The organism is Dyella amyloliquefaciens, assembly GCF_004296575.1.
GTDB lineage: Bacteria > Pseudomonadota > Gammaproteobacteria > Xanthomonadales > Rhodanobacteraceae > Dyella > Dyella amyloliquefaciens.
Map to the genome: position 1 here is coordinate 1 of NZ_SAYT01000005.1, position 57671 is coordinate 57671.

The window sequence follows — 57671 nt, forward strand, 5'->3', positions numbered from 1 at the left end:
CGCGCGACTAGCCCATCATGGCCCAGCACCGCTATGCGGTGTGGTTGTCAGAGGCCGGATATACGTGTGCAGTCGACACGGACGCCAGAGCACGGGAGGCTTGCAATGGGGAGGAGTCCATATACGGACATGACGGTCGACTATGAATAAGGTATGGACGCGACCGTCACGGTTACACCCCACCGGTCCTGACTCTCAACAGGAATGTCATGCTGTGCGATTGCACGGTTTAGGGCGGTAATCAATTGCCCAGGCATCTCCACCCGCGTATCCAACAGCAGCCGTCGTCTGCTCCAGAGAGGAAAGCGGGATCTGACTTTGCCTATGACCTGAATCGCCTTGAATGTCTCGGGTACACCACGACCCTTTGAAACTTCTCGGACAGCAACAAGCCTAACGTCGGACCATCTGGCGGCAGCCCAAGTGCTGCCGTAAGAACGCCTACAAACCTGGCTCGTATCCACACTAGTGTCGGAGAAGGCAACCAGGCTAAGGCACCAGATATAGGTCCACACCAGGAACATCCCTGCGACAAGCAGGAATTCTTGGTTGAAGACGTCAGCGCCGTAATAGAACTGGCTGACAATGATGCAAAGAAAGAAAGCGCTCGGCGCAAGACCGATCAGGCATGAAAGAAGAGTCAACCGGCGACCACCTGAGTGCTCGAAAGTCTGGCTTTCCGTTGTCGCGTCCATGGTCCCCACCATTGATGACCCCTTCCCTTAATGTCCGCCATGGGTCGAAAGCGGACCTTGCACCGCATGCTCCGGTCCCAGAATTCGATGGCGTTCCGCCAAAGACTCATCAAGTTCGCCACGGAACCTCTAAAACGTATTCCCATAATATGACCCGCAGGTGTACGCCGTGCAGCGGGGTGCATGGTTGAAGTCGATCATTTCGAGATTAGTTTGAGCTCGTAGCACGAAGGCGTGACGCCAGAATCAGGCTCGACAGAACGATGAGCGGCCCTCTGGATGCAGTCAAGCTCGCTGATTAGGAGTTGCGAACGTTTGAATCGTTTGTCGATAACCAACTTCACTTTATTCCAGCGCTGCTCGGCGACCGGGTATAGCGCTTGTAACCCGTTGCAGACTGGCGATGCGTCCTGACGTAGACGGTGATCGGACTCACCATTCATGCATGGGGATCCATTAAACAAGCCTTCCAGCGAAAACCAGGTGTCGCGCTGATCGTCGCCTTGTCTATCCTGTATCTGCTCGACGAATTGTGCTTGCGAATAGTAGGCGTCGATCTGAAACGCAAGGATCGCCGCATCGGCTTTCTCCGAAGCGTCACCGGAAATAGCTTTCTTTTGTCGGGCGTACAACGCGCGCACTTTGCTCACAATGAGCTCCAGGTCATTCCCTTGGGATGCACTCAACCAGCGATCCGTGCTCTGTACGTAGTTATCCACTCCATGTCTCAGCAAATCCGCTGAGGATGTCTGATAGGACGTCACCTCAGTCCGCCATGTTTTCTTGTACAACGATGTCTCCGCATATCTCGCCATGATCTGCTGATATGCATCTTCCGTCGTCAAGAAAAAGGTGCCGTGAGTTCTTCCCGCCACGTTGCGAGGCAACTTCCAAAAAAGTCTGAAGCCGATGGGGTCCATGTTGCCCTCAAGCTCCCGCATTCTGCTTTGCAGCGGTCCGTTCTGGACTTTCACGGTGAAGGGAGCTCTACCAGTGCTCTCGATGCTGAAGAGAGTCTCGGTCACGCGTTGCTTGCCAAGGACGCCCGTCATTTCGGAGGTTTCCCGAATGATGTCGCCAGAGGTATTCAGCCGCACAAGCTCGATCGTCCCTTTGAACCTGTCTCCGCGCACCTCGCTAACGCGGAAAGCAAAAGCTTCGGGCTCTGAGCCGCGATCACTGGTCACATAGATCCCCGGAGTCATGGTCATCACGGGTTCGGAGATTTGTTTGTTGGTGGTGGGAGGACCAGGTGCTTCCTCGGCGGCAACGTAAGCCCCCAAAAGAAACAGGGCTGCGGCAATGGTCCAGCGCACTGGCAGATTCATGGCAATCCTTGCGCTCAATTCCGGCGGTATCGAGATGGTGATATGAAGAAGACTCTGGAAGTGCCGTTACTCGGGCACGGTTCGGAAACCTTGGAGCCTGGAGAGGACCGCGGAACGCCCCCCATGATGGCACCTTGGCATTTGATGAAAGTGGCGAAGCAGGGACATCTTCAGGTCCGCTTAGGGTCGAAAGCGGACCTAATCAATCTCTTTAAGCAAATTCCAGATACCCACCAGCAGCAGCGCTACTGCGCCGGACAGCATTGTCATGAATGTCCCGAATGATGATGAGCAGCCAAGTGATTTGCCCAGGCCACCACCCCCCGTGCGACAGCTAATACCGCTATCCGCGAGCATAGGAAGCCCATACAAATAGAACACGAGCCCACCGGCGCCTAGCACTACCAAAGCCAAAATTCCAAAAACTATGGGGTGCCTCATTCAGCGCGATCCTCATCACTCACGGAGTTCTTTCTCTCTGATGTCCGCTCCGGTTCGAAAGCGGGCCTTCCTAACGCGCCAAATGGACGATCCACTGGAGCCAATACCCGCAGTAAAACAGCAGCGCGAAGCCGAGAAGCCAGAGCAGACCCCACACTTTACGGGTCCGCAGCAAGTAATACGGGAGGTATGGCAACCAGAACAAGAACAATAGAAACCCGAACTCATAGGGCCGGTATATGTTCTTTCGCTCGCGGCAATCCAGATCCAACCAAAGTACGAGAAGCACCAGAAAAACTAGTGACCACGTCGCCTGAAATGGCAATCCCGCGAAGCGCCCAACGCTAAACAGCGCAGCTTCGTAGGCTCCGACCGCGAGAGAAAGTAGCGCCAGGATCAGAAGCAACACTTTGCTATTGAGTGCCACAGCGCCCCCTTGCGCTGGTGGATTTTGGCGATGCAACCAGGTCCGAACGGAGTCAGTTGCGCCAAGCAATATGAACGGCAATGGCCCGATTGGCAATGTCGCTTCGGGTCGAGAACTGACACTCGGCAACCGAGGCCTTTCCAGAGATTCTTCGTGCGAGGGTCAACAAGCTTGCTCGGTCAGTACATCGAAACGTGTTTATCGATGCTGAAACCACAAGACTTGCAGGGCGGCGTGCGATCCGGGTGCTTCAGGAGGCTCGCCACGGTGTGATAGCGGCCATTGCACTGAGGACATGGCGAACGCAGGAAAGGTAACGCCAAGGGCAAAAAGATCGCCGGGGCCGCTATTCGCATGGTCCAACGTACGACCTCCGGAAACTCTGTGTAGTAGCGGGCCGACCACAGGAGGCCAATCGCTGCGACGAATCCACCAACTGCCAGATTTCTTTTACGCCTCATGCTCTCCAATGCGGCGCGCATACGGCGACGTTCGCGCTGCGGGTCGCTATTCCCCGTTTCCATTTCCACTCCCCTTATGGAGCCTCCCCCGAGGCCATGCTGATTATGTGCGCTTTGGGTCGAAAGCGGACCGTGCTGCAATATAGCCGGCAGTGCTCGCCAGTAGCGGGCTACTCGCAAGGTCCCAAGCGCCGTGACCTTCACGACTCGGGCGCCCCAGCCCACGTTACGAGGGATTGCTCGCTGTGGCGGCGAATACGGCTTGAGGCCTGGCTTAGCCCTGCGCCCCCTTGTCTTCAGACGGTGGTTGGAGGGGCGACAGCGCCTGGCGATCGGCGGAGGCCCGTTGAGCTTCGCGGGCCAGGTCGTAGCGGGCCTGCAGCACCAGCCAATAGAGCGGAGACGTGTCCAGCACGAGGGCTAGCCGTATGGCATGCCGGGGAGTCACGGGGCGGGCGTCGGTGAGGAACTCCCTGAGATGGGGTGCCCGGATACCTGTACGGCGGGCGAGCTGTTGGTGATTCAGCGTTGCCGGAAGCATGTAGTCGAGCAGCAGCACTTCGCCGGGGGAGCGCAGATGCTGTGATGGATCCACGTCCAGGTGCGGAGAGAGTCGGATCAGTTCCATGGGGTTCCCTTCCTTGTCAGGCACGACTGCAGAACAGGCGGGCGCTTGCAGCCCTCCGTGTCGGTGCATGCCTGGTGGCTACGTCAGTGATCGCCAGAGAGCGGCGCATCGCCGTGTCGGCCGATGCGCCGCGCGGGCGATCATCGAACTCGTGGCGTGTTCACTCGTGAGTCGTGACCGAGCCGGCTGGCGTATTGCTGGAGGCAGCGGATGGCGGTGCCAAGGCTCGCCGTGACGGCCGTGGGAAGCGGCCATTCCAGCGGCCTGCCGGGGAATCCGCGTGCCTGCGCGTCGCGACAGTGCTCGCTGTCATGACGCAATCGCGTGAGCGCGAGTACCGCCAGGGCGATGTCACTGCGCGTGCTGGAGCGGAGAGTTTCCGGCCACGTCACACGTGTGCGTGACGCTTCGCCAGAGGATGGAGTGAGGGTGCCGCCAGGGGGAACGAACGGGCGAATGCGTCCCGTATGATCGTGGGTAGCCATGATCAACTCCGAGTCAGTTGGTGATGGTTAGCGGGCCGTGGGTGTTCGCTGCACTCACGGCTCGCGCCTCATGACTTCGTCGTCATGGTCATTCGCGAGGCCCGGCTAAAAGACAGCGCGAATGACGGCCTGACCCTAACAAGCAGGCTGCACACCGTCTGTCAGGGTTGGGTGAGATGGGTGTCGGGCTGGCTGAGGGCGAGCGTGACGGCGCCGGGCGAACCGGATGTCGGCGCGCCTCTCAGGGGAGACCGAGAGATCAACTTGCCCTGTCAGGAAAAGCGCACCGCAATCCGTGTTTGGTTCCGACTTGAATCGGAAGCCGACACGGCAATGAGACGGTTCGCTGTGCTGCGAATTTCGATCTGGAAACAACCGTCATTGCGTGAGTAGTCAACTACTCACCGGCCAAGAACGTCATTGCGCCTATTTCTGAGGACTAAGAGCCAAGATTGCGCAAGGCGGAATGCTGGATACGCGCAAGGAAGGCGGGAGAACACCGCCTCTTCCCTGTCCCTGATGCGCAGGTGCCGTGAGGACGTGATGGCCATGCATGACATCGACGTCACGCACCGATGCTCATCGACATCATCGATCCATGATGTTCGAGCATCACCCAAGCGTGACCGTGAGAGATGCTGGATTCGTCATGGGTCGGAAGCACACTCGTCGCGGCCGAACCCGACCTCATCGCCGGGCCACGCTTTCAATAGATCCCCGGGATAAGGCGCTTGGTGCGTGACGCGTATTGCGAAAACGCCTCGCCGAATGCGGCTTCGAGCGCTGCGTCTTCTTCCTTGATCCGGTAGAGATACAGGCAAGTCATCAGGCTCGTCATCACCAGCACGCTCAGCCAGTTTCCCAGTGCCAGCGCGAAGCCAAGGAAGGCCATCATGGCGCCCAGATAACTGGGATGGCGCACGTGGGCGTATAGCCCTTCTTCCCTGAGTTGATGGTCGCTACGGATCGCCACGTTCGGCGTGTGGAAACGGCCCAGCTGGGCGATGGCAAGCGACCTCACGCTGATGCCCATCCCCAGGACGACCAGGCCCACCGCCTGCAGCGCCACTGAGTGCAAAGCGCCCATGGCTCCATAGGACAGCGCGATGCTGAGCGCGTAGACCACCGGCCCTCCGAACATCAGCGCCTTCAGTGAAGACTGGTCCCGGTTTTCCGCAGCGCCCGTCTTGAGGCGAAAGACCACGATTGCGTCGATCGTCAGCCACACGAAGAAGACGACGAGAGCGATGTTGCGCACTGTGTTCATGTCGTTTCAGCCTCCCGCGGTTCGGCAAGCGCCATGCCACCAACGCATCCACAGACGTCACGGCCCGGTCGTTCGGTGCAACACGCTGCCGGGTCATCCAGCCCCCGGACATCGGTGCTGCCGACCCATCTGGCCACGGCATGCGCAGCACTATACGTCGAACGTACCCACGATGATGCTGGATGCCTTGACGATGGCCACGACGGTCGTGCCTTCGCTCAACGCCAGGGCGTCCAGGCTCCCGTTGGTGATGACGGAAACGATGACGTTGCCGCCCTCCAGTTCCACGCCGATTTCGGCGTTCACGGCGCCACGCTTGATGTAGGAGACCCGCCCCTTCAACTGGTTGCGGGCGGAGAGGCGCATGGAGTCGTCGGGCAGGCCGATGATCACGGAGGACGCCTTGATCAGGGCAAAGGCGCTCTTGCCGGGTACCAGCCCCAGGTTGTGGGTGCTTTCGTGGGTCACGGTGGCGATCAACTGCTGCCCGCCCTGGATATCCAGCTGGATGACATCGTTGACGGCGCCGCTGTTGATGGCAGCCACGGTGCCGGCCAATTGGTTGCGCGCACTCGTCTTCATCATGAAACGCCTCACCAGTTCGATGTCGGAGAGCGGGTTGTCGGCAATGCTGCTGAGTTGTTTCAGGAACTGCTGGTGGACGGCTTCCATGTGCTGGAAGACCTCGATCAACTGACGGGCACGTGGCGTCAGTACCGCGCCACCGCCGCTGCGTCCGCCGACGGCCCGTAGCACGAGCGGCTCGCCGGCAAGGTTGTTCATGGCGTCAACCGCCTCCCAGGCGCCCTTGTAGCTCATGCCTACTTCGCGGGCGGCCGCCGCGATGGAGCCGGACTCGCCGATCTTCATCAGCAACTGGATACGGTCGTGGCCGCCAAAATTGCGGCCATTGGCCTCGAGGCCGAGGGTACCCTTGATGGAAAGCATCGAACTGGGCTCCTTGTGCACGGTAACCAGCGCAGTTGGACGCCAGTACCCGAGGCCGGTGAATCGTCACGACTTCACCGCACCGCCACCGTCCCTTGCCGAGCGCCATGCTTCAGCGACTCGGCAGCAACTGCGGCGGTCGTCTCGGGTTGATCGATGAATGGCCCATGGCCATCCGGATCGGACCAACGCCCCACGGAAGCCATCAGGCCGGCACCTGCCAGGGCACGGTCAAACGGACAGAGTCATCATGACGTTGAAAACTTATACGAGCCTTAGAGCCTCATGCGCAAGGTGGCGTAGTAGTTGCGCCCCTCCTCGGGGAACCCGTCGACCAGCTGGTAGTTGTCGTCGAACAGGTTGCGCACGCCCAGGAACAGGTCCAGCCGTGGCGTGAAACTCAACGTGGCATTGATGTTGGCCAGGGTGTAGGAGCCGGTCTGGTAGTAGCGCGTGCCCGCCGTGTTGACGGTCCAGCGGTTGCTGGCCGACTCGATGCTCGGTGTTAGCGCAAACAACCGGCTGATCTGCCAGTCCACATAGGCGAACAGCTTGGAGTTCGGCACGCCGGTGGGCCGGAAGATGGGCAGCTCCGGCGCTTTCAGGTTGCGGTGGATGTAGGTGTAGTTGCCGCCGAAGCTCAGCTTGTCGGACCAGTGCTGGGTGATGGACACTTCGCCGCCGTAGTAGTCGCCGCTGCCCGCGTTGCGGGTCTGGTTGGTGCTGCCATAAGGCGGCGGCAGCACCACCGGCACCTGAATGAGCGCGTCGGTGAGGTCGCTGTAGAACAGCGCGCCCTTCAGCTCCAGCCCCTGCCGAGGCTGCCACAGCGTGCCCACCTCGTAGTTGGTGGCGCGCTCGGGCTTGATGCCGGGGTTGGGCACCGCCGTGCCGAAGCGCGAGCTGAAGCGTTCGAACAGTGTGGGAAACCGGGTGCGCGAGGAGACGTTGGCGTAGATGTTGGACTGCTCGTCCAGTCGCCAGGTGGCCGCCATCTGCCAGTTGAAGGCCTGGTTGTCCTTCAGCGGGTAATGCACCAGCACGTTGCTGTTGTAGTCCTCGGCCTGTTTGAGGTCGAGCCAGTCGTAGGAGATGCCGCCGACGATGTCTAGGCGTTCGGCGGCCTGCCAGGTGTCCTCGAGCGCCAGCGACCAGGTGTCCTGGATGGAGGTCTGGTGCGGCTCGGTGAATTCGCGTGGCGCGTAGCTGGTCTGCCATTCCACATGCTTGTCGCGGCGATAGAACAACGCGGCCTTCAAGGTGTTGTCGGGAATGATCTTGGTGCCGGCCTCGACGCTGCCGCCGCTGGCCGTGTCGTCGTAGTAGCTGCGGAACGACTTGCCCAGCGTCTGTCGCGTCATCGCCGGGTTGTCGTACGAGAACAGGCCGTTCTTGAAGGTGTTGTAGTAGAGCTTGCCGTTGACGTAGAAGTCGTCGCCGAACTGCGTGTGCGACAGGAACGAAACGCTGTCGATGTCCCAGTAAGGCCAGTCCCAGTAGCGTTGCGTGGCGACGGGATCGGTGACGTGCAGCGGCGCCTCCTTCGAACCCTTCTGGCGGATGGCATTGATGGAGTATTCGTCGGTGGCGTTGGGCGTCCAGCCGGCCTTGAGGTTGAGGCGCCAGTCGTCGCTGGCTGAATTGATGCGCTTGCCGTCCGGCTGGTTGGCGGTGGCATGGAAGTTGTCGGAAAGGCTGAAGCTGTCCTGCTTGTTGCTCGCCCCGGAAATCTGCAGGTAGTAGTGCTCCTGCCGTGTACCGAGGATCGCGGAGACCTGGTTGCCGTTGTAGTGGCCATGGCCATCGAAGTCGGCACCGACCTGCACTTCACCCTCGAACGGCGCGGCCGGCTTGCGCGTGACCAGGTTGATCGAACCGCCCAGCGCGCCGGGACCATCGAGCACGGACACATAGCCCTTGGCGATCTGGATCTGCGACAGGTCGGCGGTGAGGAAGCGGTTGAAATCGAGCCGGTTGTCCGCCGGCAGGAACACACGCACGCCATCGATCGACAAGGTGGTCTGGAAGCGATCGAAACCGCGGATGTAGATCAGACGCTCGTTGCGCGAACCGCCGCTGTTCGACTCCGACGTACCGGGCACGAGGTTGAGCGCATCCGCGACGGTCTCGGTATGGAAGGTCTGCATCTCCTTGGCAGTGAGCACGCTGCCGCCGAGCTGTTCGCCATCGCGGTTGTACGCGGTGACATGTACCTGGCCCAGCTCGTAGACCTGGGTTGATGCATTGCTGCTGGTGTCCTGCTGCGCGAAGACAGCAGCGGGAGCGGCCAGGCCAGCGAGGGCGAGTGCAACGTGACGGCACAGGCGGGACTGCTTCGACATGGGGCGCTCCTTCCTAGAGTGATGAGAGAAAAGCGAGTACGGCGCGCCGCTGGGATGCATCCAGCTCGCGATAGCGACGTACGGCGTTGGACGCTTCGCCGCCGTGCCAGAGAATTGCTTCGGTTACGCTGCGCGCCCGGCCGTCATGCAGATAAAGGGCGCCGGGCCGGATCAGCGGCGCGAGGCCGAGACCCCAGAGCGGCGCTGTGCGCCATTGCCGGCCGGAGGCGAGGCCATCGGGTCGGCCGTCCGCCAGTCCGTCGCCCATGTCGTGCAGCAGCAGATCGGTATAGGGATGAATCTCCGACGCACCCAGCTTGCTGGCCACAGGTGCGTCGACCGGCAGGTTCGGACGATGGCAGCTCGCGCATCCGATGCGTTCGAACAGCGCGCTGCCCTCACTCGTTTCCCTGGTCGGTGCCTGCTGCGATGGCGGCACCAGCGACTGTTGGTACGCGACCAGCGCGTCGAGCAGATCGTCGGTGATTTCCGGATGGCCGCCGTCCGGTGCATCCAGGCAGGCTCGCTGCTCCGGCATGCAATTGGGTGAGGCGAGCAGCGAGGAGGTGATGCCCATGTCCTCGTGCAGCGCCACCTGCGTCTGTTGCCGAACGCTGGGCTGGTTGGCCTTCCAGCCGAAGCGTCCGAGGGCAACGCTGCGTGTCGCGATATCCCACACACGATTGGCTTGCCCGTGCACGCCCTGCCCTTGTGCGAGCTGTTCCTGTGCGATAGCCAACAGGGCCGACTCCGGCACCGCTTCGAGCAGCCCTGCTGCGGTGATCGATGGCGCCATGCGCAGCGACAGCATCGTGCCCTCTGCCAAGGGGCCATATCCCAGCGCGCGAACCTGCAGCTTCGGCGCGCGCAGGCGGATCGTCTGGCCGTCCAACCAGGCCGACGACTGCTCGACCCAGCGCACCGAAAGCTGTGCTTCGGCAGGTACGCCCGGTATGCCCTCGGTCTGCAGCTGCACGCCGTAATGGGGTTCGTCGACCACGGCGCCCTGCTTGTCCCTGGTCGACAGCCGCACGATCGCCGAGCGCAGCGGCGGACCACTGTCCGGCATGTCGCCGCGACCGTTGAGCAGATGGCAGGCGCCGCACGACAAGGCGTTGTAGAGCGGCCCCAGTCCGTCGAATTCCGGTTGTGCGAGGGACGGCGCGATCAGCCAGGGCTGGTTGAATACCGAAGCACCTTGCGTCCGTTGCGCGGCCTGCGCTGGGGATTCCGCCGGCAGGGTCTGCGTGAGGGCGAGGCGCGAGCGCTCGTTAGCCCACCCAGCAGTTGCCACCGTGGCGAGGCAGCTCGCTATCCATGCAAGCCTGCGGAGGTTCACGGCGCGGGGATGCCGTCGAGCAGCCGCTGCGCCTCCTGGGCGTTGGCGTCCAATTGCGTTCGCCACTGCGCTTCGGTCGAGGCCTGCTGCGGGTTCGGTGCGGCGTCCTTCATGCGATCGTCGGCGCGGCGAAACAGCGCCTGCAACGACGAATCATCCGCCTGTTTCGCGGTGACCGGCGGCGTGCCCAGCAATTGCCTGACCTTGGCGAGACTGGCCTTGAGCGTCGGGTCGGGCTGCGCGGATGCCTTCGCCTCCAACTGGTGCAGCCGCTCCCACAACGTGGCCAGCTGGTCGCGTCGCTGCGTCAGCATGGTGTCGAACAGCGCGACCACCAGCCCGCTGCGCGCCTGCGTCAGCGCGGGGTCATAGGGAAAGCCCTGGTCGGGCGAACGCTTGAACGGATCGAAGGTGTCGGCCGGCGCCTTCGCATAGACCGACGGGCGCACCGGATAGCGCGCGATGTCCGGCTGAAACAGCATCTGCTGCCCCTGTGCGGACAGCACGAAAGCCGCGAAGGCCTGTGCTGCCTTGGGATGTGGCGCCTGCTTGAGCACGGCCACCTGCGCGGGCAGGAAAGCGGTGCGATCCGGATAAACCATCTGCACGGGCTTGCCGTTGGCCGATGCGCTGCGCACCAGGAAATCCACGCTGAGGCCTATCGGGGTGATTCCGTCGGCCACCTGGTCGAGTCCTTGCGATGGCTTGCCGCTGAGCTTTCCCTGCGTCACACCCTCGCTCAGCAGGGCCCAACCGTCTGCCCAGCCCTCGGCCTGCAGCACGATGTCGTACAGCGCCGGTGCAAAGCCGACCTTGGCCGGGTCGGGCCACGCCACCTTGCCTGCATAGGTGGCGTCGGCGAGTGCCTGCCAGGTCTTTGGCGTTGTGATCGAATGGCGTTGCAGCTCGCCGGTGTTGACGGCCAGGCCGTAGCCCGCCACCTCGAAGGCTTCGAAACGGTGCTGCGGATCGGAGATCCACTGGTGCCCGATGCGGCCCGGCAGTGGCTGGCGATCCACCGTCAGCGAAGCCAGCCTTCCCTGCTCCGCCAGCTGGGCGAAGCTCGCCGGCGACGGTGTCCAGTAGACATCGATGCCGCCACCGTCGGGCTGGTGCAGGCGGTTCAGCGCGTCCTGCGAATGCGCCCAGACGATGCTGACCGAGGTGCCCGGATGCGCTGCCTCGAAGGCCTGCTGGTAGGCCGTGGTCAAGGCGTCCGGATAGCTGGTCAGGACAACCACCGTGTCGGCAGTCGGCGCGGTCTGGCCCAGCGCCGGCTGCGGCATCGCGCAGCACATTCCCCACATCGCCGCCAAGGCGGCCAGGACAGGACGAACCATGGGAACCCCTCGCTATATAGGCATCTACACAACGGTAGGCCAAAGGTGATCCAATCCGCTCTCGTCCGCAAGATGTTGCCGGGGCGATCGTGAGAATCCGAGGCGTGTCAAAACCTCGCACGGGGCCGATCTGCCACCGATGACGAGAGCGGAGCCACCGGCGGCGTGACCCGGGGCCATGCTCTTGCCCTCACGCAGCCGCATGCCCTGGCCAGGCACCTGCTGAAGGCCGGAGCAACATGGCTCGCATCACCGCTCCGCCGCGGCCTGCTCCCGGGAGGCCGACGGCCTCGTTGCCATCCACCACGCCGGCCACCGTCGAGCGCAACGCTCCCGTGACGGCGCAGGAAACTGCCGTTTTGATGACCCCTCACGGTCAAAACCGCGTCAGGTTCGCTATGCTGCGAGCACCGCATCGAGGCCGCCTCCGGGGCCCGAAGCATGAAAAGGCCCGGTCTCCAAGCCGGTCCCTGTCTGGAAGTGCAAGCGTGGGAGCTTCGTGATCCAAGTGAACTGCAACATGAGCGAAGGGCTTGGTTCGCACCATGGATGAGCGCAAGTCGGCCACCGGCCTTGCCGCCGCTCTTCCCATCGCTTTGATCACCCTGCTCACCCTCGCGGCCATCTACGCGCCGCGCTTCGAGCTTCCCAAGGTGGTGACCAAGGTGATCCCTGCGGTCCGGCCGGTGGTGCCGGGCGTCGATCTGTGGCTGAGCACGGAGGATCGCCGGTTGCAGCTGGCGCGTCAGCCCGAAGTCGAGATGCACGCACGCGGCACGGAACCCGCCGATATCGTCATCGACATCAGCAAGACCTTCCAGACCATGACCGGGTTCGGCGCGGCGATGACCGACTCGTCGGCGTGGCTGCTGCAGAACAAGCTCAACGCGTTCCAGCGCAACGCGCTGTTGCACGAACTCTACGGCCCACCGCCCAATCTCAACCTCAACATGATGCGCCTGACCATCGGCGCCTCGGATTTCTCGTTGAAGCTGTACACCCTGGATGATGTTCCGCCCGGCGAGGACGATCCTCAGCTCAAGCATTTCAATGTCACGTCCAATCTGCGCGACGTGATACCGACGGTGCGCGAGGTGCTCTCGATCAATCCCGCGCTGCTCATCATCGCATCGTCGTGGAGTGCCCCGGCATGGATGAAGACGAGCCAGAACCTGATTGGCGGCGAGCTGCTCGAGCAGTACGAAAGCACCTACGCGGACTACCTCGTCAAGTATCTCGACACGTATCGCGGCTACGGCATCCCCATCTTCGCCCTGACGCTGCAGAACGAACCCAGCTACTCACCGATCACCTACCCGGGCATGGAAATGTCCGCCACCACGCGGGCGCGCGTCATCGGGCAATACCTCGGTCCCAAGCTGGAAATGCGCAAGGAAAAGACGCGCATTCTGGAATGGGATCACAACTGGAACCAGCCCGAACAACCATTGACCGTGCTGGCCGATCCCGACGCCGCGCGCTATATCGATGGCGTGGCGTGGCATTGCTATGAAGGCAGCCAGTATGCGCAGGGCCGCGTGCATCGCGCGTATCCCAAGAAGGACACCTACATCACCGAATGCTCCGGCGGTGACTGGGCATCCAGCGTCAACGGCGAGCTGATCTGGTTCTCGCGGAACCTGCTGGTCACCGGCATCCGGCAGTGGGCGCGCGGCGTCCTGTACTGGAACCTGGTGCTGGATGAAAACCACGGCCCGCACTTCGGCGGATGCGCCGCCTGCAAGGGCGTGATCACGATCGATTCGCGTACGGGTGCGGTGAGCCGCAACGACGAGTACTACGCGTTCGCGCACTTCAGCCAGTTTCTGTTTCCTGGCGCCACCCGCGTGGAATCCACCGCCACCGACAAGGAACACGTCGACAACGTGGCCTTCCAGAATGCCTCCGACGGCTCGATCGTCCTGGTGGTCGTCAACAGCAACAAGGAAGCACGCCCCGTCTCGGTGGCACAGGACCAGACCCGCTTCGACTACACCATGCCGCCGCGCAGCGTGGCGACGTTCGTGTGGTACCCGGGCCAGTCGGGCGTGTTCATGCAACACGACGGCGGATGGTTGAATTCCGCGCCATAGCGGCGTTCGGCTGCCAGCGCGGCACCCTGGTGCTGCTTCCTGCCAGGGGCCATCGTGAATCGGACGTCCTTATGCAGCGGACTGGTCGATAACCACCTGGTTGCGGCCATTGATCTTGGCCTGGCGCATCGCCTTGTCGGCGCGCGACATCAGGCTCTCGATGCCTTCACCCGCGCGATTGCACTGGGCGATGCCGATGCTGATGGTGAGGACACGGTCCGGGCGCTGCACCGCGCGCATGGTTTCGCGCAACTGCTCGGCCCGTGCATGCGCATGCCGCAGATCGACGCCGGGCAGCAGCACGACGAATTCCTCGCCACCGACCCTGCCGATGAGGTCCGAATCCCGCATCTGCGATCGCAGGCCGTCGGCCAGCTGGATCAGTACTTCATCGCCTGCCGCATGACCGAACGTATCGTTGAGTTGCTTGAAGTGGTCGGCATCCAGATAGAGCACGGCGGCGGGAATGCGCCGGAGGTAGATGTCCTCCAGCTCGTAGCGCGCCAGCTCGAGGAAGCGGTTGCGCTGCAGCAGTCCGGTCAGTCCGTCGGTATGGGCCTGCTCGCGCAGTTGCTTTTCCAGCCGGAATTGTTCGAACAGCGTGCGCGTCATGAAGGCGCGCAACACGGTCGCCACGGAAATGGCGATCGTCATGTACACGGCGTACTGGAAGATCGGCAATCCATTGGTGAAGCCGATGAACAACATCGGCAACGGGCCAAGCGCGCACAGCACCATCGCGGCGATGAAGTCCCAGCGTCCCATCCAGATGACCGACGAGGCCACCGGCAGCAGCAGTCCAGGCAGCACCAGCCGCTGCCCTGACGCCTGCCCGATGCCATTCAGATTGACACCCACCTCCAGCAGCAGCACGCAGGTCAGGGCAATCAGGCTGAGCGGCATCGGCCGCGATTCGCGACGCGTGACGACGGCCAACAACGCCAGCGGCACGGCGGGAGCGAGCCGCAGCAGCAGGGGAACGGGTGACGAGCTGACCAGGGCCCGCCCCCCGGCCGCCAGCAGATAGGCGACCACGGCGAGCAAGGTCAGCGCATGGATCGCGGGCGCCATGCGCCGCGCAAGGTAGTGCGTGTACTCATTCCGGTAGCCCGGATCGTCGGTTCGCTGCTGCTTGGTGGATGGGTTATGCATGCAGGCCCCGGGGCGCGGAGATCGCGCTGACATCAAAAAGCAGCAAGATGGATGCCATTCGCTCGAAAGTAAGGCCCGCCGCTGATTTCCACAGGAAGTTTCCAACTCCCGGCGCCTGGTACGGCTTACGCTGAAGGGCAAGCAGCGACGTCATACGGCAGTGCCTTCGGGTCGACGGTTGGGGGCAGCGCTTGTCGGTACCAGGCCATATACACGCGGCAACGCCCGATCTGCCCGTCTGCGGGACATGGCTCGGACAGCCACGCCCATGAACCCACGGGCCTGACCCACCTTGGGGGCCGGGTAGATTTACCTAAGCAATTCCCCAGGTTCTTCGGATGCGGGAAGATGGGCCGCCGACTCATTCTCTGACGCAAAGAGTCGGCTTATGGTGACAACGATAGGGGCGTGGCATGCAATTCCTGATCGACCATCCGATAACGGTTTTTGTCATCACCCTCGCCGCGATGTGGCTGGCCGGCCGCCTCGGCGTGTTCCTCGCGCGATGGCATCGGCCAGATCAACCAGAGGTCCGCGAGGCGTTCTCCATCGTCCAGGGGGCCTCGCTGACCTTGCTGGGACTGATCATCGGCTTCACGTTCTCGATGGCGATCAGTCGCTACGACCAGCGCAAGAACTACGAGGAAGCCGAGGCCAATGCCATCGGCACCGAGTACGTGCGCCTCGACCTTCTCCCACCGGCGGATGCGGCGAAACTGCGCCCCATGCTCGTCGGCTATCTGCAGCAGCGCATCCGTTTCTACGCTGCGACCGACGCACCCCAGCTTCGGTCGGTCAACATGCGCATCGCCGAACTGCAAGCAGACCTGTGGAGTGCAGTGGCGGCTCCCGCCAACACTCGCAGCGACCCGGTCATGGCCCTTGTCCTGTCAGGCATGAACGATGTGCTCAATTCACAGGGATACACCCAGGCTGCGTGGTGGAATCGCATACCCGTATCTGCCTGGATGCTGCTGGCCGCCATCGCGCTGGGCTGCAACATGCTGGTCAGCATCGGCGGGAGCAAGATGATCCAGGAGCCGGCCCTGATGTTCGTGCTTCCATTGATCATTGCCATCGCATTCGGCCTGATCGCGGACATCGACAGCCCGCGTGGCGGCCTCATCCACGTCGTACCGCAGAACCTTCAGGCCGTCCTGGATTCGCTGCCAAAGACCTGACCTGGACTCGACATCGTCGAGCCACGATGCTTCCCGTACCGGCTATCGCTGCGTTGCAGGAATCATCCCTATCGTTTCCATCCATGCCTCGGCCAGGGCCGGCCAGCGTGTGATCGGATCCGCCGTCGGCCTGAGGCCGAACGCATGGCCGCCATGCGCATACAGATGCATCTCGACCGGGACGTCGGCGTTCTTCAACGCTTCGTAATAGACCTGCGCCTGGTTCACGCCATCCACGTGGTCGTCTTCGGCCTGCAGCAGGAAGGTGGGCGGCGTATCGCGCGAGACCGGCACATTGGGATTCAACGTATTGCGATCCGTCGCGAGGTGCCCCGGATAGATCGCCAGGGCGAAATCCGGACGACTGCTTTCCTTGTCGACCGCATCGATGGGCGCATACACGCGGCGCTTGAAGTTCGTACTCACCTCCGCCACCAGATAGCCACCCGCCGAGAAGCCGAGCACACCCACCTTGTGCGGATCGATATGCCATTCAGCGGCACGCGAGCGCACCAGCCTCAGCGCCCTCTGCGCGTCCTGCAATGCCGGCACCGACAACTCCAGGTTGTGCGGGCGGCAGTCGCATTGCCATCGATAGGGAATGCTCGGCACACGGTACTTCAGCAGCACGCAGGTCACGCCCTTGTGCGTGAGCCAGTCGCACACATCGGTGCCTTCGAGGTCGATGGCCAATATCTCGAACCCACCACCGGGAAACACGACCACGGCCGCGCCGGTGTTTTTTCCCTGCGGGGCGTAAACCGTCATGGTGGGCAGCGATACGTTCTTCACGCCCGTGACGGGCTTGCCACCGATCGGCTTGTCCGATGTCCAGGTCTCTTCCGGTCCCGGCATGGGCCTGGCATCGGGCGGCGTGCCGGGCCACAGCGGTATTTGCGTGTATCCGGCGGCGGGCTGCCACACCTTCGACTCGGCATGCAGGCTCCCGCATGCGACCAGCAGGCACAGGACAACGGCTGACAGCTTCATGGCGCTCCTCCCTTTTGGCGCCTGATCGAGGCTATGCGATCAAGGCAAGAAGCCGGATGCATCCCGGTCTGCCTGATCGTGCCTATCGCATCGGGCCTGTCGCTGCCACGTCCATGGCGTTCTTCTGGCAGGTCCGCAGAGTTTCCGATGAGCGGGGCCCGCATGATGCGGTGCCTGATGCCGGCGGTATCGCCACGGACACCGATCGATTTCACGCCCGTCTCGCGCGGCAAGCCGGACGCGGGCGGGCAACGCCCCGTCCGGCTTGTCGCCGGTTGAGCAACCGATCAGTTCGAATCGGCGCTGATGCGGGTGGCCGAAACGACACCCACTACGGGCGTGCCTGCCGGACTGCCCGATGGCGGGTACGGCGTGATCGAGAAGCTGCCGCTGTAGCTGTTGCCAGCGGCATCCAGCTTGACGCTCTCCTGGATGTTCGTCGGGCCCAGGAACACCGTGCCCGTGTTGTCCCAACCCAACGCCCAGTGATTGAGCTTGTACGTACGCACGCCGGTCTGCGCCCACGCGCCCATGCAGAAGCTCTGGGTGATGGGTGGCTTGCCCGAATTCATGATCTCGGTGCCGTCCGCATGCCAGGTGGCGAAGCCCTGGTCGAGCACGGTGCCATCGGGAATGCCCTTGTTGCCCTTTGCCGTGAACGTGAACTGGTACAAGCCCGTGATGGGCTCGAGGAGCTGCAGCGGATTGATGCTGTTGGCCGCCGCCTGCGGCGCAGCGGCAGCGGCAGCAGCCGCGCTTGCGATGGCCGACTGGGCCCCCGCGGGGAGCGTCCAGTGCGTGCTGTTCCAGGAACGAACGTCACCGTAGCCGCATGCTTCGGCATTGCGGGTAACTCCGGCGGTGGTCAGGCCAATCACGACCAGCGCGATGGCTGTTTGCAGGCGAGTGCTCATGGGAAGTCTCCTCCGTTTGTCTAGGCAGCGTGGGCTGCCCGCCGGGGTATAAGCTGTGCCTTCAGGAGCGCGGAGTCTTGATGGATCGGTGAGGGATTATCGAGATTCGGCTCGGCAAGGAGTGCCATGACCAGGTCCGGAAAGGGCGTACTGGGGCATGGGGAGCTCGAAACACCCGACAAACCAGGGGAAATCGCCTGCGTACGCCTTTGCGGACGTGGTGGTGGAGGCGTGCGCGCATCGGCTCACCCGCGGCGGACGTGAAATTGCGGTGGAACCGAAAGCTTTTTCGGTGCTGCTCGAACTGCTGGCCCACCCCGGCGAACTGCTCAGCCGGGACGATCTGCTGGATGCCGTGTGGGGTCACAACTATGTCACGCCTTCCACGCTCAGCCGCGTCATTGCACAACTCCGGCGCGCCATGGCGGACGACAGCGAGCAGCCGCGCTATATCCAGACCGTGCACGGGTTGGGCTATCGCTTCATTGCCCCGATCGAGGGCCAGGCGCCGCAGCCCGCGCCAGCGCTGAGTTTCGCCCCGCCGGTACGTGCCCGCCTGCCGGAGCGCACCGGGTCGTTGATCGGACGCGCCGGGGACCTGCAGCAACTGGGGCAACTGCTACGCGACACCCGGCTGGTGACGATTGCCGGCGCGGGGGGCATCGGCAAGACCCAGGCCGCGTTGGAGCTGGCGCGAACCCACGCCGAGGATTTTCCCGACGGTGTATGGCTGCTCGATTGCACCTCCCAGACGGATGGCGAAGGCTTGGCGCGCTGGCTCGCCGGCCTGTTCGACATACGCGTGACGACGAGCGTCGATGAGCTTCTTGGTCGCGTGGGTGAACTGCTGCGCACCCGGCGCGTCCTGCTCGTGTTCGACAACTGCGAGCGCATTGCGGGAGCGGTCGGCATCGCCGTCGAAGCCCTGCTGGCCGCGAGCGTGGATCCCCGCGTGCTGGTGACCAGCCAGCATCGGCTCAACTGCGTGGGAGAGACGCTCTACTGGCTGCCACCATTGGCGGTACCCCCGCCAGGCGAATGGGCCACCAGCGAGGATGCCGAACGCTTGTCCCACGTACCCGCGGTGCAACTGCTGCTGGCCCGCTCGCGCGCTTTTGCTTCCAGGTTCGCGCTGACGCCCGCCAATGCGCCCGCCGTTGCCGACATATGCCGTCGACTCGACGGGCTGCCCCTGGCACTGGAGATTGCGGCGGCACGTTTGCGCCTGCTCAGCCCCGAACAGCTGCTTGAGCGAATGGACGTCCATCTGCTGAACCTCGCCGAGGCCAGCCCCAGCCGCCCTGCCCGCCACCAGACCCTGCATGCGCTGATTGAATGGAGCTTCGCACTGCTGTCGGAACACGAGCGATCCCTGCTTACGGGCCTGGCGGTGTTCGTTGGAACCTGCACGCTGGGTGGCGCCAATGCAGTCGGCGAGGTGTTCGGCCTCGATGACGAGCAGGTGATGGATGCGCTCGGTGGGCTGGTCGACAAATCACTACTGGTCGTGGACCCGGCCACCCGGCCACCCAGCTATCACCTGTTGGATAGCGTGAGGTTGTTCGCGCTGGAAAAGCTCAGGGAGGGCAGCCATGAGGCAGACGTGCGTGGTGCGCATCTGGCCCATTTCGTGCGGCTCTGCCGACGCGTCGATGCGGGAATTCGGGGAGAACACGAACAGCTTTTGACTGAGCGAGTCAGGCGCGACTGGGCCAATCTTCACCTGGCATCCGACTACGCGTTGTCGCTGCCGGATCACGCCGAACAGGCGCTGGCCTTGAGCGGCAACCTTTGTTGGTACTTCAGGATAAGCACCAACTACGGTGAGTCTGCGAACTGGCTCGATCAGGCGCTGCGCGCAGGCGGGACACCCACGCGGGAACGGGCGCAGGCCTTGATCGCCTGCGGCACCATGCAACACCAGTCCCAGCAGCACGATCGCGCGCAGACCCTGCTTCGCGAGGGCATCGCGCTGGCCCGACAGCTGAACGACCCGCGCCTGGCGGCCGCGGGCCAGGCCGTCATGGCGTTCGAGTACGCGACATTCGGGGATATCTCTGGCGCGATGGCCAGCGCGGACGATGCCTTGGCGATTGCAAATGAACAGGACGATGCGTGGTTGCGCTCGATGGCGCTGCTGGGGCGCGGCGTTGCACTGGCGCTGGATGAGCAACACCGCGAAGCCGAGGGCTGTCTTAGCGATGCTTTCGACGCGGTATCCACGCCGGTTCACGGCAAGTATCAGCTGGTTTATGTGCTGATCAACCGCGCCTTGCAGCGCTATTACCTGAGTCGCTTTTCCGGCGCGGCGCACGATTGGCTGGCTTGCATCGACGGGTTCAGTGCGCTTGAACACTGGCGCGGAGTAGCAGGCTGCGTTGAAGGTGCGGCCTACCTGCTGAGCGAACGCGAGGACGCACCACAGGCGGCACGCTTCCTGGGTGCTGCGGCGCGCGTGCGCGTGTTGACTGCGGCGCCACTCATGCCGCAATGGCGCAAGGCACAGTCGGAGACCGAACGGTGGGTGCGCGACACGCTCGGGGCATCCTTCGAACCGGCGCAACGCGAGGGAGCCGCCACGCGATTCGAGCGGATCGTGGTCGAGGCCCGAAGGGTGCTGGAAGCCGTGGCCTCCGATCAGCTGCTACGTACCGGCGTCAGCAGTCCATCCGGATCGTAGCGTTTTCGCACTTCCGCCAGTCGCGATCGCGTGACCGGGTCGTGGGTGCCAGCGTCCAGGTCGGTGGCTTCGGTCGTGAAGTTCGGCTGCATGCCAGCGCGGGCATACGGCGCGAGCGTCGTGCGCAAGGCGCGCACCCAATCGCGAACCGCTGCAAGGCGCCCGGCTTCGCCAGTGCGACCGATCACGTTGATGAAGAACGCCGCCTCGCGTTGTGAGAAGGCAGTAGCCGCATGGGGGACGGCAGCAACCGCGCCCCCAAGATGATGGATATGCACCTCGCTGAATGGATCGGCCGGCTTCTCCGCGAGAGGAAGCAAGGCCTGGATCAAGTCGTCGTCCAGCGCATCGAACTGCGAGGTGGTCCAGTAGTAGTGGTCGCCCACCGGAGCGGTCGGATCAAAGGCCTGCTGCCACGCGGCATAAGGCAGCACGCCCTCATGACGCCCCCATGGCTGCCCCCAGTCCACCAGCGAAGCGCACGCCTGCCTTCCCTGCGCCGGCTCGCCGCTCCAGCAATACGCAAGCGCCACCACGCGTTGCCCATGCGCTTCGGGTGGAAGAAACGGCAGCGGCGGCGCAGTAGTAAAAACCAGCATCGCGGTCAGCGCGTCTGGAGCATGGCGTGTCGCCTCGCGAAAAACACGCAGCAGATCGACCGCGGCATCCACCGGATGAAAGACCACGCCCGCCAGCACCTCGCCCACGGCGTGCAGGCGATACGTGAAGTGCGTGACGACCCCAAGCGCGCCGGCCCCGCCGCGCAGGGCCCAGAACAGATCGGCGTGTTTCTGCTCGCTGGCCGCGACGTCACGGCCGTCAGTCAGTACCACGTTCGCCTCGATCAGGTTGTCGATGGCCAGGCCGCAGCGGCGCATGAGCCACCCTACGCCGCCGCCCAGCGTGTAGCCGCCGATGCCGGTGGTCGACACAAAACCGCCGGTCGTTGCCAGACCATGCGGTTGGGTCGCCGCATCCACGTCACGCCACAGGGCACCGCCCTCGACGCGCACGGTGCGCGAGGCGGGATCCACCTCGACCCGGTTCATGGCGCCCACGTCCAGCATCAGTGCGTCGTCACGTACGGCCAGTCCGGCCACGTTGTGTCCACCGCCACGCACGGTGACGGGTAGATGTTCCCGGGTGGCGAACTGCAACGTGGCGCGGACATCCTCGGCATCGAGGCAGCGGGCGATCGCCAGTGGATGTCGATCGATTGCACCGTTCCAGACATGTCGGTACTTGTCGTAGTCGGCGTCACTCTTCTGCAGCAACGGGCCACGCAACGTCTGGGCCAATGCCTGCCACGGGAAGGCATGCGTGCGATCGGGTCCGGTGGACATGATCATCCTCCCTTGTCGGTGGGGCGGCACCGTGCCTGCGGAGCATAGTCCCGGCAGGGAAAGCCCGCTCAGCTCTGCCGCCAGTGCAGGGTAAGTCTTCTCACCAGGGTGGTCATGAGGGGCCCATGGGGCTTTTGTGATGGGCGCCTGGCCATGGGACGACGCGCAGGAAGGCAGCCACGCATGCAGTCCCGGCTGCGCTAATGACGCCAGACGATCCGCCCATCCCGGCCCAGCATCACGTACTCGGTCGCCTGCCCGGCACGATGGACACCCTGCCCGTCCCGGTAGCGCACCTGGTAATTCACGCGAACCACCCGCCACTCGCATCCGAGGAGGTAGTCGAGCGGAGACGGGCCGGTTCCCTCCGTGTCACCCCTGACGAAGATGCAACATGCCGGGTTGATGTGATGGAAGTGTTCAACGCTGCGATACGGCAGGACATCCTCGGCCGGAACACGAACCCCGTCGTTGCCCGGAGCCGGCGGCTCGCTGTGAATTACCCGATCGATGGCCGCATCGATGAAATCCTGGTCACTCAGGAAGGTCCGCTTGCTCGTGGAGAAACCAGCGAGCGAAAGCGCGCCCCAGGCCAGCAGGGCAAGACAGAGAACATAGGGATTGAGCTGCCTTCTCAGCTCATACGACGCGGCAGGCCACTCGCATAACCGCCTCATGAGGAAGGTTCCCTGCTTCGCCTGTCAGACAGCGGAGTCTGTACCCAGCGGGTGCGCTCCCCATGACGGAATGATGTCCGCCTCGGGGAGTATCGGAGGAAGGCCTGGGGTCACCGCCCGATGGCGTGACCTCACCGTGGCCGCGTCTCGGCATCGCCGATACGAATCGGTAGTTTTACCTAACTTTGCCTAGGTGACTTTGCGCTTGCCGCGCCGTCGACCGAGGCGATGATGATCAGTGCCAAAAGCGGCCCTATGACGGGTGCTTGAAAGCGACGCACGCGGCCCCGTTGGTCGTCACATTCACTTGCCCGGAGCGGACCATGAGCGAACTGACGGCCAAAATCAAACACGAGTTTCTGGAGATGCTGCCGCCGACGATCTTCTTCTTCGTCCTGCTGCACGTCATCGCACTCGTTCGCGCGCTGATGATCAAGGGCTCAGGCATATCACTGCCCACTACCGCATCGGTGGCCCTCGCCGCGCTGATCCTCGGCAAGGCGGTGTTGCTGGCCAACATGCTGCCCTTCATCAACCGGTTCCCCGAAAGGCCCCTGATCTGGAATGCCGCGTGGAAGACCGTGATCTACACCATCATCGCCACCTTCATTCACTACCTGGAGCGTCTCTACGACTATTGGAAGGACGCGCCGAACATTGCCGCGGCCAATCACCAGTTGCTCACGGAGATGAACTGGCCCCGCTTCTGGGCGATTCAGATCCTGCTGTTCGTGTTGATCCTCAATTACTGCATCTTCGCCGAACTGGGGCGCATCATCGGGCGCCAGCGACTCAAGGCGATCTTCCTCGGCCCGATCCCGCCGGACATACTCGCGCGTCTCTCGAAATAGCGCTCCGCATCACGCGGCTGCGGCAGCTTCCGGAATCCGGCTGATGGTGTGCAGGGCCGCGCTTTCGAAGGAATGGAGCACTTCGTCGACGCTCGCCTCCGCTGTCACGATGCCGTCGCCCTGCGTCAATGGCTCAGGCAAGGCCAGGGCGGCGAAGTGGACGCCTGGCATCCGCTCGCGCAACCGCGCGGCCAGCGCTGCCATGTCCTGCTGTTCGTCGGACGGCTGGGCGCTGACGATGTAAAGCATCGCCACCGCGTCCGGCGTCGCCTCGGGGTGGGGCTCGGCGTCGAACGCCGCCAAGTCCTCGACCGCCAGGTGACGTGCATCGACATGCAGGTCGCGCAGGATGCGTGTCAACAGTTCGGTAGCCAGATCATCGACGACGGAACCCATGCCGATGCACAGCACGATCGAGCCGGGCGCCACGGCGAGCGGGCCTTGCCAGCGGCCACTGACATCTTCGCGCTGCTGCCGCAGGCGACGACCGATGCTCATCTCGTCGAGCACCGATGTGCGGCGGCGCCAGCGAGGATGCCGCCGCCGCTCGCTCCCCAACGCGCCAATGACCGCCACGATGGTTTCGCGCACCGTGGCCTGCTGTTCGGTACCGATGGTTCCGCGTCGCAGGTCGATGCCCGCCAGCTGCAGCGCGGGCAACAGCACGTTGTCGCAATAGGCGGCGAACGGGCGCCGCTTCAGGAACGTGCGCGCCTCCGAGACGATCTCGCTGGCATCGCCCGACAACGCGCGCTGGTACAGGCGCTGCGGCATGGTCAGCGCAGGCGCATCGCCCAGCAGCACGTTGAGCAGGCCCAACGCCTGCACGTGCCGGCCGGCGACCACCAGGCACAGCGTCAGCGGCGTGGACATCACCAGCCCCACCGGTCCCCACAGCCAGCTCCAGAAAATCGCGGCCACCACCACAGCCAGCGGGGAGAGGCCCGTGGAGTGTCCGTACAGGAACGGCTCCACCAGTTGCGACACGATCACTTCCACCACGATGTACAGCGCCAGCGTCATCACCAGCACCGACCAGCCGGGCACCACCGCCGCGGCGAACAGTGCCGCCAGACCCGCCACCAGCCAGACGCCCACATAGGGCACGAAGCGCAGCACCGCCGTCAGCGCTCCCCATAGCGGCGCATTGGGCACGCCCAGCAGCCACAGGCCCGCCCCAATAGCGATGCCCACGCCGAAATTCACCGAAAAGGTCGACAGGAAGAAACGCGACAGCCGCTCGCCCGCGTCATTGATCGCCGCCGTGGTGGCGCGCAGGTCGGTGCCGCCCGCCAGGCGGATGAAACGGTCGCGCAGCGACTCGTGCTCCAGCAGCACGAACACCAGCACCACCAGCACGATGCCGGCGGTTTCCACTGGAACCCAGGCCGTGGAGAGCACGCGCGTCAGCACCGCCATGGGTGCCGAGGTACCGCGCGTCGAAGCATGCGTCGCGACCTCTTCGGACGAGCGCTCGCTTTCGCGTCCCGCAGCCGAAGCACCCGGTTCCGTCGTGCCCCCGGACGAAGCGATGACCTTGCCGAACTCGCCCTGCATCGCTTCCAGCTGGCCCAGCGTGAAGGTACGCAGCGTCTGCACTTTCGCGTGGATGGTCGCCTCGTACTGCGGCAGGCTGCGCGCCACGGACACCATCTGCGAACCGATCACGGTGGCGAGACCGCCGCCGAGCACGACCAGCACAAGCACCGCGACGAACACCGACGAACCGTGTCCCATGCCCAGGCGGCGATACAGGCGCACCCATGGCGCCAAGAGCAGGCTGAGGAACAGGGCCAGCACGATCGGCACCAGCACTTCCCTGCCGAAATACAGCAGTGCCAGCACACAGGCCGCAGCGATGATGACCAACGCTCGCTGGCCGGGAGAAGCAGCGGGTGCGGCGCTGGCATCGGTCGACATGGGCACTCTCCTCACCGTTCCATGCTGCAGGTGGATCGGAGCGACCAGGCCGCTTCCGGATACCTAGAGCATAGCCCGCCAGTCTGTCTTGCGACCGCCTAAGCCGCCTCGCTTTCGAGCGGCAGGCGGCAGAGTCGGCGTACGTCGAGCAAGGCCACGAATCCACCCTGCCACGGCAGCACGCCGTGCACCGGATCGTCCTGTCGCACGGTACCGCCGGGCGGCGGCGGCGTCATGTCCGCGCCCTGGGTGTGCACGAGGTCGCCGATGGCATCCACGCGCAGTCCCACCAGATGCGGGCCATGCGAAAGCATCACGAGGCGAACCTCGCCTTCGTCGCCATCATGAACTTCGGGCAGGCCGAGGCGGCGGCGTCCGTCCAGTACCGGCACGATGCGTCCGCGCAGATGACGAATACCCAGCAGATCCCGAGCCGCACCAGGCACGGGCGTGAGTTCGCCATCGCGAATCACTTCGCTGACTTCCTGCAGCGGCGCGGCATACAGCTGCCCGCCCAGCCGGAACGACAGCCAGCGATCATGGGTGTGGTTGGGAATGTCGCTCAAGACATTGACTCCGTGGCATGAGTGACGAAGGCATGGATCACGGCCCGTGCTCCGGTGTGACGAGACGCGGTGCGGTGATCGTGATGGCGCCAGCAGCCACCGGCGACACGATCGACTCGCGATCGGACTCCGACTGCTGCTGCGCCATCGGCGCCGGCCCCACCAGTTTCACCCTGTTCACCGGCACCACCGCATCGACAGGCTCCGCCGACGGTACCGGCGACAGCGTTGCAATGGCAGGCAGGCCGGCGGACGACGTGGCCGGTGCAGGCGCACTGGCATCACCGGCACCGGCGAACTGGTTCTTGGTGTCCGCGTCGTTGAACAGGCGCTTCGGCGCACCGTCGTTGCTGAGGATGACGATCAGCACGCGGCGATTGTGGTTGCGTCCGTCCACGGTGGTGTTGTCGGCGGCAGGGCGATACTCGCTCCAGCCCACGATGCCCAGTCGTGCCGGATCAACGCCCTGCTCGGAAAACAGTCGCGCCACGGTGGCGGCGCGGGCGGCCGAAAGCTCCCAGTTGGAGGGATACAACGTGCTGTTGATCGGCCGGTCGTCGGTGTAGCCCTCGATGCGCACCGGATTGGAGAACGGCTTGAGGATGTCCGCCATCTGGTCGAGCACGCCATTGGCCTGGTCGGACAGCTTCGCCGCGCCGCTGGCAAACAGGATGTCGGTACGCAGCTCGATCTCCAGCCAGTTGGTGGTCTTGCGCACGATCACCATCTGCTTGTCGATCAGCGGCTGCATCGCGCGCTGGATCTGGTCGCGGATCAGCTCGAGGTTCTTCTGCTCGGTGCGATCCTGCAGCGTCTGCCGCACGTCCATCACGCGCACGTTCTGCGGCTTCGCAGGAATGGGCACGTTCACCGGCGTAGTTGCCGCACCGGGCTGGCCGGGTGGTGCAGCCATCGCGGGGTCCACGTTCTGCGGCGAGGTGCGCGTCTGCGGCATCGGTGCGATCACGTGGCTGGAACCGTTGAACGCCTCGATGATGGAGTTGGACATCACGCGGTACTTGCCTTCGTTCACCACGGATACCGCATACATCACCACGAAGAAGGCGAGCAGCAGCGTCATCAGGTCGGCATAGGGGATGGCCCATGCCTCGTGATTGACGTGATCCTCGTGTTTTTTCTTCTTCCTGGCCACGGCAGCATCCGGTTAAGGCGTATAGCCCTGCAGCTTCGCTTCGATCTGCCGCGGGTTCGCACCCTCGGCAATCGCCACCAGACCCTCGATCAGGATCTCGCGCATCTGCGTCTGCTTGTGAATCAGGCTCTTCAGGCGCGCCGACATCGGCAGCATCAGCAGGTTGGCAAGCGCCACGCCGTAGATGGTGGCGACGAACGCCGCTGCGATGCCGTGACCGAGCTTGCTGGGGTCGGCGAGGTTCTGCATCACTGCCATCAGGCCCATCACGGCGCCGATGATGCCCATGGTGGGCGAGAAGATGCCGGCGTTCTCGAACACCTTGGCGCCGGCGAGATCATGGTGCTCGCGCGCATCCACTTCCACTTCGAGCACGCCGCGGATGGCCTCCGGCTCGCTGCCATCCACCAGCAGCTGCAGGCCCTTGCGCACGAAGGTGTCGCTTTCCGAATCGATCTGCGGCTCCAGGCCCAGCAGGCCCTGCCGACGCGAGATCTCGCTCCAGCCGACGATGCGACTGATCAGGTCGCTGGGCTGGTGCTGCGGTGGCTTGTACACCAGCGGGAACAGCGTCATCGCATGCTTGAGCACCTTGCCGGAGTTCTGCACCAGCAGCGCGGCGATGGTGCCGAGGAACACGATCACGAAGGCAGCCGGGTTCCACAGCGCTTCCACGCTGGAGCCCTTGAGGACGGTGCCGACGATGATGACGATGAACGCCAGGATCGTGCCGATGAGACTTACCAGGTCCATGTCAGGCGCTCATTCGCAGTGTAGGGAGAAGTTGGCCGTCGGCGTCCGCCAGGCCGGCAAGATCCATCACCAGCGCCAGACGGCCGTCGCCGGTGACGGTCGCGCCTGCCACGGCAGGCACGCCTTCGAACAGGGGACCAAGCGGCTTCACCATCACGTCTTCGCGACCCAGCACCTCGTGCACGAGGCAACCCAGGCGCAGATGGCCGATGTGCAGCACCACCACGTGACCGCCGGGCAGATCGTTCACGCCCACCCAACCGGCGAGATCAGCCAGCGCCAAGGCACGTCCACGATGCGAAGCGACCACGCGGCCGTCCAATTGCTGTTGCTGGCCCGGCGCCATTTCGAACACTTCCTCGACGTTGCTGAGCGGCAGCGCGAGCAGGCGCGCGCCCACGCGCACCATCAGCACGCGCTGGATGGCCAGCGTCAGCGGCACGGCGAGTTCCAGCGTACTGCCGCGACCGAGCTTCGAGCGCACCTGCAAGATGCCGCCGAGCTCGGCCACGCGCGTCTTCACCACGTCCATGCCCACGCCGCGACCGGAGATGTCGGAGACGGTGGCGGCCGTGCTGAAGCCGGGTCGGAAGATCAGTTCATAGCATTCGTTTTCGGTGAGGCGCGCGGCTTGCGCCTCATCGATGACGCCCTTCTCCACCGCTTTGCGGCGCAGGACGTCGGGATTCATGCCTCGTCCGTCATCGGACACGGAGATGACGATGCGCTCGCCACGCTGGCTCGCCGACAACGTGACCTTGCCCTTGCGCGGCTTGCCGGCGCGCTCGCGATCGGCCGGCATTTCCAGGCCGTGGTCGAGCGCGTTGCGGATCAGGTGCACCATCGGATCGGCCAGCGATTCGACCAGGCTGCGATCGAGATCGGTGCCCTCTCCTTCCTGCACCAGCTCCACTTCCTTGCCGAGCTGGCGCGAAAGGTCGCGCACGATGCGCGGGAAGCGCTGGAACAGACGGCCGACCGGCTGCATGCGCATGCCTAGCACGGCGTTCTGCAGCGCATCGGCCACGCGATCGAGTTCGCTCGCGGCGAGCGCGAGGGTTTCATCGCCCTGCTTCGCCGCAAGGCTCAGCAGGCGATTGCGCACCAGCACCAGTTCACCGGCGCGATGCACGAGGGAATCGAGGCGCGCGGTATCCACGCGCACGGTGTTTTCCGGCGGCGGCGCGGCATGCCGCGCGGCGGACGACTGCGTCGGAGGCGATGCGGGTGCGGGAGCCGGCGCGGAAGCCATGCCGCTGGGCGCCGAACCTTTGCCATGCAGGTTGTCCAGCAGGGCTTCGAATTCGTCGTCGCTGATGGTGTCCGACGCGGACGATGCCTGCGGCGCGTCGTGCGCACCCGGCGAGCCACCCTTGCCATGCAGGTTGTCCAGCAGCGCTTCGAACTCGTCGTCGGAAATCGCGCCTGCATCGGCCGGGGCCGCAGCAGGTGCACCCGGCGCGCCGCCGGTGCCGTAGAGGCTGTCCAGCAGGGCTTCGAATTCGGAATCGTCGATGCTGCCGTCGCTCGGCGGCGGTGCGACGGGCGCGGCAACCGGCTTCGGCGCGGGAACTGCACGTGCCCCCGGCGACAGGCGATCGAGCAGTCCCTTCGGCGGCATGGCCATGGCCTGGCCGCCGGCCAACGCGGCCAGCATGTCGTTGAGCAGGTCCAGCGCTTCAAGCAGCGCATCCATGCGTTCGGCATCGATCAGCAACTGTCCGTTGCGCGCTACGTTGAGCAGGTCTTCCGCGTGATGGCACAGCTGCACCATCGGCTCGACGGCGAGGAAGCCCGCGCCGCCCTTCACCGTGTGGAACGCGCGAAACACCGCGTTCAGCAGCTCGCTGTCGCGCGGAGCGCCTTCCAGCCCGATCAGCTGGTCGCCCAGGCGCTGCACGAGGTCCCCGGCTTCCACCAGGAAGGCATCGCGCAGCTCGCTGTCGAACGTGGGATCCATCAGGAGTCTGTCCTTGGTGCTTGTTCATGAACTCGGCCTTGCCCCACCGTCATTCCCGCGAAAGCGGGACAAGCGCACAGCGCCCGCAGGGCGGCCCCGAAGGGGCGAGCGCAGCGAGTAATCCAGTGACTTTCACCCCATGGCGAAGGCACTGGATCCCCGCTTTCGCGGGGATGACGTAGGGGAGATAACCGCCATGCCGAGATCATGAGCAGGCTCTTAGAAGCCGAATTCGCTCAGCAGGCGGTCCGCCTCGTCCTGGCTGGTGACCTTGACCGGCGCGGCCGCGGCTTCGCCGTTGGCGAGCGCACCGGTGAGACTCACCAGTTCCAGCAGCGAGTTCTCCACGCTGCCGATGAAGTTGACGACCTTCTTGATGCGCTGGCCGGCGAGATCCTGCCAGGACTGCGCCACCACGAAATCAGCCAGGCCATCGCGGCATTCGTTGGCGAACGACTGTGCCTGCTTCGCCAGCACATGGGCCACGTCTCCGTCGGGCGTGCCGTCGATCACGGCGTTGGCGTTCTCGGCCACCGCCTCTGCCTGCGGACGCATGCGCTCGGCGAAATCGAGCGTGCGATGCGCAGCCTGCGAACTCATTTCCAGCACGTCCTGCAGGTGCTGGCGTGCGTCGGCGACGCTGCCCGGCACGCCTTCCTGCGCGAGGTCGCCACCGAGGCGGCGCACGGCGTCGTGCAGGTCACGGGCCAGCAGGCCCAGCGCGCGGAACATGCGCTGCTCGCGCTGGCGCACCAGCACGTCGAGGGCCTGCTCGAAGGCGGCACCATCGGTGCTGTTGAGCAGGTCGTGCAATTCCTGCGGCATCGAGCCGCCGTCCATCAGGGACACTTGGGCGTTCATGCGGTCGCTCCGCTGGCGGCAAGCCGCTCGAAGATCTTGGTGAGTTTTTCCTGCAGCGTGGCCGCGGTGAACGGCTTCACGATGTAGCCGTTCACGCCGGCCTGGGCGGCAGCGATGATCTGGTCGCGGTTGTTCTCGGCAGTGACCATCAGTACCGGCATGCCCTTCAGCGAGGGCTCGGCGCGGATCGCGCGCAGCAGGTCGATGCCGGTCATGTTCGGCATGTTCCAGTCGGTGACGACCAGGTCGAAGGCGTTCGCCTTCAGCATGGTCAGTGCGTTCTCGCCGTCGTCGGCTTCCTGGATGAGCGGATTGCTGAAACCCAGCTCCACCAGCAAGTTGCGGACGATGCGCCGCATGGTGGAAAAATCGTCCACCACGAGGATTTTCATGTTCTTGTCCAAAGGGAGCTCCGCTTTTCTTATGAACGTGACAGGGATCGGGAAACTGGAAAGGTCAACGGGATCAACGTGCTGCTCTGCTCTTCCTCGTTCCTCTTTCCCCCGTTCCTGATTCAGTCCATCCATCCATGCGCGCGCGCAAGCGCACGATGGCCTGGCCGTGGATCTGGCAGACGCGCGACTCGGTCACCCCAAGCACCGCGCCAATTTCCTTGAGGTTCAACTCCTCTTCGTAATACAGCGACATCACCAGCTGCTCGCGTTCCGGCAGGCTGCCGATGGCCTCGATCAGTGCCTCGCGCATGCCGTTGTTCTCGACGCTCTCCGCCGGCCCGACGCTGTCGCCGTCGGCCACGTCGAACGCTGCGCCGCCTTCGGCATCGTCCGGCGCCGACAGGCTCAGCAACCGGGCGCTCGCCGCATCAGCCAGCACCTGGTGGTATTCCTCGGCACCCATGCCCAGGCGCCGCATCACTTCGGCGTCCTCGGCATCCTTGCCGGTTTCGATCTCGATCTGGCGTACCACTTCGGCCATCTCGCGCACCTTTCGGTGCACCGAGCGGGGCGTCCAGTCGGTGCGGCGCAGTTCGTCGAGCATCGCGCCACGGATGCGGATGCCCGCAAACGTCTCGAAGCTCGCATTGCGTCCGGTGGCGAAATTACGCGCCGCTTCCAGCAGCCCGATCATGCCGGCCTGGATCAGGTCGCTCACGTCCACGCTCGGCGGCAGGCGGCCCATCAGGTGATAGGCAATCCGTCGCACCAGCGGCGCATGCTGGCGAACCAATTGATCGGCACTTTGCCGTTGCAGTTGCAGGTATTCGGAAGCCACGCTCATGTCTCACCACCCAGTAGCCACTGCGGCCTGCCTGCTGAAGAAGGCAATACGGTCCAGGCCCAGTCGCTCGGGTTCACCCCATGTATCGACCGCACCTGCCAATTGCTTGAATGCCTGGCCCGAACGACTCGACGGCCACAGGTCCACCACCGCGCTCTGGCGCTTGATGGCCTGCCTGAGCCGCTCGTCGTTCGGCACCATCCCCATGAATTCCAGGGCCACGTCGAGGAAGCGATCACTCACCCGGGCCAGCTTCTGGTGCAGCTGCTTGGCCTCGCCGAGGTTGCGCACCATGTTCGCGACCATGCGGAAACGCCGTACGCCGAAGTCGCGGCTCAACACCTTGAGCATCGCGTAGGCATCGGTGAGCGAGGCCGGCTCATCGCAGACCACCAGCACCACGTCGTCGGCCGCCGCGGCGAACATCGCCACGTTGTCGGACACGCCCGCGGCGGTATCCACCAGCAGGTAGTCCGGCGGCGTCACCAGGTCGTCGAAGGCGCGGATCACCGCTGCGTGCTCGTTGTTGCTGAGCTGCGCGAGGCGACGCGTGCCCGACCCGGCCGGCACCACCTTGAGACCGTGCGGTGCGGGAAGCAGCAGGTCCTCGATGGCGCAGGTGCCGTCCAGCAGATGCCCGATGTGGCGCGTGGGCGTGAGGCCCAGCAGCACGTCGATGTTCGCCAGCCCCATGTCGGCGTCGAGCAGGATCACCTCGTGCCCGGCCATCGACAGCGCCATGCCGAGGTTCACCGACACCGTGGTCTTGCCTACGCCGCCCTTGCCGCCCGCCACCGCGATGGCGCGGCAGCGTTTGCGGGGCGGTGGCGGACTGGCCAGGCCGAAGGCCTGGTCCTGTCCCGAAGGTTGCCTGCCATGCCGTTCCGCCAGGGCACGCAACATGCCCTCCAGGCCGATCGCCTGATTCATTGCAAATGCGCTCATGCGTTTGCCACCGCGAGTCCGAAACGTTCCGCCATCACATCGTCGTCCGCAGTCGCGGCGGCGTTGCCCTTGAGCACCTGGGCGGCGCGGCACACCAGCACGCGCGCATCAGCGGCGGCGATGTCTTCCGGCACGCGCTGGCCGTCGGTGATGTAGTCGAGCGCGAGCCGGTGGCGGATGAGAACCGACAGCGCGCCACCGAGGCTGGGGGCCTCGTCGAGCTTGGTGAGGATGCATGCATGCGGACGCAGCGGCAGGTACGAGCGCACCGCTTCGTCGAGCGACGGCGCCTGCGCATTGGCGGCGAGCACCAGGCACGCACGCAGGTCTCCACCGTTGGAAAGCACATCCAGCTGCTGCGTCAGGCGCGGATCACTGCCGGCCACGCCAGCGGTATCGACCAGCACGGTATGGCAACCGCGCAGCAGGCCCAGCACCTGGCGCAGGCTGTCGGCGTCGTAGGCCGGATACACGCGCACGCCGAGCAGACGGCCGTAATGTTCCAGCTGGGCTGTCGCGCCGATGCGGTAATGATCGGTGCTGACCAGCGCCACCTGATTGGCGCCGTGACGCATCACCGCACGCGCGGCGAGCTTGGCGATCGTGGTGGTCTTGCCGACGCCGGTCGGACCGACCAGTGCAGTGACGCCCGGACGCTCGGACAGGTCGCGGCGACTGATCGACAGGCTGCGGCTCAGCATGCCCAGCGGCAGGTAACGCGCCTGCTCGGCATTGAGGTTGCTCGGCAGATCGTCGACCAGCTGGCGGGCGACATCGGATTCGATGCCCAGGCGCGTCATCTCGCGCAGCACGCGGGCACGCAGCGGCTGGCGGCGCTCCATGTCGTTCCAGATCAGGCTGGAGAGCTGCGTTTCCAGCAGGTCGCGCAGGCTGCCCAGTTCGGCGCGCACGCGAGCGTTGTCCTGCATGGCGCGCTCGAGCAGCGGATGGATCGGTGCGGATGGATCGAACGATCCGATGGGCGCCACGGCCTCGACCGGAGCGGCGGGCGCCGCCGATGCGACTGGCATCCGGATCGGCGCGGGCGCGGCGGCCTGCACGGGCGACTCGACGGCACGCGGCGCTGCCACGCGCGACGGCAACGGGTCCGCGGACGGCGGCACGAAGTGCGCACGGCGCGAAAGCGACACCGTCACGCCGTCGTCACCATGACGGCTGGCCGTCGGCAGCGGCGGCGGAGTCACGTCGCCACGACGGATCGCCGCCGGCTTCGACTCCACCGGTGCTGGATCGGCCGGCGTATGCGACTCGACGTGCAGCGGCGCGCCGTGGCGGGCTGCCTCGCGCACCAGCGCCTCGTCGAAATCGACTGCGGCAATGATCTCGATGCCCTCGTCCATGCGACGCGTGGAGAGGATCACCGCATCCGGGCCCTGCTCCTCGCGCACTTCACGCATGGCCTGGCGCATGTCGGCGGCCACGAAACGTTTGATCTTCATGCGTTGAAACTCCAGGAGCGCGCGGCGCAGGTGGCGTGCAACGTCGCGTCCGCACGACGGCGGAATCCGCCCGTCGATGCGTTTGCGCTACTCATCTGCCAACCCTGCTTCGTCATCGCTCTGTCCCTTGTCCTATCGGCCCAGCGCCTGCACCAACCGCACACGGCGGTTGTCAGGCACCTCGTTGTAGGCCAGTACGTGCAGGTTCTGTGCCACGTGGCGAGTGAAGCGCGCGAGCCACGGACGAAGCTGCGGCGCGACCAGCAACACGGCCGGTTCGCCGCTCATTTCCTGCTTGCGCGCAGCCTCGGCGACGCCCTGCTGCAGGCGGTCCGCGAGGCCCGGCTCCACCGCCGCGCCCGCCACACCGCCGTTTGCGAGCGATCCCAGCAGGATCTGCTCCAGCTCCGGCGCCAGCGTGATGACCGGGATCTCGGTACCCAGGCCGGTGATCTCCTGCACGATCTGGCGACCCAGCGCCACGCGTACAGCGGCGGTAAGCGCGCCGGGATCCTGACTCTGGCCCGCGTGCTCCGCCAAGGATTCGACGATGGAGCGCATGTTGCGGATCGGCACCCGCTCGGCGAGCAGGTTCTGCATCACCTTCACCACCACGCCCAGCGACAGGCGCTTGGGCACCAAGTCTTCCACCAGCTTCGGCGTGGTCTGCGCCAGGCGGTCCAGCAACTGCTGCACGTCCTGGTGGCCCAGCAATTCGTGCGCGTGGCTCTGCAGGATGTGCGAGAGATGCGTGGCGACGACCGTCGCCGGATCGACCACGGTGTAGCCCAGGCTCTGCGCGGTTTCGCGCTGCCCGGGTTCGATCCACATCGCCTCCAGGCCGAACGCCGGATCGCGCGTGGGAATGCCCTGCAGCCCGTCCTGCACGCGGCCCGGGTTGATCGCCAGCAGGCGGTCGTTGTGCACTTCGGCCTCGCCCATCGGCACGCCCATCAGGGTGATGCGATAGGTGTTGGGGCCGAGATCGAGGTTGTCGCGGATATGCACCGGCGGCACCAGGAAGCCCAGCTCCTGCGAGAGCTTGCGCCGCACCGACTTGATGCGTCCCATCAGCTCGCCGCCCTGGTGCTGGTCCACCAGCGGAATCAGGCGATAACCCACTTCCAGGCCCAGTGGATCGACGCTGGCCACGTCTTCCCAACCCAGCTCGATGCGTTCGACGGGCGCGGCCGGCGGCGGGGTTTCGGCAGCCAGTTTGGCCACGCGCTCTTTCGCCTCGCGATCACGCTTGACCATCAGATACGCCGCGCCGCCGCAGGCGCCGCCCAGCAGCAGGAACGCAATATTCGGCATGCCGGGAATCAGGCCCATCACGCCCAGCACGACGCCGGCCACAGCCAGCGCACGCGGCTGGCCGAACACCTGGCCGATCACCTGCTTGCCCATGTCCTGCGCCTTGGACACGCGGGTGACGATCACCGCCGTGGCGATGGACAGCATCAGCGACGGCACCTGCGCCACCAGGCCGTCACCGATGGTGAGCAGCGTGTAGGTCTTGGCAGCCTCGCTGGCCGAGAGGCCGTGCTGCAGGACGCCGACGAAGAAGCCGCCGACGATGTTGATGATGAGGATCAGGATGCCGGCGGTGGCGTCGCCGCGCACGAACTTCGACGCACCGTCCATCGAGCCGTAGAAGTCCGCTTCCTCGCGCACTTCCTGGCGACGGTCGCGCGCCTGCTCCTGATTGAGCAGGCCGGCGTTGAGGTCGGCGTCGATGGCCATCTGCTTGCCGGGCATCGCGTCGAGGGTGAAGCGCGCGGTCACTTCGGACACGCGCGTCGCACCCTTGGTCACCACCACGAAGTTGATGATGGTGAGGATGGCGAACACCACCAGGCCGACCGCGAAGTTACCGCCGATGACGAACTCGCCGAAGGCTTCGATCACCTTGCCTGCGGCGCCGGGGCCGTCGTGGCCGTGCAGCAGCACCACGCGGGTGGAAGCGATATTGAGCGCGAGGCGCAGCAAGGTCGCCATCAGCACCACGGTGGGGAACGCAGCGAACTCCAGCGGCCGCATCACGTAGATCACCGCCAGCAGGATCACCAGCGACAACGCGATGTTGAAGCTGAAGAGCATGTCGAGGATGAAGGGCGGCAGCGGCAACATCATCATCGCCAGCATGGCGAGCATGATGACCGGCGCGCCCACGCCGCGGCGTCCTAAAGATTTGAGGCTATCGATGGCGGTAGCGGTGGCCATTCACTGTTTCCGTCAGAACTTGTAGGGACCCATCAGGTCCGGATCGATATCGGGCTTGGGCGCCTTCGGCGGCTCATCACCACGCGAAACGGCCTGCTTGAGCTGGAACACATACGCGAGCACCTGCGCCACGGCGACATACAGTGACGAGGGAATCTCGCGGTCGATCTGGGTGGTGGCATACAAGGCGCGTGCCAGCGGCGGCGCCTCCACCGTGGGGATGCGATGACTGTTGGCGACGAGGCGGATCTGCATCGCCATTTCGTCCAGACCTTTCGCGATCACGCGCGGCGCACCCATGCGGCCTTCGTCGTAACGCAGCGCGACGGCGAAGTGCGTGGGGTTGGTGATCACCACGTCGGCCTTGGGCAGCTCCTGCATCATGCGCTTGCGCGCCATCTGGAACTGCATCTGGCGGATGCGGCCCTTGAGCTCGGGGTTGCCGTCGCTTTCCTTCGATTCGTCCTTCAGCTCCTGGCGCGTCATGCGCAGGCGCTTGGCGTGATCGAACTTCTGGTACAGCGCATCGGCGCCACCGATCAGCGCCAGCACGGTGCCGAACAGCAACGCGCCGTGGCCGAGCAGGCCCATCGCCTTGAGCATGCCGGCACCCACGTCGCCCTGACCGGTGGTCATCAGGTCGCTTTGCGAGTTCTTCAACACCAGCACCAGCACGGCGCCGATCAGCACCAGCTTCAACAGCGACTTGCCCAGCTCGACCAGGCCGCGCATGGCGAAGATGCGACCCAGCCCCTCCAGCGGGTTGAGCCGTTCGAACTTGGGCTGCAGCGCTTCGGCGCTGAAATTCAGGCCACCCAGCAACACCGGCGCCGCCAGCGCGGCCAGCACCGTGGCGAGCGCCACCGGCGCAAACAGCGACAGTGCTTCATGCAAGGCCAGGTTCAGCACACGTCCCGGCAGCGCATCGCTGAACAGGGCATCACGGCCGTAGCTGAGGCCCAGGCCATAAATGCGACGCACATGTTCCAGCGAACGTTCGCCGCCACTGATCAGCGCGGACACGCCTGCCAGCACCACCACGGCGCCGGAAAGATCGCGCGATCGGGGAACATCGCCCTTTTCCCGCGATTCGCGCAGGCGTTTTTCTGAAGGTTGTTCGGTGCGGTCTTCTGCGTCGTGCTCGGCCATGGCGCGGACTCCTTATCCACCCACCAGCTCGTGCATCAGCGTCCATGCGCTGTTCTGCAACGATTCGAACGCACCCGGCACGCTGCGCAGCGACAGCCACAGCGCCACGAAACCCAGGGTCACCGTGATCGGGAAACCGACCGCAAAGAGATTCATCGAGGGCGCCGCGCGACTGATCGCGGCGAAACCGATATTGACCATCAGCAGCGAGGTCATCGCCGGCAGCGCCACGCGCACGGCGCCACCGAACAGGTGCACCGCAAACGCGACCACCGCATGCAGGCCATTCCCATCGATCACCGCGCGGCCCGGCGGCAGGGTGCGAAAGCTGTCGGCCAGCAGCGCGATCAGACGCAAGTGACCATCCATCGCAAGGAACAGCAGCGTCACCATCAGCAGGTAGAACTGGCTCAGCACCGGCGAACTGCCGCCGCCGCGCGGGTCCACTGTTTCGGCGAAACCCAGGCTCATGCTCTGCCCCACCAGCTGGCCGCCCAGCGAGACCGCCTCGAAAGCGAGCTTCAGTACGAAACCCACCGACGCGCCGATCAACACCTGGCTCGCCATGGTGGCGACGCCGTCGGCCGACATCAGGTCGATGGCGGTCGGTGCCAGCGGCGCCAGCACGAACGCCAGGATCAGCATCACGCCAAGGCGGATGCGCTGCGGCACCACCTTGTCGCCAAACACCGGAGCCAGCAGGCACAAGCCGCCCACGCGCCCCATCGCCCACAGCAGCGAACCCAACAGGTGCTGGATCTGGGCGTAGTCAACGCTATTCACTTCACGGCCCCGGGCAGGCTCTCGATCAGCTGCCGCGTGAACTGCACCAGCGTGCGCAGCATCCACGGGCCAGCGATCAGCGCGACGGCAGCCATCGCGAGGATCTTGGGGATGAAGCTCAAGGTCATTTCGTTGATCTGCGTGGCGGCCTGAATCACGCCAACGACCAGACCCACCAGCAGCGCGGTGAGCAGCAGCGGCGCGGCGACCATCATCGCCACGTAAAGCGCGTGCTGGCCGAATTCGATGACGGATTCAGGCGTCATGACGCACTCCGCTTTCACTCCCTCTCCCCTCCGGGGAGAGGGTTGGGATGAGGGGTCGGGGCTTGCGAGGGAGCTTGTTGTCTTCGGCTTGTTCGCGAAGATGAAAGGCCTTCGCGAGCACCCGCCCCTCACCCCGGCCCTCTCCCCGACGGGGAGAGGGAGAAAAGCATGCTGTGGCGCTCACGAGTAAAAACTCCCCGCCAGCGTCCCCAGCAGCAGCGTCCACCCATCCACCAGCACGAACAGCATGATCTTGAACGGCAGCGAGATGATCGTGGGCGACACCATCATCATGCCCATCGACATCAGCACGCTGGCCACCACCAGGTCGATGATCAGGAACGGGATGAACAGCAGGAAGCCCATCTGGAACGCGGTCTTCAGCTCGCTGGTGACGAACGCGGGCATCGCCACGCGGAACGGCACGTCGTCCTTGCTCGCATAGGGCTGCTCGTTGGCCAGATGCGTAAAGAGCTGCAGGTCGGCCTCGCGCGTCTGGTCCAGCATGAACCGCTTGAACGGCGCGGCGGCTGCGGGCACGGCCAGCTCGGCGCTCATCTGGCCGTCCATATAGGGCTTCACCCCATCGTTGTACGCATGCGTCAGCACCGGCGACATCACGAACAGCGTGAGGAACAGCGACAGGCCCAGCAGGATCTGGTTGGACGGCGTGGACTGCGTGCCCAGCGCCTGACGCAGGAAGCCGAGCACGATGATGATGCGCGTGAACGAAGTCATCATCAGCAGCACGGCCGGCAGCAGCGTCAGCACCGTCATCAGTGCCAGCACTTGCAGCGACAGCGTCCAGTTCTGCGCGCCGCCCGGTGCGTTCTGCACGGTCAGTACGGGAATGCCGGCCGGCGAAGCGGGCATGGTCGGCATGGCCGGCATGGCGGGTACGGCCGGGGCAGCCCAGGCAGACAGCGGCACCAGCAGCAAGGCCAGCAGGAGAATCCAGCGGCGATATTTCTTCATGGCGTGCGCTTCCAGCGGGCAAGCACATCGCCAAAGCCCGGCATCGGCGGTGCCGGCGTGTCTTCAGGCGCGGCGCCGTCGTATACGTGCAGCGTGCGCATGCCACCCTGGCCCACGCCCACCAGCAGGCGCTTGCCGTCGGCGTCGATCAGCAGCAGTCGGTCGCGCGCGCCTACCGCCATGGTTTCCACGCAACGCAGGCGGCGGCCGCCCGGCGACGTGCGCGCCTGCAGGCGGCGGCTGAACCAGCCGGCGACGAAGATCAGCGCGACGATGCCGGCGAGACTCACCAGCACGCGAATCAGTTCGCCACCGACATTGATGTCCTGCGCGGCGACCGGCAGGGCCAAGGCAATCATCATCGAGCTCACCGCAGCTTGCGCACGCGTTCGGCGGGGCTGATCACGTCGGTGAGACGGATACCGAAGCGCTCGTTGATCACCACGACTTCGCCGTGTGCCACGAGCGTACCGTTGACGAACACGTCCAGCGGCTCGCCGGCGGAACGGTCCAGTTCCACCACCGAGCCCTGGTTGAGCTGCAGCAGGTTGCGGATGCTGATGCGCGTGCGGCCGACTTCCATCGCCAGCGTCACGGGCACGTCCAGGATCATGTCCAGGTTGACGTCGGCGCCTTCGGCCGCGGGGGCGGCCAGCGGATCGAACTCGACGCGTTGCGTCGCTGCGTCATTGGGCGTGGTCATGCGAGGGTCTTCTCCGAGGCAAGGTCAGCCGACAGGCGCATTTCGCGGCGGCCTGTCTGGGCATGGAATCGAATGGCGTTGTTGCCGCTGGACTGGCCGTAGCGGCCGCGGAACACGGGTACGTCTTCGGCGAAGACGGTGCACAGGTCGGGCAGTTGGACGGGAATGACGTCGCCCGGGCGCATCTGCAGGAACTCGCCGATGCTCAGGCGCGTTTCCAGCAGCAATGCACTGAGTTCCACCTCGGCGTCCAGCACTTCGTCGTGCAGCGTCTCGGCCCAGCGATCGTCGCGGTCGACACGGTCGCTCTGCACACCGGCATCGAGCAGGGTGCGGATCGGCTCGACCATCGCGTACGGCAGGGTGAGGTGCACTTCGCCGCCACCGCCGTCCAGCTCGACGTGGAACTTGGAGACCACCACCGTCTCGGTGGGGCTCACGATGTTGGCAAACTGCGGATTGATCTCCGAGTTGAGGTACTCGAAGTTGAGCGGCAGTACCGGCGCCCACGCCTCGGTCATCGCCGTGAACAGCTCGGTGAGCATGATCTGGATGACGCGGTTCTCGGTGGCGGTGAAATCGCGACCTTCGATGCGTGCATGGAAGCGCCCGTCGCCACCGAAGAAATTGTCGATCACGGTGAACACCAGACGCGGCTCCATCACCACCAGCGCGGTGCCGCGCAGGGGCTTGATGCGCACCAGGTTGAGGTTGCTGGGCACCGCCAGGGCGTGCACGTACTCGGCGAACTTGATCATCTTCACGCCGAGCACCGACACCTCGCAGGTCTTGCGCAGCACACCAAAGATGGCGGTGCGGAAGAAACGCGCGAAACGGTCATTGACCATTTCCAGCGTCGGCAGGCGGCCGCGCACGATGCGGTCCTGCTGGGTGAAGTCATAGGAGATCACCGCATCGGGCGGCAACGGCTCGTCGTTGCCCGTCTCGACGGCGCCGCTTCCTACGCCGTCGAGCAGGGCGTCGATTTCTTCCTGTGAAAGCAGATCGCTCATCGGGATGGCTCCGTTACTGCATCACGAAGCTGGTGAAGTACAGCGCCTCGACGCCGGGACGGCCCAGGCGCTGCTCGACGATCTTGCGCACGGCGGCAAGCGCTTCGGCTTGCAGCTTCTGCTTGCCGGCGGCGTCGCTGAGGATGGTGTAGTCCTGGCTGCTGAACAGCATGACCATGGCATTGCGGATCACCGGCTCGGCTTCCTTGGCGGAAGCCAGCGCAGCGGCGTCATGCGACATCAGGCTCACGCCGACCTGCAGGAAGCGCATGGACTGGTCGTCCTTGAAATTCACCACGAACGGCGGATCCATCGGCAGGTACTGCTCCTGCTTGGAGAGCACCACCTTCGGTTCCTCCGACGCATTGCCGTGGGAGGACTTGCCAAGCAGCAGGTAGGCGCACGCGCCACCCAGCGCCAGCAGCGCCATACCCATCATGATCACCACCTTCGAGCTGCCCTTCTTCTGCGGGGAGTTCGCGGTTTCCGCTGTCTGCTCGTTCTGAGCCATTGCCAATACCTGTCCGTTTCGAATGCCTTGGCGACTCGCTGCGAGCGCCACATGACTGTCGATAGCAAACGCCATGCCATCGCCGTAAAACGTTGTGGGTATTGGGTTTGCGCGGCATCACCCGGACGGCGTGGCGCTTTCTTGACGCGCGACGGGGTTCGCTCGCGTCGCGATGATGGCGGCTGTCGGAAGGTCGTCGCCTAATGCCTACCCAGTCACTTCTGTGGGAGCGCACCCTGTGCGCGACAGCCTTTCGCGCCGGCCTTCACGGTTGTCACCCATTGGAGAGCGAGTTTGGCCTTCGGTTGCTGCGCTCCCGCGAAGGTGCCGCTTACGCAGCGGGCGTTTCGATCTCCTGCCGGAGCTCGAGTCACTTTTCTTTTGCTGGCCCAAAAGAAAAGTAACCCAAAGAAAATGGCCTGAAGAACTAGGGCTCTTAGTGGTACGTGGGATAGAAGCGTTGGGTGACTGGAGCAAGCCGAATCAGGTGCGTGCTACCTCAACGGGTGCTGCTACACCGCAACCCGCCGGTGCGCTGAGGGCTTAAGGCCACTTCGTTCTTCGCCCCGGTCCATCACTTCTCCCTCTCCCCTCCGGGGAGAGGGCTGGGGTGAGGGGCGGGTGCTCGCGGTAACACCACCTACGGCCTCTTGTAGGAGCGCACCCTGTGCGCGACCGTGGCGCGACGCCGTCGCCTCGGTGGCAGTTCTACCAGATCTGCTCGCGACAACCATCCACTTGAACATTCCTCACCTCCGCGGTCGCGCACTGGGTGCGCTCCTACAGGGGCAGGACGACCCGGCGATCTATCAGGCGAAGGTATCCAGCAATCCGATCGCCTTGATCACCGGCGCGGCGACGGCGGCGATGCCACCGCTTTCCGTCGACGAATCGTCGGCGCCAGAGTTCGTGCCCGATGAGGACGCCCCCTGCCCGCTTTCGTTGCCGCGCCCGCCCTGCCCGACTTCCGCATGGCCCAGCGAAAGGCCGTGGTGAGCGAGCAAGGTGTCGAGCTGGCCCAACGTCTGCTGGACGGCGTGCACTGCCTGCGGGTGCTGGGCGATGAAGCTCACGTCGACGTGGTCCTGCTTCACGCTGACCTTCACGTCGAGCTGGCCCAGGTCTTCGGGATGCAGGCGGATACGTGCTTCCTTGACATCCTGGCCGCCCAACCACGCGACCTGCTGCCCCAGTTCCTGCGCGAAGGCGGGCGTGCCTGCGCTGGCCTGCAGGGTGAGCACGTGAGCGGCAGGTGTGATCGAAGCCGCTTGCTGCGCCTGCGGCAGCGGCTGTCCCACCAGGGCATTCAACGCATCCAGCGTGTTGCCGTGGTCGCTCGACGCGGGTTGGGACGTCTGTCCCGTGCTGGAGGTCTTGGCCATCGCACTGAGGACGTCGGTGAATTTCGTGGCGGTCGTCTCATCGCCTTCGTCGGCGGACGAGGTCGACGTGCTCAGCGCATCGTCCTTGAGCGCATCGACGGATTTTGCATCGAGCATGTCGTCCGCGTCGGCCTGCGTCCCGGGTTGCATCATGCCCTGCCCTTGCAGACCCGCCATGGCCTGCAGGCCGGCGGGCACCGTGGCCACGGCGGGCGAGGCATCGTCCTGACCACCGGCCACCGGCGCAGGCGCAGGCGTTGCGGCAGCCTGGGCGGGAATGCTCTGCCCCAGCAACGCGAGCATGGCTGTGGCGGGATCCGGGGTGGACGCGGACGGGTTCGACGACTCCTTGTCGTCCTGATCGTGCGAATCGCTCGACGACGCATGGCGCTGCGTGGTCGCTGTCTTGTTCGAGCTCGCGGGATCACGGGACACCGGCGCCTGGCGGGACGCCTGCGACTGCTGCTGGTGTTGCTGGCGCGCCTGCTGCAGCGGTTTGCGGAAATCGGCGCGTGCGTTGCTGCCGAAAGCGTTCTGCGCCGATGGCGCGGACGCGGCGGCAGACGCGTTGGCGGACACGGCCGTATTCACGGACAGCGCGGCGGTGGACGTCATGATTCGATCTCCGGGGGAAGGCGGCTCATCGACGGGATTCCCCCATCGGGCGCCGGTATTGCATGCGCTCGTCGATCTCGGCCTGCTCGCGCCGCTCCTCAACCTTGCGTTCCTGTTCGCGGTAGCGGTCGATCACGCTGCCCAGCGCCTGTTCCCGCGCATGGGCATCGCGCCACTGGCCGCGTGCGTGTTCGAGCTGGCGCTGCTGGCGCGCCACTTCGTTGATCTGCTGCGCGATGACGTTGTCGATGCGTTCGACGAACTGGCGGCGATTGAGCAAGGCGCTCACGGTGACGCCGCCCGCAGTCTCGGCGTATTCCTCACGGTAACGGCGCAGTTCCGCCAGCTGTGCCTCGGCCTTGGCCAGGCGCTGCTGCTGCTCGGCCAGCTTCTGCATGGCCACCTCCTGGCGGTCATGGGCCAGGTCGACCGCCGGTTGCAGGCGATTGGCGCGTGACTTCACGGCGTACCTCCGGCGGTGAGCTGTTCAAGCATGGCGATGGCGTTGGGCAACGTGGTCGGATCGTCCACTTCCTGCTGCAGGAAGTCGCGCAGTCGGGGCCACATCGCAATGGCATGATCCACCTGCGGATCGGAGCCCTTCTGGTAGGCGCCCACCGCAATCAGGTCGCGCTGCTGGCGATAGGCCGAATACACCTGGCGGAAACGCTGCGCCGCGCGCATGTGCTCGCGCTTCACCACGGCAGGCATCACGCGGCTGATCGACGCTTCAATGTCGATGGCGGGGTAATGCCCCGCTTCGGCGAGGTCGCGCGAGAGCACGATATGGCCGTCAAGAATCGCGCGCGCCGCATCCGCGATGGGATCGTGGCGGTAGTCGTCGCCTTCGGCCAGCACGGTATAGAACGCCGTGATCGAGCCGCGGCCTTCGGCGTCATTGCCGGCGCGTTCCACCAGCGCAGGCAGCATGGCGAACACCGACGGCGGATATCCCTTGGTCGCCGGCGGCTCGCCGATGGCGAGCGCAATCTCGCGCTGCGCCTGGGCATAGCGGGTAATCGAATCCATCAGCAGCAGCACGCGCTGGCCGCGATCGCGGAACCATTCGGCAATCGCCGTGGCGTACTGCGCGCCACGCAGGCGCTTGAGCGGCGGCGCGTCGGCGGGCGCAGCGACGATGACCGAGCGTGCGCGGCCTTCAGGCCCCAGCGTGTGCTCGACGAATTCCTTCACTTCGCGGCCGCGCTCACCGATCAGGCCCACCACCACCACGTCGGCGTCGGTGTAGCGGGTCATCATGCCCAGCAGCGTCGATTTGCCGACGCCGGAGCCGGCGAACAGGCCGATACGCTGGCCGCGGCCCACGCTGAGCAGCGCATTGATCGCGCGCACGCCGGTATCCAGCGGCGTGTCGATCGGCTTGCGCGACATCGGGTTGATCGGCTCGCGCTTGAGTCCGGCATGTTCGTCCACGTCGAGCGGACCCATGCCGTCCAGCGGCAGGCCATCGGCGCCGACCACGCGGCCAAGCAAGGCCATGCCCACCGGCAGGCCGCCGGTATGGGCGCAGGGACGCACGCGGGCATTCGGCAACACGCCATGCATCTCGGTCACGGGCATCAGCAGCAGCCGCTCGTCGGCAAAGCCCACCACTTCGGTATCCAGTTCACTGCCGTCGGCGGTGGTGACCATGCAGCGCGCGCCCAACGGCGCCTCGCAGCCTTCGGCCTCCAGCGTCAGGCCGACCACGCGGCGCAGGCGCCCTTCCACGGTCAGCGTGTGCGCGCCCAGGGCGCGCATGCGACGGCGCGCCAACCGTTCCTGCCAAAGCGCGGTGCGCGTCTGGCCGGAGGGGGCATTCATCCACGCACCTCGTCGGCGTCGGCATCGATATCGTCCGCTTCCGCGCCGAGCACGGCATCGACCACGGCGGCCAGCCGTGTCTCCACCCGCGCGTCCAGGCGCGAACGATCGGTTTCGAGCAGGCAGTCGCCACGCTGCAGGTTGGGATCGGCCAACAGCTGCCAGTGTTCTTCGGCGGCGTCGAGCGAACGCAGCAGTGCGAGGTCCTCCGCATGCAAACGAACACGCAAGCTGCCCTTGGCGGCCGGCAAGGCAAGCGCTGCCTGGCGCACGGCTTCCACCACCAGATCGGGTGACGTGCGCAGCTCGTGTGCCAGCACCTGGCGCGCCACCGTCATGGCCAGGCGTGCCAGCTCCAGTTCCACCAGTTCGTCCATCGCGTGCAACGGACGCGCGGCCGACTCAAGCAAGGCATCGAGCTTTGCCATGCGCGAATTCATCAGGTCGCGCGCAGCAGCCATGCCTTCGGCGTGCCCGGCGGCATAGCCTTCCTCGCGCGCCTGCTGCTCCAGCGCTTCCAGATCGCGCACGGTCGGCTGCAACACCGGCTCGGCCGGTGGCGGCTCGGCGGCCGGCGCGCCCATCTCCGGCGGAAGCCAGCGCTCGAACTGCAACAGGTTGTCGCGATTCATAACGGCACTCATGCGACCAGCTCGTCACCTGTACCGGAAAGATTGATCGCACCGGAGTCGGCCAGCTTGCGCGCGATGCCCAGCACTTCCTTCTGCGCCGCATCCACTTCGCTCAGGCGTACCGGACCGGACACTTCAAGGTCGTCGCGCAGCATGTCGGCGGCGCGCTTGGACATGTTGGCGAAGATCTTTTCGCGCACGCCCGGCTCGGCACCCTTCAGCGCAGTGACCAGGCGAGCGGTCGGCACTTCGCGCAGCAGCGTCTGCATGCTGCGGTCGTCCAGCTCGCCCAGGTCCTCGAACACGAACATCAATTCTTCGATACGACCGCTGAGGCCCGCATCGTGGGTACGGATGGCAGCCATCAACTCGTTCTCGCGGGTGCTCTCCATCGCATTGAGGATGTTGGCGGCCGCCTTGAGCCCGCCCACATTGGCGGACTTGAGCTTCTTGGTGTTGCCGGAGAACTGGCGCTCCATGATCTCGTCCAGTTCGTTGAGCGCGTGCGGCTGCACGCCATCGAGCGTGGCGATGCGCATCACCGCGTCGCTGCGCGTGCGCGGCGGCAGGTAGCCGATCACCTCCGCAGCCTGATCCGGCTCCAGATGGGCCAGTACCAGCGCGATGATCTGCGGGTGCTCCTGGCTGATCATCTCGGCGATGGCACGGCTCTCCATCCACTTCAGCGACTCCAGGCCCTTGCTGGAACGGCCGAGCAGGATGCGGTCGATCAGGCCGCCCGCCTTGCTCTCGCCCAGTGCATTGACCAGGATCTTGCGGATGTATTCCTCGGTGCCCACGCCCAGCGAGGTGTGCCGGCCCATGTCCTCGTTGAGGCGGGTGAGCACCAGCTCCACCTGCTCGCGCGACACGTTGGTGAGGCTGGCCATGGCCGTGCCCACTGCCTGGACATCGCGCGCGCTGAGGTGCTTGAGCACCTCAGCGGCGTCCTGCTCGCCCAGCGTGAGCAACAGAATGGCGGCGCGCTGCGCGCCGGTGATGGGAGTCTCTGCCTTCATGATTCTTTCCGCCCGAATGGCTGCATGCGCGTGGGCGCGGCGGATGCGCCGGCCATGCGTGCCTGTCCCAGCGATATCGGCTGTCCGCTGTGTTTCCGAAGCATGGGGCGGCCCGGCGACCGCGGTGTCTGCTTAGCCGCCATCTTCGCCCACCCAACTCTTCACCACCTGCGCCACCTGCTTGGGGTTATCGCTCACCATGCGGCGCGCCAGGCCGATGCGCTGCTCGTAGGCCATCGTGGGCGCCATGCCGTTGTTGAGACGAGCCAGTTCGTCGAGATCTTCCTTGTCGTCGATGCGCACCGAGATGGTGGACGGCACCTGTTCCTGTGCCAGCGCGAGTTCCTTGCCGGGCGACGGGCCGCGGGTGAGGCCGCGCAGCAGCGGGCGCAGCAGACCGAACGCCACCAGCAAGGCCACCAGGATGCCGCCGCCCTGCTTGATCAGGTCGAGCATGCCCGGGCGTTCCCAGAAGGCCATCGGCGGCTGCGAGGTGTCGCCATTCGCGTCCTGATGGAACGGCTGGTTGATCACGCTGACGTTGTCGCCGCGCGTTTCGTTGAAGCCCACCGCGTTGCGGGTCAGCGTGGTGAGGTGCTCCAGCTCCTGCGGCGTGAACGGCACACTCTTGCTGCCGCCCTTGTCGCCAGCCACGGTCTTGTTGTCCACCACCACCGCCACGGTGAGGCGCGCCAGGCGGCCCGCCGGATCGCTGACATGGCTGATGGTGCGATCCAGTTCGTAGTTGCGCGTGGCGTTGCTGGAGTTCTCGCTCGGACCCGCTGCCTGCGCCGGGGTCGCCGCGGCGCCCTTGCCTGCCGCGCCCTTGCCGGCATTGGGCTGGGCTGCCGTGGGCTGCGCCACGGTGTTGGGTGGCTGGTTGCTGAGCGCGCCAGGAACGCCGCCTTCGTTCGCACTGCCGGTGCGCGACTCGCTGCTGGTCTGTTCGCTGCGCAGCGCCGGGTGTTCGTGGCCGTAGGTTTCGGTGGCCTTCTCGGTCTCGCTGAAGTCCAGGTCAGCATAGACCTGTGCGCGCACCTTGCCGGGGCCGACCAGCGGCGTCAGCAGTTCTTCGATGCGCTGCGCATAGGTGTTCTCGATGCGCGTGGCGAGGCGCAGGCGCGTGTCGCCAATGGCGCTGGCGCTGCCCGGATCGGTGGTGGTGAGCAACTGGCCCTGTTGGTCGACCACCGATACCTGCTTGGGATCGAGGTTGGGCACGCTCGAGGCGACGAGATGCACGATCGCCGCCACCTGGCTCGCGTCGAGCTGGCGGCCCGGATACAGCGTCACCAGCACGGAAGCACTGGCTTCGTGGTTGTCGCGGATGAACGCCGACGGCTTGGGCAGTGCGAGGTGCACGCGTGCGGCACGCACCGACTGCAAGCCTGCGATGGTGTTGCCCAGGTCGGTTTCCAGCATCTGCTGGTAACGCGTGCGCTCGGCGAGATCGCTCATGCCGAACGGCGAATCGGCGCCCGGCACCGGCGCGGTGGTGCTGCCCTGGGGCAGCCCCTGCGCCGCGAGCTTCAGGCGAATGGCGGCGAGATCGGACGCCGGCACCATGATCGAACCGCCATCCGCGCTCAGCGTGAACGGCGTATTGGAAGCCTGCAGCGCCTGCGTGACGGCCGCTGCATCCTTCTGTTCCAGGCCCGCATAAAGCAGGCTGTAGTTGGGGCCGCGCGACCACAGCACCACCGCGACGCCCAGCGCCACGGCGGCCGCCACGCCGAACAACAGCAGGAGCTGCCGTGTTGCCGGCGTACGTGCAAGCTGCTTGAGGTCCAGGCGAGAACCGGCCTTGTCGTCGGTGGTCGCGAGGGCGTTATCGGCCATGAAGACTGCTCGTGCTCAGGGGACGCGGGGCGTCGTCAACGAACCGGTCAAACCGGCATGTTCATGATGTTGTTGTACGCATCGACCAGCTTGTTGCGTACCTGGGTCAACGTGTTCAACGAGAGGTCGGCCTTCTGGACGGCCACCATGGTGCGGCCCAGATCGGCGCCGGCATCGCCGCGCTCGAAGCCCAGCGCCATGCGCCCTGCATCGGTCTGCGCATCGGCGACGGAAGAGATGGACTGCTTCAGCAGGCTCGAGAAATCGGTCTGCGCCGGCTTCGCCGCGGTGAACGCCTGTTCGGTCGGCTTCACTTGCGAAGACATCTGGCGCATTTGCGACAGCAGGTTGTTGACGTCGATCTGGCTCATGTCGGAATTCCAACGCGTGACGATGTTCTGGTGTGTAGAAGCACGATGCGTGCCACGTCGTTTTTGCCTGCAAACCCCCGTTGTAGGAGCGCACCCAGTGCGCGACCGCGGACTTACGGCGTCACCGCTTCGTTGGCTTTTCGCGCACTGGGTGCGCTCCTACAAAACCACTGAAAACAAGGGGAAAACTCAGGCCTGCAAGCTCGGCTGCAAGCCGTACTTGCGCAGCTTCTCCACCAGCGTCGTGCGCTGCATGCGCAGCAGCTTCGCCGCGTGCGCCACTACGCCACCGGTAACGTCAAGCGCTTGACGGATGAGACCCACTTCGATGTCGGCCAGGTGATCCTTCAGGTCGAGGCCACCCTCGGGCAGCATCACCAGCGAATCGGTCGACACCACGGTCATCGGTTCGGGCAGCACGCTCGACTGGCCGGTCATCAGCGACAGCAGCGCGGCACCGCGCACTTCCTCGATCACCTGCTGGCCGCGATACTTTTCCGGCAGGTCGCCCACGCGCACTTCGGCGTGCGGGTAGAGAATCGACAGGCGTTCCACCAGGTTGCACAGCTCGCGCACATTGCCCGGCCAGGCGTAGCCATGCAGCGCGTGCATGGCGCCGGCGCTGAAGCGCACGTTGGCCAGGCCGCGGCGCGACAGGCGCTGGTTGAACTCGGCCACCAGCTCCGGCAGGTCGTCCAGGTGCTCGCGCAGCGCCGGCATTTCCAGCGGGAACACGCTGAGGCGATAGAACAGGTCTTCGCGGAACTGGCCGCTGGCAATGGCGGCCTCAAGGTTGCGATGCGTCGCGGCGATGATGCGAACGTCGCAACGCTGCGTGCGGTTGCTGCCCACGCGTTCGAACACGCGCTCCTGCAGCACGCGCAGCAGCTTCACCTGCATCGGCAGGCTCATGTCGCCGATCTCATCGAGGAACAGCGTGCCGCCCTCGGCCAGCTCGAAGCGACCCTTGCGGGTGGAGATGGCGCCGGTGAACGCGCCCTTCTCGTGGCCGAACAGCTCGCTTTCGAGCAGTTCCGCCGGAATGGCGCCGCAATTGATGGCCACGAACGGCTTGTCGCGGCGCGAAGAGCATTCATGGATGGAGCGAGCGACCATTTCCTTGCCGGTACCTGACTCGCCGAGCACCAGCACGCTGGAATCGAACGGTGCCACCTGGCGCACCAGCGCGTTCACGCGCCCCATCGGGCCGGAACTGCCGACCAGGCGAAGCTCCGGACGGCGACTCGGCGCAGGCGCCTGGTGGCCGCGCAGGGCTTCGGACAACTGTTCGTAGCGCAGCGGGAATTCGACCATGCCGATGCGCGCACTGAAGGGCGAAGCATCCGTACCCAGCCGCGCCACCCATTCCGAATCGGCAGCCAGCAGCACCATCGCGTGCGCCGCGGCGGCGCCGAGCTGGGCGAACTGGCGCTCCGCCTCGGCATCGTCCTTCACCGTGCCCACGTAGACCGAACGCCATGCATGGGTCGACTCGTCCACCGTCCCGCATTCATCGCCGCGCTGCGGCCGATAACCCAGGAACTCCAGCGCCGAAACGACTGACTCCGCCCTGCGGTGATCGGATTCGATCACCAGTACGTCGAACTTACCCATGCCTGACTCTCGTGCGTGCTGCTTCATCGTGGACCCCTGAACCCGGACTGCGCTGCTCGTGTGTCGACGATCCGTCGTCGATGTTTGAGTCAGAGGGAGCAAGAAGAAGGCCAGCACGTAACGAAATTTCGACACTCACCGTCAGGGATATCTGCCGGTATGCGTCACCCTTGCGAACGTGCGCTCACGCATGTCGCACGGGTATGCGGCATATGCCTGAATCCATTGGATTAAATCGTTCCAAATCGGGCCGCAAGAAAGTGACACTGTGCGGCACCCGCCTGAGATCGGCGTCAAAGAATTTTCGTGTCGACTTTTCGTAACGTGATGTCCGTCACATAGCGGAACCGGGTGTCGGCACAGTCCTAAGACGCTGTCAGCCGACGACCTGCCACTTTGCGTCGGTGGTGACGGAACACGAGGCGCTCAAGTGCGTCACACGTCACTTCGTCGACCGATTCAAAGGCGACGAAAATGTGATCGCCATCACGCTCTTGCATGAGGCGTGCCGGCAGCTCCAACGGCAGGGCAAGACACCCGTCGAAGTGCAGGCGTAGCAGTCCGCTCACCTGACCGGCCGGCCACATCGACTGCGGCAGCAAGGCCCCCACGGCGTTGAACGACACGGTCTGGCGGGGAGGCAATTCCATGTCCCGACGCAGCAGCTGGTCCAGCATCGCCATCATCAGGTTGAGCTTGCTGTCCAGGCGCAGCAGGTCCTGGGCCATCGGACTTTCGTCATCCGGAGCATCGGAGCGCCGCTCGCTGAAGACCGCCAGCGTATTCAGCACGCTGAGATTGCGTTCGCGCATGGCCGAGAGCTGGAGATCGCCCAGCGGCTGAGCCAGCGCGATGCAGCTGGCATGGAGGCCGTCCTCATAGGCGACGCGTTCGGAAAAGGCCTGCCAGGATGGGTCTTGCATGGGATCCCTCGATGCTTCTGAACGGGGCTCGCTGGGCCGCCGGGATACGTAGGGATTATGCGCGTAGTCGTCTCAGTGCCGAACAGACAGGCGCGTCAGTCGATCGCCGCCTGGAGATAGGCACTGAGCGCACGATGACGCTGCTGATGCTGACCCAGCGCCTCGCCCAGGTGCTCGCGTTGCTGCCTGGCGAGCGCGCGAACCTCTTCGGTGTGGACCAGCAGTGCCCTGAAAGTCGCAAGAACGCCCGGTTCCGCCAGGGAGAGCGCGGAGATCAGCGGGCTGCGCTCTGCCTCGCAGCGCGTGACGGCCTCCCAGTCGCCAGCGCGCGCCGCATCGACCATGCGCGCGCTGATCGCCAGCAGCTCGTCGTTCATCGGGCCGCTCATGCTCAGGCCGCGGCGGTCGAGGCGCCCTGGGACGCCAGGTAGGTGCTGCGGATCTGCTGCCAGGCTTCGCGCACCGGCGTGAGCAGGTTCACCACCTCATCGATGGCGCGCTCGTCATCGTTGAGCTGGGCGTGCAGCAGGCGGCGGCTCGCATAGTCGTAGAGCGCATCCAGCCGGCCGGCCAGTTCGGCACCCGACTTGTGGTCGAGGCTGCCACGCAGTTCGCCGATGATGGCCTGTGCCTTGCCGAAGTGCGTACCCTTGGCCGGCACGTCGCCGCGACGCATGGCGCCGCGTGCCTGGTTGATGCGATCGATCGCGCCGTCGAACAGCATGCTCGTCAGCTGGTGGCGGTCCGCGCCTTCGACGCTGCCGCGGGCGCTGTTGTCCTGGTAGATCGCGCTGGCGTTGCGCGCATAGCCGTAGGTCATGGTGTCACTTTCCCGTTCAGTTCTTCGAGTTCGAGTTGCTGAGCTGCTCGAGGGCCGTGGTCAGGTAACTGCTGGTGTTGTTGAGGGAGGACATCAGCGTGTCCAGCGCGGTGTACTGCTGCTGCAACTGCGTCTGGTAGGTCGCCATGCGCGCATTCAACGACGTCTGCTGCTGGCCGAGCTGGGTCAGCGTGCTGTTGAGGCTGTCCATCCGCGTCGGGATGATGCCGCCCGCTTGCGTGTAGGCGTTGATCGTGGTGTTGAGCTGAGTGGCATAGCCGTTGGCGCCGGTGAACAGATCCTTCACCGCCGACGGGTTCGACTGGAACGCAGACGAGAGCTTGTCGGTATCCAGGGCCAGCGTGCCATCGGCATTGCGGGTGATGCCCAGGTTGGCAAGCGTGCCGATGCTATTGCCCTTCACTGCGCCGCTAAGCACGGAGGCGATGCCGCGCTGCACCGAAGTGAGCGTGGTATCGCCCAGCAACACGCCCGCCGCACCCGTGCTCGTGTCGTAGCTGGACAGCGAGGAAACGGTGGTTACGTAGCTGTTGTAGGCGTCAACCAGACCCTGGATGGCATTGGTCGCCGCCGTATTGTCCTGCGCGACCGTCAGCGTATTCGTGCCGGTGCCGGTGAGATTGATGGTGACGCCATCCATCTTGCCCGATACCGAGTTCGATGCACTGGTGACGTCGATGCCGTCGATGGTGAGCTTGGCGTCCTGCGCCTCGTTGCTGCCGACGGTGTTGAGCTTGGTGGCCAGCGCCTGCAGCCCGTCGCTGCTGGTCGCGTTCGCGCTCACGGTAAATGCATTGGCCACACCGGTCTTGCTCGAACTCAGCATCAGCTGCTGTCCGTTCACGCCGTTGACGATGGTCGCCGTCACGCCCGGGTTGGACGAGGAGCTGTTGATCGCGTTCGCGATATCCGACAGCGAGTTCGTGGCCGACACCGCCACGTTCATGGTGTTGGTGCCCACCGTGATGTTCAGCGTGCCCTGCCCCACGGCAGTGCCGGAGGCCACCGGGTCGCTGGCGCGCTTCTGCGCAGTCGCCAGCTGGCTCACCGCAATGGTGTAGCTGCCGGGATGCGCGCTCGACATGGTCGTGGCCGTGCCGATGCTGGAGCTGCTGCCGCTGGGCGTCAGCGTCGAGGTGTAGCTGCTGAACGTGTTGATCGAGGTGAGCGTGGACAGCGCGCTCTGGATGCCGCCGAGCGCGGAGTTCAGCGACGACAGGCCGGTCAACAGGCTGTTGGTCTGCGTGGTGCGCGTATCGATCTGCTGCTGCGAGGCCGCCTTGCGTGCGTTCACCAGCGCGGTGACGATCGAATTGACGTCCAGGCCCGAGCCGATGCCGGCGGCGCTGAGCGTGCCACCGCTGGAGCTACTGCTCGAGCTGCTGGAACTGCCCGAACTGCTCGAACTGGTCGAGCCCGTGCTGGAGCTGGAGGTGCTGCTGCCGCTGGTCGACGAACTGCTGCCCGTACTGGTGTTCGAGGTAAGCGAGTTGAGCAAGGAGCTCAGGCTGCTACTGCTGGTGGCACTGGTCGTGGTCATCGCACTGCCTTGTCAGATCCCGATGTGCCCGCCTTCCGGCGGGGTGGTCGAGCCCCCGGCAAAACCCTCGCACGCAAGGGCTTTGCCGGCGGCTCCCGTGACATCGGGCGGATCGAAACCGATCCGCCCGACGGTATTTCCGGCCGAGGTGATCGCGACCCGGGAGAGTCGCGATCAGGCCTCAGGTCCGTTACTGCAACAGCTTCAGCACCTGCTGCGGGTTCGAGTTGGCCTGGGCCAGCACCGAGATACCGGCCTGCTGCAGCACCTGGGCCTTGCTCAGGGCGGCCGTCTCGGAAGCGAAGTCCGCGTCCTGGATGGTCGACTGCGAGGCCTGCAGGTTGGTCGTCTGCGCCGCCACCGTGGAGATGGTGGACTGGAAGCGGTTCTGCACCGCACCCAGCTGGGCAGCGAAGTCGCTGACCGTCTTCAGCGCGACGTCGACGCGGGACACCAGCGAGTTGGCATCGTCCACCGTCTTCACGTCGGCACCCTGCAGGCTGCCCGAGGTGGTGATGGCCGTGGCCGCCGCGGAGGTCGCCGCCGCACCCGTGAACTTAAGGGCGTTGGTGGCGGTAGAAGCCGAGTTGGCCGCGGCACCGTAGATGGTCAGGTCACTGCTGGAGTACAGGTTCAGCGACTTGCCGTCACCGCTGACGGCCGAGCTCACGCCCGTGATGCCGGTGGCATTGATCGCGTCCGACAGATCCTGCACGGTGGCGAAGGTACCGGTGATGTCCTTGCCGTCGATGTTCAGGTCGCCAGCGGCCAGGGTCAGGCCGGTGGTCGTGGTGCTCGTGCCGCCGGTCGTCGCAGCAGCCGGGACCGTCGAGAGCCCATAGGACGAGGCGTCGTTACCGCTAAAGGTAATAGCCGTGCCGCTAGCGTTGGAGAGATCCAGCTCGCCGCTCGTACCGTTGACAGTCGCGACAGTCGCACCTGCTGCAGTATTAATCGCATCTGCCAGGTCGCTCGTAGTTGCATACGTTCCCTGCAGATCGGTACTGCCGATCTTGAGATCGCCCGCACCCAGCGTGACGCTGCCTGAGGCAAACGCCGCAGCCACACCGTTCGACGTAGCCGTGCCAGCCGTGGTGGTGCCGCCGGTGGTGGTGGTATGGCTGCCAAACAGCGCACTGATGTCACCGGTCGAGCTGGTGGCGATCTGGCCCATGGCGCTGGACTTCACGCTGGTGCCCAGGTTCACGCTGATGGTCTGGCCGACGTTGGCGCCGATCTGAAAGCTCTTGGTCTGCATCGAACCGTCGAGCACGTTCGAACCGTTGAACGTGGTCTGGTTGGCGATGCGGGTGATTTCCGCGAGGCGCTGCTGCACTTCCTGGTCGATCGAGGAACGGTCGGCGTCGGTGTAGGTGCCGTTGGCAGACTGCACGGCCAGGTCGCGGACGGCCTGGAGGTTGGCGGTCACCTGGTCCAGCGCGGAGCCGGCGGTCTGCGCCAGGTTGATGGCGTCCGAGGCGTTGGCGCTGGCCTGGTTCAGGCCACCGATCTGCGTGGTGTAGCGCTGCGAGATCGCGAAGCCGGCGGCGTTGTCGGCGGCGCTGTTGATCTTCAGGCCCGAGGACAGACGCTGGGTGGCCTGTGCAAGCGCGCTCTGCGACTTGGTCAGGTTGTTCTGCGCGTTCAGCGACGAGACGTTGGTATTGATAACGAGAGACATGGATTTCTCCTGCGTAAACCGGTGGCCGGTCTGATTGGCTTTGTTCTTGCCGGCGGTCACGGCCCGTTAGTGGAGTGCCATCCGCCTCAGTGAGCTTTTCGGCGTCATTTCCAATTACTTGAGCCGATTTCCCCGTTTCGTGACGGGGCTCACCCTGTGCTGCCAATTGACCGTGCTTTTCCGCTACGCCTTGCCTCCCGCGTGTTGCTGTTGATCGTTGCGACATGCAAATGGCCACGCACGCGTGGCCATCCACGACATCGCTTACTTGAGGTAGTTGAACAGGCTCATCGATTTCACCTGCGCAAATACCTGCTGCGAGGCCTGCAGTGCGGCCGACTGCAACGACAGATTGCTGATTGCCGTGTACTGGTCGGCACCCGCCACGTCGGTCAGGGCCGACTGATAGGTGACATTGAGATCCTGATAGGCACCCTGCTGCTGCGTCAGCGTATTGAGCCGTCCGCCGATGGACACCTGCGTCGCGCTGAGTGTCGACTGCGCCTGGTCGATCGACTCGATCTGGCGACTCATCTGGTTGGCGAGCTGCGTGTCGCTGGTGCCGCCCTGCAGCGCCGAGATCATGTTGCTCAGCGTGGTGAACACATCCTGCTGGCCACCCGTCGACACCGACACGGTATCGCCCGCCGCCGGCGTGCCGCTCATCGCGATGTTCATGCCGTTGAAGCTGATCGAGCCGCCGTCCTGATAGGTGCCGCCGACCTGGTTGCCGCTGCTGTCGAGCACCGGATTACCGTTGGCATCGGCCGCCGTCCAGTTGCCGCTGGCATCGAAGGAAATGGTGTAGCCGCCGCCACTGCCGGCCTTGGTGCTGTTCCACGCACTGAGGTCGGTGACGCTGTTGGCGCCCACCACCAGCGTGCCGGTATTGGCATTGCTGGCGCTGGCCGTGAACGAGCCATTGCCGGCCGGGATATTCATGAACAGGCCGGAGCCCGCGTCACCCGTCACCACTTGCAGGCCCGAACCCACGGATGCGTGCTGCGAATCGTCGTTGCCCACATAGCTCACCGTGCCGTTCGTGCCCACCTGGAACGGCGCACGCGTGGTGCTGGTGCCGGCAAACAAGGCATTGCCGTTGCTGTCGGTGGTGTTGGCCAGCTGCACGAGCTGGTCGCGAATCTGGCTGAGCTGGCTGGCAATGCTCTTGCGATCGGAATCACCCAGGGTGCCGTTGATCGCCTGCAGGCCGAGCGTGCGCGCGCTGTCCAGCACGCTGTTCACCGACGTGAGCGTGCTCGCCTCGGTGTTGAGGCGCGTGTTCGCGCTGTCGATATTGCTCGAGTACTGCGTGTTCGCCGCGATGA

General features: G+C 65.0%; 51 protein-coding genes (1 of these 51 running past the window's edge). 5 read left to right on the plus strand and 46 right to left on the minus strand.

All coding sequences use genetic code 11. From position 1 onward, the window contains the following. Window positions 1-140: 140 nt before the first annotated feature. Both EPB08_RS11885 and EPB08_RS11890 read right to left on the minus strand, forming a co-directional pair. Window positions 141-695: a hypothetical protein gene (locus tag EPB08_RS11885; protein ID WP_130619336.1), complete on the minus strand. Its 555-nt coding sequence runs from the start codon at window positions 693-695 to the stop codon at window positions 141-143. 197 nt (window positions 696-892) lie between these two features. After that, complete coding sequence (locus EPB08_RS11890; RefSeq protein ID WP_130619337.1) at window positions 893-2023, minus strand: hypothetical protein; 1131 nt, start codon at window positions 2021-2023, stop codon at window positions 893-895. A 42-nt stretch (window positions 2024-2065) separates the two neighbouring features. Here EPB08_RS11890 and EPB08_RS11895 point away from each other — a divergent pair, with 42 nt between their 5' ends. Next, window positions 2066-2308, plus strand: a complete 243-nt coding sequence (locus EPB08_RS11895) for a hypothetical protein (protein ID WP_130619338.1) — start codon at window positions 2066-2068, stop codon at window positions 2306-2308. Between the two features lie 1318 nt (window positions 2309-3626). On the opposite strand, the gene EPB08_RS11900 is transcribed toward EPB08_RS11895, so the two are convergent. The 6 genes from EPB08_RS11900 to EPB08_RS11925 form a co-directional block, all read right to left on the minus strand. Then, window positions 3627-3980 carry a HigA family addiction module antitoxin gene (locus EPB08_RS11900; RefSeq protein WP_165418492.1) on the minus strand — a complete coding sequence of 118 codons (354 nt, stop codon included), beginning with the start codon at window positions 3978-3980 and terminating at the stop codon, window positions 3627-3629. Window positions 3981-5171: 1191 nt separating this feature from the next. Then, a complete protein-coding gene (locus EPB08_RS11905; protein ID WP_130619340.1) occupies window positions 5172-5732 on the minus strand; it encodes a methyltransferase family protein in 561 nt (186 codons plus the stop codon). A gap of 150 nt (window positions 5733-5882) precedes the next feature. After that, window positions 5883-6680, minus strand: a complete 798-nt coding sequence (locus tag EPB08_RS11910; protein ID WP_130619341.1) for a TOBE domain-containing protein — start codon at window positions 6678-6680, stop codon at window positions 5883-5885. 275 nt (window positions 6681-6955) lie between these two features. Then, complete coding sequence (locus EPB08_RS11915; protein WP_130619342.1) at window positions 6956-9022, minus strand: TonB-dependent receptor plug domain-containing protein; 2067 nt, start codon at window positions 9020-9022, stop codon at window positions 6956-6958. A 13-nt stretch (window positions 9023-9035) separates the two neighbouring features. Further along, on the minus strand, window positions 9036-10316 hold the full coding sequence (locus EPB08_RS11920) for a di-heme oxidoreductase family protein (RefSeq protein WP_165418493.1): 1281 nt from the start codon (window positions 10314-10316) through the stop codon (window positions 9036-9038). 41 nt (window positions 10317-10357) lie between these two features. Then, window positions 10358-11701, minus strand: coding sequence for an ABC transporter substrate-binding protein (locus EPB08_RS11925; protein ID WP_130619344.1), 1344 nt, complete (start codon window positions 11699-11701; stop codon window positions 10358-10360). A 545-nt stretch (window positions 11702-12246) separates the two neighbouring features. Between EPB08_RS11925 and EPB08_RS11930 the strand changes: the two genes are divergently transcribed. Next, the gene (locus EPB08_RS11930; RefSeq protein WP_130619345.1) at window positions 12247-13794 is read left to right on the plus strand and encodes a glycoside hydrolase family 30 protein; all 1548 of its coding nucleotides are present in this window, start codon (window positions 12247-12249) and stop codon (window positions 13792-13794) included. A 69-nt stretch (window positions 13795-13863) separates the two neighbouring features. On the opposite strand, the gene EPB08_RS11935 is transcribed toward EPB08_RS11930, so the two are convergent. After that, window positions 13864-14946, minus strand: a complete 1083-nt coding sequence (locus EPB08_RS11935; protein ID WP_130619346.1) for a GGDEF domain-containing protein — start codon at window positions 14944-14946, stop codon at window positions 13864-13866. A gap of 413 nt (window positions 14947-15359) precedes the next feature. On the opposite strand from EPB08_RS11935, the gene EPB08_RS11940 reads away from it, so the two are divergent. After that, complete coding sequence (locus EPB08_RS11940; protein WP_130619347.1) at window positions 15360-16127, plus strand: bestrophin-like domain; 768 nt, start codon at window positions 15360-15362, stop codon at window positions 16125-16127. Between the two features lie 42 nt (window positions 16128-16169). Here the strand turns inward: EPB08_RS11940 and EPB08_RS11945 are convergent, their stop codons facing one another. After that, entirely contained in the window at window positions 16170-17117 is a 948-nt protein-coding gene (locus tag EPB08_RS11945) for an alpha/beta hydrolase (RefSeq protein ID WP_130619348.1), read from the minus strand. A 287-nt stretch (window positions 17118-17404) separates the two neighbouring features. Continuing rightward, window positions 17405-18031 carry a hypothetical protein gene (locus EPB08_RS11950; RefSeq protein WP_130619349.1) on the minus strand — a complete coding sequence of 209 codons (627 nt, stop codon included), beginning with the start codon at window positions 18029-18031 and terminating at the stop codon, window positions 17405-17407. A gap of 157 nt (window positions 18032-18188) precedes the next feature. On the opposite strand from EPB08_RS11950, the gene EPB08_RS11955 reads away from it, so the two are divergent. Further along, a complete protein-coding gene (locus EPB08_RS11955) occupies window positions 18189-20711 on the plus strand; it encodes an ATP-binding protein (RefSeq protein ID WP_130619350.1) in 2523 nt (840 codons plus the stop codon). Here EPB08_RS11955 and EPB08_RS11960 read toward each other — a convergent pair. Together EPB08_RS11960 and EPB08_RS21075 are read right to left on the minus strand one after the other, a co-directional pair. Beyond that, entirely contained in the window at window positions 20669-22054 is a 1386-nt protein-coding gene (locus EPB08_RS11960; RefSeq protein ID WP_165418495.1) for an FAD-binding oxidoreductase, read from the minus strand. The genes EPB08_RS11955 and EPB08_RS11960 overlap by 43 nt on opposite strands. Window positions 22055-22254: 200 nt before the next feature. Further along, window positions 22255-22731 (minus strand): hypothetical protein, encoded by a 477-nt coding sequence (locus tag EPB08_RS21075; protein WP_165418496.1) that lies wholly within the window; start codon window positions 22729-22731, stop codon window positions 22255-22257. Between the two features lie 323 nt (window positions 22732-23054). On the opposite strand from EPB08_RS21075, the gene EPB08_RS11970 reads away from it, so the two are divergent. Continuing rightward, window positions 23055-23582 carry a hypothetical protein gene (locus EPB08_RS11970; protein ID WP_130619353.1) on the plus strand — a complete coding sequence of 176 codons (528 nt, stop codon included), beginning with the start codon at window positions 23055-23057 and terminating at the stop codon, window positions 23580-23582. Window positions 23583-23591: 9 nt separating this feature from the next. On the opposite strand, the gene EPB08_RS11975 is transcribed toward EPB08_RS11970, so the two are convergent. The 33 genes from EPB08_RS11975 to flgL form a co-directional block, all read right to left on the minus strand. Next, window positions 23592-25502, minus strand: a complete 1911-nt coding sequence (locus EPB08_RS11975) for an AI-2E family transporter (protein ID WP_130619354.1) — start codon at window positions 25500-25502, stop codon at window positions 23592-23594. 98 nt (window positions 25503-25600) lie between these two features. Next, a complete protein-coding gene (locus EPB08_RS11980; RefSeq protein WP_130619355.1) occupies window positions 25601-26068 on the minus strand; it encodes a chemotaxis protein CheW in 468 nt (155 codons plus the stop codon). 37 nt (window positions 26069-26105) lie between these two features. Continuing rightward, window positions 26106-27221 (minus strand): flagellar motor protein MotD, encoded by a 1116-nt coding sequence (gene motD, locus EPB08_RS11985; RefSeq protein WP_130619356.1) that lies wholly within the window; start codon window positions 27219-27221, stop codon window positions 26106-26108. Between the two features lie 12 nt (window positions 27222-27233). After that, complete coding sequence (locus tag EPB08_RS11990; protein WP_130619357.1) at window positions 27234-27974, minus strand: flagellar motor protein; 741 nt, start codon at window positions 27972-27974, stop codon at window positions 27234-27236. Window position 27975: 1 nt separating this feature from the next. After that, complete coding sequence (locus tag EPB08_RS11995) at window positions 27976-29934, minus strand: chemotaxis protein CheA (RefSeq protein ID WP_130619358.1); 1959 nt, start codon at window positions 29932-29934, stop codon at window positions 27976-27978. A gap of 219 nt (window positions 29935-30153) precedes the next feature. Then, the gene (locus EPB08_RS12000) at window positions 30154-30795 is read right to left on the minus strand and encodes a protein phosphatase CheZ (protein ID WP_130619359.1); all 642 of its coding nucleotides are present in this window, start codon (window positions 30793-30795) and stop codon (window positions 30154-30156) included. Then, on the minus strand, window positions 30792-31199 hold the full coding sequence (gene cheY / locus EPB08_RS12005; RefSeq protein ID WP_130619360.1) for a chemotaxis response regulator CheY: 408 nt from the start codon (window positions 31197-31199) through the stop codon (window positions 30792-30794). The genes EPB08_RS12000 and cheY overlap by 4 nt, the downstream gene beginning before the upstream one ends. A gap of 61 nt (window positions 31200-31260) precedes the next feature. Continuing rightward, window positions 31261-32034, minus strand: a complete 774-nt coding sequence (locus tag EPB08_RS12010; RefSeq protein ID WP_130619361.1) for an RNA polymerase sigma factor FliA — start codon at window positions 32032-32034, stop codon at window positions 31261-31263. Window positions 32035-32037: 3 nt separating this feature from the next. Then, entirely contained in the window at window positions 32038-32964 is a 927-nt protein-coding gene (locus EPB08_RS12015) for a MinD/ParA family ATP-binding protein (protein ID WP_130619869.1), read from the minus strand. An 11-nt stretch (window positions 32965-32975) separates the two neighbouring features. Further along, on the minus strand, window positions 32976-34439 hold the full coding sequence (gene flhF, locus EPB08_RS12020; RefSeq protein WP_130619362.1) for a flagellar biosynthesis GTPase FlhF: 1464 nt from the start codon (window positions 34437-34439) through the stop codon (window positions 32976-32978). Window positions 34440-34571: 132 nt separating this feature from the next. Beyond that, window positions 34572-36662 (minus strand): flagellar biosynthesis protein FlhA, encoded by a 2091-nt coding sequence (gene flhA, locus EPB08_RS12025; RefSeq protein WP_130619363.1) that lies wholly within the window; start codon window positions 36660-36662, stop codon window positions 34572-34574. A gap of 12 nt (window positions 36663-36674) precedes the next feature. Beyond that, window positions 36675-37811, minus strand: coding sequence for a flagellar biosynthesis protein FlhB (gene flhB, locus EPB08_RS12030; protein WP_130619364.1), 1137 nt, complete (start codon window positions 37809-37811; stop codon window positions 36675-36677). 12 nt (window positions 37812-37823) lie between these two features. Beyond that, entirely contained in the window at window positions 37824-38594 is a 771-nt protein-coding gene (fliR, locus tag EPB08_RS12035; protein WP_130619365.1) for a flagellar biosynthetic protein FliR, read from the minus strand. Further along, on the minus strand, window positions 38591-38860 hold the full coding sequence (fliQ, locus tag EPB08_RS12040) for a flagellar biosynthesis protein FliQ (protein ID WP_130619366.1): 270 nt from the start codon (window positions 38858-38860) through the stop codon (window positions 38591-38593). Before fliQ ends, fliR begins: the two co-directional genes overlap by 4 nt. Before the next feature lie 180 nt (window positions 38861-39040). After that, window positions 39041-39835 carry a flagellar type III secretion system pore protein FliP gene (gene fliP, locus EPB08_RS12045; protein WP_324615259.1) on the minus strand — a complete coding sequence of 265 codons (795 nt, stop codon included), beginning with the start codon at window positions 39833-39835 and terminating at the stop codon, window positions 39041-39043. After that, window positions 39832-40197 carry a flagellar biosynthetic protein FliO gene (gene fliO, locus EPB08_RS12050; protein ID WP_229238322.1) on the minus strand — a complete coding sequence of 122 codons (366 nt, stop codon included), beginning with the start codon at window positions 40195-40197 and terminating at the stop codon, window positions 39832-39834. The genes fliP and fliO overlap by 4 nt, the downstream gene beginning before the upstream one ends. Before the next feature lie 5 nt (window positions 40198-40202). Further along, entirely contained in the window at window positions 40203-40538 is a 336-nt protein-coding gene (fliN, locus tag EPB08_RS12055; protein WP_130619367.1) for a flagellar motor switch protein FliN, read from the minus strand. Beyond that, window positions 40535-41557: a flagellar motor switch protein FliM gene (fliM, locus tag EPB08_RS12060; RefSeq protein WP_229238353.1), complete on the minus strand. Its 1023-nt coding sequence runs from the start codon at window positions 41555-41557 to the stop codon at window positions 40535-40537. The genes fliN and fliM overlap by 4 nt, the downstream gene beginning before the upstream one ends. Before the next feature lie 7 nt (window positions 41558-41564). Continuing rightward, on the minus strand, window positions 41565-42062 hold the full coding sequence (locus tag EPB08_RS12065) for a flagellar basal body-associated FliL family protein (RefSeq protein ID WP_130619369.1): 498 nt from the start codon (window positions 42060-42062) through the stop codon (window positions 41565-41567). An 809-nt stretch (window positions 42063-42871) separates the two neighbouring features. Then, window positions 42872-44059: a flagellar hook-length control protein FliK gene (locus tag EPB08_RS12070; protein ID WP_130619370.1), complete on the minus strand. Its 1188-nt coding sequence runs from the start codon at window positions 44057-44059 to the stop codon at window positions 42872-42874. Window positions 44060-44084: 25 nt separating this feature from the next. After that, complete coding sequence (fliJ, locus tag EPB08_RS12075; RefSeq protein WP_130619371.1) at window positions 44085-44522, minus strand: flagellar export protein FliJ; 438 nt, start codon at window positions 44520-44522, stop codon at window positions 44085-44087. Beyond that, window positions 44519-45883, minus strand: coding sequence for a flagellar protein export ATPase FliI (fliI, locus tag EPB08_RS12080; protein WP_130619372.1), 1365 nt, complete (start codon window positions 45881-45883; stop codon window positions 44519-44521). The genes fliJ and fliI overlap by 4 nt, the downstream gene beginning before the upstream one ends. Next, window positions 45880-46527: a FliH/SctL family protein gene (locus tag EPB08_RS12085; RefSeq protein ID WP_130619373.1), complete on the minus strand. Its 648-nt coding sequence runs from the start codon at window positions 46525-46527 to the stop codon at window positions 45880-45882. Before EPB08_RS12085 ends, fliI begins: the two co-directional genes overlap by 4 nt. Continuing rightward, window positions 46524-47516 (minus strand): flagellar motor switch protein FliG, encoded by a 993-nt coding sequence (gene fliG, locus EPB08_RS12090; protein ID WP_205746360.1) that lies wholly within the window; start codon window positions 47514-47516, stop codon window positions 46524-46526. The genes EPB08_RS12085 and fliG overlap by 4 nt, the downstream gene beginning before the upstream one ends. Window positions 47517-47666: 150 nt before the next feature. Continuing rightward, the gene (gene fliF, locus EPB08_RS12095; protein WP_130619375.1) at window positions 47667-49373 is read right to left on the minus strand and encodes a flagellar basal-body MS-ring/collar protein FliF; all 1707 of its coding nucleotides are present in this window, start codon (window positions 49371-49373) and stop codon (window positions 47667-47669) included. Between the two features lie 47 nt (window positions 49374-49420). Continuing rightward, entirely contained in the window at window positions 49421-49744 is a 324-nt protein-coding gene (gene fliE, locus EPB08_RS12100) for a flagellar hook-basal body complex protein FliE (RefSeq protein ID WP_130619376.1), read from the minus strand. 189 nt (window positions 49745-49933) lie between these two features. Further along, entirely contained in the window at window positions 49934-51358 is a 1425-nt protein-coding gene (locus tag EPB08_RS12105) for a sigma-54 dependent transcriptional regulator (RefSeq protein ID WP_130619377.1), read from the minus strand. A 365-nt stretch (window positions 51359-51723) separates the two neighbouring features. Then, the gene (locus EPB08_RS12110) at window positions 51724-52281 is read right to left on the minus strand and encodes a PilZ domain-containing protein (protein ID WP_130619378.1); all 558 of its coding nucleotides are present in this window, start codon (window positions 52279-52281) and stop codon (window positions 51724-51726) included. Between the two features lie 95 nt (window positions 52282-52376). Beyond that, window positions 52377-52658 carry a flagellar protein FliT gene (locus EPB08_RS12115; RefSeq protein WP_165418497.1) on the minus strand — a complete coding sequence of 94 codons (282 nt, stop codon included), beginning with the start codon at window positions 52656-52658 and terminating at the stop codon, window positions 52377-52379. A 14-nt stretch (window positions 52659-52672) separates the two neighbouring features. After that, on the minus strand, window positions 52673-53101 hold the full coding sequence (fliS, locus tag EPB08_RS12120; RefSeq protein WP_130619380.1) for a flagellar export chaperone FliS: 429 nt from the start codon (window positions 53099-53101) through the stop codon (window positions 52673-52675). 16 nt (window positions 53102-53117) lie between these two features. Continuing rightward, complete coding sequence (gene fliD, locus EPB08_RS12125) at window positions 53118-54662, minus strand: flagellar filament capping protein FliD (protein WP_130619381.1); 1545 nt, start codon at window positions 54660-54662, stop codon at window positions 53118-53120. A 190-nt stretch (window positions 54663-54852) separates the two neighbouring features. Then, a complete protein-coding gene (locus tag EPB08_RS12130; RefSeq protein ID WP_130619382.1) occupies window positions 54853-56343 on the minus strand; it encodes a flagellin N-terminal helical domain-containing protein in 1491 nt (496 codons plus the stop codon). Window positions 56344-56607: 264 nt separating this feature from the next. After that, window positions 56608-57671, minus strand: the 3' portion of a protein-coding gene (flgL, locus tag EPB08_RS12135; RefSeq protein WP_130619383.1) for a flagellar hook-associated protein FlgL. It continues 163 nt past the right edge of the window; the window shows 1064 of its 1227 coding nt (coding positions 164-1227); its start codon lies beyond the right edge, outside the window; it ends in the stop codon at window positions 56608-56610.

Excerpts from the sequence above, each read along its gene's own strand:
- EPB08_RS11885 (WP_130619336.1), bottom strand. The coding sequence starts at position 695 with ATGGACGCGACAACGGAAAGCCAGACTTTCGAGCACTCAGGTGGTCGC.
- EPB08_RS11890 (WP_130619337.1), bottom strand. The coding sequence starts at position 2,023 with ATGAATCTGCCAGTGCGCTGGACCATTGCCGCAGCCCTGTTTCTTTTG.
- EPB08_RS11895 (WP_130619338.1), top strand. The coding sequence starts at position 2,066 with ATGAAGAAGACTCTGGAAGTGCCGTTACTCGGGCACGGTTCGGAAACC.
- EPB08_RS11900 (WP_165418492.1), bottom strand. The coding sequence starts at position 3,980 with ATGGAACTGATCCGACTCTCTCCGCACCTGGACGTGGATCCATCACAG.
- EPB08_RS11905 (WP_130619340.1), bottom strand. The coding sequence starts at position 5,732 with ATGAACACAGTGCGCAACATCGCTCTCGTCGTCTTCTTCGTGTGGCTG.
- EPB08_RS11910 (WP_130619341.1), bottom strand. The coding sequence starts at position 6,680 with ATGCTTTCCATCAAGGGTACCCTCGGCCTCGAGGCCAATGGCCGCAAT.
- EPB08_RS11915 (WP_130619342.1), bottom strand. The coding sequence starts at position 9,022 with ATGTCGAAGCAGTCCCGCCTGTGCCGTCACGTTGCACTCGCCCTCGCT.
- EPB08_RS11925 (WP_130619344.1), bottom strand. The coding sequence starts at position 11,701 with ATGGTTCGTCCTGTCCTGGCCGCCTTGGCGGCGATGTGGGGAATGTGC.
- EPB08_RS11930 (WP_130619345.1), top strand. The coding sequence starts at position 12,247 with ATGGATGAGCGCAAGTCGGCCACCGGCCTTGCCGCCGCTCTTCCCATC.
- EPB08_RS11935 (WP_130619346.1), bottom strand. The coding sequence starts at position 14,946 with ATGCATAACCCATCCACCAAGCAGCAGCGAACCGACGATCCGGGCTAC.
- EPB08_RS11940 (WP_130619347.1), top strand. The coding sequence starts at position 15,360 with ATGCAATTCCTGATCGACCATCCGATAACGGTTTTTGTCATCACCCTC.
- EPB08_RS11945 (WP_130619348.1), bottom strand. The coding sequence starts at position 17,117 with ATGAAGCTGTCAGCCGTTGTCCTGTGCCTGCTGGTCGCATGCGGGAGC.
- EPB08_RS11950 (WP_130619349.1), bottom strand. The coding sequence starts at position 18,031 with ATGAGCACTCGCCTGCAAACAGCCATCGCGCTGGTCGTGATTGGCCTG.
- EPB08_RS11955 (WP_130619350.1), top strand. The coding sequence starts at position 18,189 with ATGGGGAGCTCGAAACACCCGACAAACCAGGGGAAATCGCCTGCGTAC.
- EPB08_RS11960 (WP_165418495.1), bottom strand. The coding sequence starts at position 22,054 with ATGTCCACCGGACCCGATCGCACGCATGCCTTCCCGTGGCAGGCATTG.
- EPB08_RS21075 (WP_165418496.1), bottom strand. The coding sequence starts at position 22,731 with ATGAGGCGGTTATGCGAGTGGCCTGCCGCGTCGTATGAGCTGAGAAGG.
- EPB08_RS11970 (WP_130619353.1), top strand. The coding sequence starts at position 23,055 with ATGAGCGAACTGACGGCCAAAATCAAACACGAGTTTCTGGAGATGCTG.
- EPB08_RS11975 (WP_130619354.1), bottom strand. The coding sequence starts at position 25,502 with ATGTCGACCGATGCCAGCGCCGCACCCGCTGCTTCTCCCGGCCAGCGA.
- EPB08_RS11990 (WP_130619357.1), bottom strand. The coding sequence starts at position 27,974 with ATGGACCTGGTAAGTCTCATCGGCACGATCCTGGCGTTCATCGTCATC.
- EPB08_RS11995 (WP_130619358.1), bottom strand. The coding sequence starts at position 29,934 with ATGGATCCCACGTTCGACAGCGAGCTGCGCGATGCCTTCCTGGTGGAA.
- EPB08_RS12000 (WP_130619359.1), bottom strand. The coding sequence starts at position 30,795 with ATGAACGCCCAAGTGTCCCTGATGGACGGCGGCTCGATGCCGCAGGAA.
- EPB08_RS12010 (WP_130619361.1), bottom strand. The coding sequence starts at position 32,034 with ATGAGCGTGGCTTCCGAATACCTGCAACTGCAACGGCAAAGTGCCGAT.
- EPB08_RS12015 (WP_130619869.1), bottom strand. The coding sequence starts at position 32,964 with ATGAATCAGGCGATCGGCCTGGAGGGCATGTTGCGTGCCCTGGCGGAA.
- flhF (WP_130619362.1), bottom strand. The coding sequence starts at position 34,439 with ATGAAGATCAAACGTTTCGTGGCCGCCGACATGCGCCAGGCCATGCGT.
- flhA (WP_130619363.1), bottom strand. The coding sequence starts at position 36,662 with ATGGCCACCGCTACCGCCATCGATAGCCTCAAATCTTTAGGACGCCGC.
- flhB (WP_130619364.1), bottom strand. The coding sequence starts at position 37,811 with ATGGCCGAGCACGACGCAGAAGACCGCACCGAACAACCTTCAGAAAAA.
- fliQ (WP_130619366.1), bottom strand. The coding sequence starts at position 38,860 with ATGACGCCTGAATCCGTCATCGAATTCGGCCAGCACGCGCTTTACGTG.
- fliP (WP_324615259.1), bottom strand. The coding sequence starts at position 39,835 with ATGAAGAAATATCGCCGCTGGATTCTCCTGCTGGCCTTGCTGCTGGTG.
- fliO (WP_229238322.1), bottom strand. The coding sequence starts at position 40,197 with ATGATGATTGCCTTGGCCCTGCCGGTCGCCGCGCAGGACATCAATGTC.
- fliN (WP_130619367.1), bottom strand. The coding sequence starts at position 40,538 with ATGACCACGCCCAATGACGCAGCGACGCAACGCGTCGAGTTCGATCCG.
- EPB08_RS12065 (WP_130619369.1), bottom strand. The coding sequence starts at position 42,062 with ATGGCTCAGAACGAGCAGACAGCGGAAACCGCGAACTCCCCGCAGAAG.
- EPB08_RS12070 (WP_130619370.1), bottom strand. The coding sequence starts at position 44,059 with ATGACGTCCACCGCCGCGCTGTCCGTGAATACGGCCGTGTCCGCCAAC.
- fliI (WP_130619372.1), bottom strand. The coding sequence starts at position 45,883 with ATGAATGCCCCCTCCGGCCAGACGCGCACCGCGCTTTGGCAGGAACGG.
- EPB08_RS12085 (WP_130619373.1), bottom strand. The coding sequence starts at position 46,527 with ATGAGTGCCGTTATGAATCGCGACAACCTGTTGCAGTTCGAGCGCTGG.
- fliF (WP_130619375.1), bottom strand. The coding sequence starts at position 49,373 with ATGGCCGATAACGCCCTCGCGACCACCGACGACAAGGCCGGTTCTCGC.
- fliE (WP_130619376.1), bottom strand. The coding sequence starts at position 49,744 with ATGAGCCAGATCGACGTCAACAACCTGCTGTCGCAAATGCGCCAGATG.
- EPB08_RS12105 (WP_130619377.1), bottom strand. The coding sequence starts at position 51,358 with ATGGGTAAGTTCGACGTACTGGTGATCGAATCCGATCACCGCAGGGCG.
- EPB08_RS12110 (WP_130619378.1), bottom strand. The coding sequence starts at position 52,281 with ATGCAAGACCCATCCTGGCAGGCCTTTTCCGAACGCGTCGCCTATGAG.
- EPB08_RS12115 (WP_165418497.1), bottom strand. The coding sequence starts at position 52,658 with ATGAACGACGAGCTGCTGGCGATCAGCGCGCGCATGGTCGATGCGGCG.
- fliS (WP_130619380.1), bottom strand. The coding sequence starts at position 53,101 with ATGACCTACGGCTATGCGCGCAACGCCAGCGCGATCTACCAGGACAAC.
- fliD (WP_130619381.1), bottom strand. The coding sequence starts at position 54,662 with ATGACCACGACCAGTGCCACCAGCAGTAGCAGCCTGAGCTCCTTGCTC.
- EPB08_RS12130 (WP_130619382.1), bottom strand. The coding sequence starts at position 56,343 with ATGTCTCTCGTTATCAATACCAACGTCTCGTCGCTGAACGCGCAGAAC.